The following is a 40,768-nucleotide window of genomic DNA, read 5'->3' as shown; positions in this document are numbered from 1 at the left end:
CCGCTTGCGCCAGAGCCTCACGATAGAGCCAGACCGTCTTGGCGTCCGGCACCCGGCCTTCCAGACCCAGCCCGAGGAAACGCATGAAGGACAGACGGTCGCGGACCTGATACTCGATCTGGTCGTCCGACAGGTTGTAGAGCGCGCTCAGCACCAGCGTTTTGAACATCAGCACCGCGTCCATCGGCTTGCGCCCCGCGCGCGACTTGCGCGCTTCATCCGGCTTGCGCCAGAACCGCTCAAGCGTCGGCCGGAAGTCCTCCCAGGGCACGACGGCGTCGATCTCGACCAAAGGGTCCTTCTTGGCGTCCAGGCTCGCGTAACGGTCGGAAAGATCGAAGAAACTCATCTGCGCCATCGCTGCATCCCTGTCACGGTTCACCGTATCATTGATATCGCAACGCCCAGACCGGGGCAATTTTTAGAGGTGCCCTGTAGAAAGTTTCGATGTAGTCTTTGGAGTAGGGTGCGTATTGCCAATTCCAAATACAATCGCTTGATTTTGAATAGAAGAAAATGATGTCCCTCACACTGCCGTAATTCTGTCGGCCCTGTCTTGCATCATTGTGACCAGCGGTTCGTCGCCAAGAAATTTCGTTGCGGAAACCATTGGCCCCGAACACCGCATCCAGCAATATCTTCAAGTAATGGCTCGCCGTCGGGTCGCAGTGCAAATACAGCGACCCGGTGGGCTTGAGCACCCGGTGCAGCTCCAGCAGCCGCACGGCCATCATGGTGAGATAGGCCATCATGTCGTTCTCACCCAGGAACGAGCGCATCGCGCGCAGCATTTCCGCCGCCGCGCCATTGCCCGAGCGCAGCACCTCGCCGAACGCCTCTTCCGCCGCATCGGTCCAGTGCCATGTGTCGTCGAACGCCTCGATCTGCGCGGCGGAGTCGTTGCCGGCGGGGCCGCGGAACAGCACGTTGTAGGACGCGTTGGAGTTGAACGGCGGGTCGAGGTAGATCAGATCGACGCTGTCATCGGCAATGCTTTCGCGCAGCACGGCCAGGTTGTCGCCGTAATAAAGGTGATTGCCCATGGTGCCTGTTCCCGTTGCCCGTGCGTTCGGTAGAGCCTTGTTCCGGCGCAGGGCAAGCTTAGGCGCGCCGGGGGGCGGGTGTCCATGGCGAAGGGGCGCGGGTGGTGAGAGAACCTCGGGTCAAGCCCGAGGATGACGGCTTTCCCCGTCATCGCCCGGCCTGACCGGGCGATCTGTCGTGACGGAGTTCCGCGGGCCGGGGCCGGGGATGGCTCGGTCAGATGATCTTCTGCCCCGTTTTTTCCCAGTCCTTCAAAAACGTCTCCAGCCCCTTGTCGGTCAGCGGGTGCTGGGCCAGCTTGTGAATGACCTCGGGCGGCGCGGTCATCACGTCGGCGCCCAGGCGGGCGCATTCGGTGACGTGGTTCACGCTGCGGATCGACGCGGCCAGGATTTCGGTGTCGAACCCGTAATTGTCATAGATCAGCCGGATATCGGCGATCAGGTCGGTGCCGTCGAGGTCGATATCGTCCAGCCGCCCGATGAACGGGCTGATGAAGGCCGCGCCGGCCTTGGCCGCCAGCAGCGCCTGGTTGGCCGAGAAACACAGCGTCACGTTGATCATGTGGCCTTCGCCCGACAGTGCCTTGCACGCCTTCAGCCCGTCCCATGTCAGCGGCAGCTTGATGGCGATATTGTCGGCGATGGCGGCCAGCTTGCGCCCTTCCTCGATCATCGCGGGGGCCTGCATCGCCACCACTTCGGCGCTGACCGGGCCATCGACCAGCGCGGCGATCTCGCGGGTGACCTCGACGATGTCGCGGCCCGATTTTAGGATCAGCGAGGGGTTGGTCGTCACCCCGTCGAGGATGCCCAACTCGTTGAGCTCGGCGATGGCGTCGATCTCGGCGGTATCGGCAAAGAATTTCATGGCGCGGGCTCCGGGGCGGGTTGGCGTTTGTCGGGCTTGGCTTTACCCCATAGGATACCAGTCTGAAACCCTTTTCACGGATGTGACGTGCCGCAGACCGATTTCTTTGCCCCCGGCGCGGTCGTGTCGGTGCTGACCGCGCAGCCGCTGGACCGGCCGCTCGACTACCGCGCGCCCGAGGGCGGCTGCATGACCGGCGCTTTCGTCGAGGTGCCGCTGGGCCCGCGCAAGGTGATCGGCGTGGTCTGGGGGCCGGGGCAGGGCGGCTTTGCGCCCGCCCGCCTGCGCGAGGTGATCCGCGTGCTGGACGTGGCGCCGATGCGCACAGAGATGCAGGAATTCCTGCAACGCGCCGCCGACTACACCCTGACGCCGCTGCCGGCGATGCTGCGGCTGGCGACGCGCGCGCCGGGGCTGGCCGACCCGCCCGCCATGCGCCGCGTGCTGCGCCCCGGTCCCACCCCGCCCGACCGCTGGACCGACGCGCGCCGCCGGGTAATGGCGGTGCTGGGTGACTATGGCGGGCTGGCTTTCACGCCCACGGAACTGGCCGAAGCGGCGGGCGTCTCGGCCGGCGTCATCAAGGGGCTGGTGAAGCAGGGCGCCATCGTGGAAGAGGCCGCGCCGCGCGACGCGCCGTTTGCGCGCCTTGAGCCCGATCTGCCGGGCAAGACGCTCAGCGCCGATCAGGCCGCCGCCGCCACCCATCTGTGCGCGGGGCTGCGCCAGGGCGGCTATGCCACGACGCTGCTGCGCGGGGTCACCGGGTCGGGCAAGACCGAGGTCTACCTTGAAGCGGTGGCCGAGTGCCTGCGGCAGGGGCGGCAGGCGCTGGTTCTGCTGCCGGAAATCGCGTTGACGGCCGAGTTCATCACCCGTGTCGAGCAGCGTTTCGGCGCCCGCCCGGCCGAGTGGCACTCGGGCGTCACCATGACCGAACGCCGCCGCATCTGGAAGATGGCAGGCCAGGGCGGGGTGCAACTGGTGGTGGGCGCGCGCTCGGCGCTGTTCCTGCCGTTTCGTGATCTCGGGCTGGTCATCGTCGACGAGGAACACGACAACTCCTACAAGCAGGAGGACGGCGTTCTTTACAACGCGCGCGACATGGCGGTGCTGCGCGCCTCGATCTGCGGCGCGCGGGTGGTGCTGGCCTCGGCCACGCCGAGCCTGGAAAGCTGGGCCAACGCCGAGGCGGGCAAGTACGAAAAGCTGGTGCTGTCCGACCGCTACGGCGCCGCGGTGATGCCGCGCATCGGGGTCATCGACATGCGCGGCGAGAAGCTGCCGGCGAACCGCTGGGTCTCGGCCGATCTGCGCGCCGCGGTGACCGAACGGTTGGCCCGCGGCGAACAGGCGATGCTGTTCATCAACCGGCGCGGCTATGCGCCGGTAACGCTGTGCCGGGCCTGCGGGCACCAGATCGGCTGCGACCACTGCGATGCGCGCATGGTCGAGCATCGGTTCCTCAAGCGCCTCGTGTGCCACCAGTGCGGCGAAAGCAAGCCCATCCCGACCGCCTGCCCGTCTTGCGAGGCCGAGGGGCGGCTGGCCCCGGTCGGCCCCGGCGTCGAGCGGCTGTCGGAAGAGGCGGCGGCGCTGTTCCCCGAGGCCCGCATCGCCACCCTGTCGTCGGACATGCACGGCACCGCGCGCGCGCTGAAGGCCGAGATCGAGTCGATCGCCGCCGGCGGCGCCGACATCGTGATCGGTACGCAACTGGTGGCCAAGGGGCACAACTTTCCGCTGCTGACGCTGGTCGGCGTGATCGACGCCGATCTGGGGCTGCAGGGCTCGGATCTGCGCGCGGCCGAACACACCTTTCAACTGATGCGCCAGGTAGCGGGCCGCGCCGGGCGGGTAGAGGCGCAGGGCGTCGCGCTGTTGCAGAGCTACCAGCCCGAGCACCCGGTGATCCGCGCCATCGTGGCCGGTGACGAGGAGGGCTTCTGGCGCGCCGAGGCGGCCGAACGCCGCGCCGCCGGGGTGCCGCCATACGGGCGGATGGCCGGGATCATCCTGTCGGGGCCGGACATGGAGCAGGTGTTCGATCTGGGTAACCGCCTGGCCCGCGACGACGTGGCGCTGCGCCGTGTCGGGGCGCGGGTCTATGGCCCGGCGCCGGCACCGATCGCGCGTATCCGCGGGCGTCACCGGGTCAGGTTGCTGGTCAAGGCCGACAGGGCCGCGCCCCTGCAGGCGGCGCTGGCCGAGTGGACCGGCGCGCTACGCCTGCCCGCGCAGGTGCGGCTGGCGGTGGATATCGACCCGCAGAGCTTTTACTGAGGCGCCATGCCGCGCGCCTCAGGCCGGGGCGGTGGCGGCGCGCTGGTCGACCAGGAAATCGGTGACCATGGCGCCGATCCACATGCAGAACAGCGCCAGCCACGCGGTGCCGGCAAAGACCGAGGTGCCGGTCACCCCGTTGCCGATCGCGCAGCCGCCCGCCAGCATGCCGCCAAAGCCCATCAGCGCGGCCCCGGTCAACGACCGGCGCATGTTGGATTCGTTGTCGAAGCCCTGGAACCGGAACTCGCGGGTCAGGATCGCGGCCAGGAAAGAGCCCAGGAACACCCCCGGGATCAGCCCGATATCGAATTCCAGCACCGCGTTGTAGTCGAGGAAGAACATCAGCGTGTTGGCCGACGGGCCGGTGAAGGTGGCGCTTTCGATCTGGATCGGGTCGAACACGACCTGGCTCAGCGCGAAGGTGCTGACCCAGCCGACGGCGATCGAAAACCCCACGCCCGAGGCGAACACCAGCCGCGCGAACCCGATGCGGTTGCGGCGCGACACCTCCAGCGCGACCATCGCGATGGCTATTCCCATCGCCAGTCCGCCCCATTCGGGCAGGCCGGACCAGGCCAGCAGGTCGAGGTTGCGACCGCCGCTGGTGACCCACTGCGCCGCAAGCCAGTCGCGCAGCGGCGTCAGCCAGCCAGACAGGCTCATCTGCGCGAAAACGGCAAACACCAGCCCCGACACCAGCGAGCGCAGGTTGCCCGTCGCCGCCAGCACCAGCAGCCGCCCCGAGCAGCCGCGCGCCAGTACCATGCCGACGCCGAACACCAGCCCGCCGATGATGGCGCCCGACCAGCTGCCGGTGACGGCGACGATGCGCGCATCCTCGGGGCGCATCCAGCCCAGAAGGCTCGCCCCCTGTACCCAGACCATGGCGGTCGAGAAGGTTAGCAGCCATACCGCGACGCTGCCGTGCATGCGTCCGCGCGCGAATTCGACGGTCGCGGCGCGCAGGCAGAACCGCGAGCGCTGCGCGGCGATGCCGAAGATCATGCCGGTCAGCAGCCCCAAAAGCGCGGCGGTCGGTGCCTCGCCGATACGTTCGACCAGGATCAGGATATCCATTGTGGGGTCCTTCATTGCGTTTCAGGCTCTTTACCACAAACACATTCATGTTTCATTGATTCAGATCAGACGATCACCGGGCCAGGGATATCGCCGCTGGATACCGGGGGGCGTCGCGCCTATATCGTCGGGCTGGGCAACGGGGCAGGCGCATGGGCAGGGCAGGCAAGTTCACCACCGGATCGACCATGCGCCACGTCGTGGTGATGACGCTGACCGGTTCGCTGGGGCTGAGCGTGCTGTTTCTGGTCGATTTCCTGGCGCTGTGGTGGATCAGCCAGCTGGGCGACGAGGCGCTGGTCGCCGCGGTGGGATTCGGTGCCACGTTGCAGTTCTTCCTGATCTCGATCTCGGTTGGCATGATGATTGCCGCGGTGGCGCTGGTCAGCCGCGCCCTGGGCCGCGGCGACAGCCGCGAAGCAGGCCGGATCGCGACCGCCACACTGCTATACGGCGTGGCGGTGCAGATGGTCATCGCGGTGCTCATCGTCCTGTTCGCGCGCCCGTTGCTGGTGGTGTCGGGCGCCGGCGGCGAGGTGCTGGACGAAGCGGTGCGATTCCTGCGCATCGGAGCGCCCTCGTTGCCGCTGCTGGCGCTGGGTATCGGAACATCGGCCGTCCTGCGGGCGGCGGGCGAGGCATGGCGTGCCATGTTCGTCACGATGTCCGCAGGGCTCGTGGCGGTCTTTCTCGACCCGCTTCTGATCGTCTGGATGGGGTGGGGCGTGCCCGGCGCCGCGCTGGCGATCGTCGTTAGCCGTGGCACCATGGCGCTGGTCGGGCTGTACTGGGTGGCAGTGTCGTTGAAGCTGTTGGCGCGGCCCGGCTGGATCGACCTGCGCTATTTCGCGCTGCCCTTCCTGGCCATCGCGGTGCCGGCGGTGATCACACAGCTTTCCACCCCGTTCGGCAACTGGCTGCTGATGCGCGCCATGGCGCCCTTCGGCGAAAGCGCCGTGGCGGGGCTTGGCGTGGTGCTGCGGCTGATGATCCTGTGTTTCGGCGGCATTTTCGCGTTGTCGGGGGCGATCGGCGGCATCATCGGTCAGAACTACGGCGCCGGCCTGCCCGACCGGGTACAGAGCGCCTATCTCGACGCGCTCAAATTCTGTGCCCTCTATACCGGCATCACCTGGGCGCTGCTGATCCTCGGGGCGGATTTCATTGCCGCCAGTTTCGGCCTGGGCCCCGAGGGCACGCAGGTGGTGCGCTGGTTTTGCTATTACGGCGGCGGGGCGTTCGTGTTCACCGGCGCACTGTTCGTATCCAACGCGGCGTTCAACAACCTCGGGCGCCCGGTCTGGGCCAGCATCGCCAACTGGTCGCGCGACGGGCTGCTGATGGGGCCGCTGGCCTTCGGCCTCGGCGCGGCTGTCGGCGCCGCGGGGGTGATCGCCGCGCAGGTGCTGGCCAACGTCGTTGCCGGCGCGGTGGCGGCCTGGGTCGGCTGGCGCCTGGTGCGCCGCATGGCCGGGGCGCGGGCGGCGTCGGCGCTTGACCCCGGGCGCGCCGCGCCATAGGCGCAAGCGCAACAGCAACCGGAGACGCCCCATGCCCACCTTCACCGCCCTGACCACGCTGAACGGAAAACACGCGGCCGAGGCGCTTGGCGACGCGGTCGAGGCGCTTGCCCCTGAACCCAGCGGTGTCGGCGTGTTCGAGATCGAGGACGACTCAGGGCTTTGGGAGGTCGCCTGTTACTTCGACGAGGCGCCCGACGAGGCAGGCCTTGCGCTGCTGGCCACGATCCACGATGCGCGGCCCTTTGCCGTCTCGGAACTGCCCGAGACCGATTGGGTCGCCAAGGTGCGGCGCGAACTGAGCCCGGTCGAGGCGGGGCGGTTTTTCGTCTACGGAAGCCACGATGCCGACCGCGTGCCGGCGGAGTGCGAGCCGCTGCTGATCGAGGCGGCGATGGCCTTCGGTACCGGGCACCATGGCACCACGCTGGGCTGCCTGCGCGCGCTCGACCGGCTGGACCGGGAAGGCATGACCGGGCGCAACGTGGCCGATATCGGCTGTGGCACTGCCGTGCTGGCGATGGCGGCGGCGCGGATCTGGCCCAACCCGGTACTGGCCGCCGATATCGACCCGGTCGCCGTTGAGGTGGCGCAGGCCAATGTCGCCGCCAACGGGCTTGAGGGCCGGGTGATATGTATCGAGGCGGCCGGGTTCGACGCACCGCAACTGCGCGCCGCAGCGCCGTTCGATCTGGTGTTTGCCAACATTCTCAAGGGGCCGCTGATCGAGTTGGCGCCGGACATGGCCGCGAATCTGGTCGAAGGCGGATACGCGATCCTGTCGGGGATCCTGACCGGGCAGGCCGACGAGGTGGCAGCGGTTTATGCACGCTGCGGGATCAATCTTGCGCATCGAGCGGACATTGGTGAATGGTCGACGCTGACCATGGTCAGATCGGGTTGAGATCGGTCTCAATTGCAGCAAAATCAAGGCAATTGCCCTAATGTTGCCACATTTCGCCTGCAATACGGCCACGGTTATTGGTGGGGGCCATTGAACGGAGACAGGTATGGACACCTCATCGCCGGCGCGGACCTTGCGCGAAGAGCGCAGTGCCGGACGCCAGAAGCCGGCGCTGGACCGTGAGACCATCATTCGCGAAGACGGCAGTATCCTGGTCCGCCGCCGTCACCGGCGGCGCACGCGCATGCCGCTGCAGGCCATCGGCATCGCGATCATGGCGCTGTTCCTGACCAAGGGGGCGGTTCTGGCCCATCTTGGCCCCGAAGGTCACCGGACGCGGATGATCACGATGGCCTCGGACAACTTTTTTCATCAGGCGCAGGCGTGGGTGATGCAGGAAGACCCGGTCTCGCGCCTCGTGGCGGCGCAATTGCGCCCCTTCCTGCGCCCCTGAGCGGGGCCGCGCCCACGTCGCATGAACCCAGGCACGAACACGGGCCGCACCCCGAGGGAGGCGCGGCCCGTTTCCGGCCGGTGATCCGGCGATGCGGCTTCAGCGGGTGCCGGCGACGATGTCGATGTCGCCACGGCACAGGCCGATATCCGCAAGTTCGCGGTCCGACAGCTTCGACAGCGCGTTGCGCGTCTGAACTGCTTCGTGCCAATGAACCACTGCGCCCTTGAGGCCGGCGACGCCCTGACCGATACGGGCGGTCAAGGCAAAGTGGTGTGCGCGGGGGTCGTCAAATGCAGCCATGTCCAGTCTCCGATATGCCAAGGGCCGTCTCGACCATGAGGCGTCCTCTGAACCGGCAACTAGTCAGCGCGCGGCGTGCGCGCAAGGCGCTATTTTCGCATAGGTCCCATGCCGTTTCTGCATGCCTGTGGTTGCGAAAAAATCTTGGCACGGCAGCAGCTTAGATTATCCGAATGGTGTCGCTGGCAGGACAGGTTTTGCCGCAATCGAACCGGGTTTGTCGCGCCCGAAACAGCGATGTCGCTTTCGCGCATGCCCGGATTGGGATTGGTTTTTGTTCGCCTTTCGTGCTACTGGGATGAAAAAGCAACAGGGGCAGGGAAACATCATGCGGATTTTGGGGATCGATCCGGGATTGCGCAACCTCGGCTGGGGCGTGATCGAGGCCGAGCGCGGGCGACTCACCCATGTCGCCAACGGTATCTGCCATTCCGAGGGCGGCGACCTGGCGATGCGCCTGATGTCGCTGCACGCGCAACTGACCGAAATCGTCGCACGCCATGCGCCCGCGGCGGCGGCGGTCGAGCAGACATTCGTCAACAAGGACGGTGCCGGCACGCTCAAGCTGGGGCAGGCGCGGGCCATCGCGCTGCTGGTTCCGGCGCAGGCGGGGCTGCCGATCGGCGAATATTACCCCAACACGGTCAAGAAAACCGTCGTCGGCGTCGGCCACGCGGCCAAGGCACAGGTGGATCACATGGTGCGGATGCAATTGCCGGGGGTCGAGATCGCCGGCCCCGACGCCGCCGATGCGCTGGCCATCGCGATCTGCCACGCCCATCATGGCGGCGCGGCCGGCGGGCTGGCCGCGGCGGTACAAAGGGCGCGCGCATGATCGGCAAACTGGCAGGCCGGGTCGATTACAAGGGCGAGGATCACGTCCTCATCGACGTGCGCGACGTCGGCTACCTGGTCTATTGCTCCGAGCGCACGCTGTCGGCGCTGCCCGCCCCCGGTGGTGCCGTGGCGCTATATACCGAGCTTCTGGTGCGTGAGGATCTGTTGCAACTGTTCGGCTTTCCCACCTTGCTGGAAAAGGAATGGCACCGCCTGCTGATGAGCGTGCAGGGCGTCGGCGCCAAGGCGTCGATGGCGATCCTGGGGGCGCTGGGGCCCGAGGGCGTGGGCCGCGCCATCACGCTGGGCGACTGGGCGTCGATCAAGGCGGCGAAGGGCGTCGGGCCCAAGACGGCGCAGCGCATCGTCAACGAACTCAAGGACAAGGCGCCGGGCGTCATGGCGCTGGGCGGCAGCACGCAGATGGCCATGGGCAACGCCCCGGCCGGGGGCACGGTGATCGACGACAGCCCGGAGGGCGCCCTCGCACCGGCGCCGCCCGCACCGGCCAACGCGCCTGCCAATACCTCGGCCGCCGCCCAGTCCGAGGCGCTGTCGGCGCTGGCCAACCTGGGCTACGGCCCCGGCGAGGCCGCGGGTGCCGTGGCGCAGGCCGCCGGCGACGACGCGCACGCCGACACGCCCGCGCTGATCCGCGCGGCGCTGAAACTGCTGGCGCCGAAGGGATAAACCATGACAGACCGCGACCCGGCCCTGACCCCCGAGCGCCAGCCCGACGACAACGACCGCGCCCTGCGGCCCGAGCTGCTGGGCGATTTCATCGGCCAGGCCGAGGCGCGCGCCAACCTCAAGGTGTTCATCCAGTCCGCCCGCAGCCGCGGCGAGGCGATGGATCACACCCTGTTCCACGGCCCCCCCGGCCTGGGCAAGACGACGCTGGCGCAGATCATCGCGCGCGAACTGGGGGTGGGGTTTCGCATGACCTCCGGCCCGGTGCTGGCCAAGGCCGGTGACCTGGCCGCGATCCTGACCAACCTGGAACGCAACGACGTGCTGTTCATCGACGAGATCCACCGCCTCAACCCGGCGGTGGAGGAGGTGCTCTACCCCGCGCTTGAGGATTTCGAGCTGGACCTGGTGATCGGCGAAGGCCCCGCCGCGCGCACCGTGCGGATCGAATTGCAGCCCTTCACGCTGGTCGGCGCGACCACCCGCATGGGGCTGCTGACGACGCCGCTGCGCGACCGGTTCGGCATTCCCACGCGGCTGAATTTCTACACCACCGACGAGCTGCACGAGATCGTGACGCGCAACGCCCGGATGCTGGGCGCCCCGGCTGACGAGGGCGGCGCGCGCGAAATCGCCCGGCGCTCGCGCGGCACCCCGCGCATCGCCGGGCGGCTGCTGCGCCGGGTGGTGGATTTCGCCGTGGTCGAGGGCGACGGCACCGTCACCCGCGCCATCGCCGACCACGCGCTGACGCGGCTGGGGGTCGATGGGCTGGGCCTCGACGGGGCCGACCGGCGCTACCTGTCAGTGATCGCCGAGAACTACCAGGGCGGTCCTGTGGGGATCGAGACGATGAGCGCCGCACTGTCGGAATCGCGCGACAGCCTTGAGGAAGTGATCGAGCCGTTCCTGCTGCAACAGGGCCTGATCCAGCGCACGCCGCGGGGGCGGATGCTGGCGGCCAAGGCCTGGGCGCACCTCGGCCTGCCCGCACCGGCACCGGCACCGAAGGGGAGTGGCGACCTGTTCGAGGGCGGCAAATGAAGCTGGCGGAGTTCGGCAAGCTGACCGAGGCCGAACAGGCCGTGGTCGATGGGCTGGGCACCGGGCATGTGACGGTGCTGGGCGACGGTGAATTGCCGGCGCCGGAGGCGGGCGACGACCGCCAGGTGCACGCCAGCCTGATCCGCTGGCTCGCCCTCGGCGCGCCGGGCGACGGCGCCGTGCGCCTGCACGAGAAGGGCCTGCGCATCGCGGGCGCGCTGGTGGTCAGCGACGGGCAGGCCGATCCATTGCTGGAGAAGGAGTCCACGCCGGGCCTCGACCTCGAAGGGGGCCGGCTCGACCGTGGCCTTGTGCTGGCGCACTGTCGGTTTAAAGACACGCCCGTGCTGCGCGGCGTCAGGGTCGACACGCTGAACCTTCACGGGTCGCACCTCCCCGGCCTGCGCGCCGACCGGCTGGAGGCGCGCGGCGACGTGTTCCTGCGCGGGGTGCAGGCCGCGGGCGAAATTCGGCTGCTCGGCGCGCGGATCGACGGCGATCTTTCCTGCACGGACGGGCGGTTCGAGAACGCGGACGGAAAGGCACTCAGTGCCGACCGGCTGGAGGCGCGCGGCGACGTGTTCCTGCGCGGGGTGCAGGCCACGGGCGAGGTGCGGCTGCCCGGCGCGCGGATCGGTGGTGATCTGGACTGCCAAGGCGGGCGGTTCGAGACCAAGGGCGGCAGGGCGCTCAACGCCGATGGCGCGCGGGTCACGGGGGTGCTTTTCTGGCGGAATGGCTGCCAGGCCGAGGGCTCGCTCGACCTGACAGCGGCGGAGATCGGGCATATCAACGACGATCCCGCCTGCTGGCCGGGGCCGGGCGATCTGGTGCTCGACCGCTGCCGCTACGGCGCCTTCACCGGCCACGGCATCAACGCCGGTGACCGTATCCGCTGGCTGGACCTTCAGGCCCCGGCACGATTCGGCAAGGACTTCTGGCCGCAGCCGTGGGAGCACTGCGCGCATGTCCTGCGCGAGATGGGCCATGCCGAGGACGCCCGTGCAGTGCTTATCGCCAAGGAAGAACGGCAGCGCCGGGGGCCGCGCGCGCAAGCTGCCGGTAATCTGTCGAAAATCCGGAGGCGCATCGCCAAAGTCGAACGCGACGCTGACCCGAACGATATCGAAGCGCGCCTCGCGGCGCGGTCCGGCCTTGTCGGGGCATGGTTGGAGCTTGCCTTTCTGCGCCTGCGTGACTGGCTGCTTGCCGCGCTCATCGCCTATGGCCACCGGCCCCTTCAGGCGCTGGGGTGGCTGGCGGGGATGTGGCTGCTTGGCGCGGTGCTGTTCGGCGTGGCGTATGGCGACGGCGGCTTCAAGCCCAACAACGCCTTCATCCTGCGCAGCGCGGAATGGGCGCAATGCGCGGACGGGGGCGACAGGTGGGCGGGGCATTCCTCGACCCTCGATTGTTACCTCGACCAGCCCGAGGCAGCGGGCTACCCGGCGTTCAACGCGCCGCTCTATTCGCTGGATACGCTGGTGCCGGTGGTCGACCTGGAGGTGCAGGATTACTGGGTGCCCGACGGGGCCGTGGCGGCGTGGGCGCGCGCCTACCTGTGGGTGCATATCGCCATGGGCTGGTTCCTGGCCCTGCTGGCGGTCGCCGGGTTCTCGGGGCTGATCGACACTCGCGCGACGAAGGACTGAGCGCGCCCGCCTCGCCGCCGGGGGCGTCTGCTCGCGGGGGAAAATCGCCCGTGCCGGGCGATGCGCTGCGCGCGCGGATATTTTTGGCCAGAAGAAGCCGGGGGCTTGCACCGTTCGGGCGGTGTGCGTATCGCAGGCGCCATGTCCGAGACGATGACGCCTGACGAGATCGACGCGATGTTCACCGGCCCCGACGGGGCGTTCGGCTTTGCCCGCTGGGGGCGGCCGATCGTGCCGGTGGTGTTCGGGGTCGAGGACGACACCCTGCGCGTGGTCAAGGGCGCGATCGAGGCGATGGTGGCCATGGCCGGCCACAAGATGGCCGAGACCGACCCGGAACTGGGCGCCAACCTGATGATCTTTTTCCTGCGCGACTGGGACGAGCTGGGGCAGGTGCCGGGCCTCGACCGCTTGCTGCCCGATCTGGACGGGCTGCTTGAGCGGTTGCGCGGCGCCGATGCCAACCAGTACCGCGCCTTTCGGTTCGACGACGCCGGCGCGATACAGGCGGCGTTCGTGTTTCTGCGGATGGATGCGCACCTGGGCGCAGTGCCGGCGCAGGACCTGGCGCTGGGGCAGGCGGCGCAGGTGATGCTGTCATGGGCCGACGGGGCATTTGCGGCGCGCGCGCCGCTGGCGCGGGCGGGCGGGCACACGGTGCTCAACCCCGACCTGGCGGCGCTGATCCGCGCGGCCTATGACCCGGCGCTGCCGGTGGCGACGCGCGAGCGGGCGCATGCCCTGCGGCTTTATGCACGCATGCAGGCGGGCGCGGGCTGAGGCGCCTTGGGTCCGCTCAGGGCTGTTGCTGGGCCAGAACCTCGGCGGCCAGCCGGCGGGTGACGGGGCGGCCCTGCGCCAGCGCCGCGTCGTCGAGCGCCGCCACCAGCCGGCGCGCGGCGTCGAAAGAGCGCGCCATGCGCGGCACCAGGTAGGGGATCGTCTCGGGCGTCGGGTTGAGCTGCCGGTCGGCGAACAGCTTGCCCAGCACCGCCGCCAGCAGCCGGTCATCGGGCGGCGCCAGCGTGGCCGCCTGCGCCTGCTGCATGCGGCTGTCCAGGTCGGGCAGGACCAGCCCCCAGCGGTGCGCCGGGCGATCGGCACTCAGCAGCAGCGAATGCCCTTCGGCCAGAACCAGGTTGTGCAGGTGAAAAAGCGCATCCTCGGCCGCGGCATCGCCGGCGATGGCCGGCACGTCCTCGACCGCGACGGGGGCGGCGGCGAGCGCCGGGATATCGGCGCCGGCCAGGTCGGTGGCGGACACGATTTGCGCGCCGCTGGCCGCCGCCCAGACATGCGCTAGGTGCGTCTTGCCCGCCCCGGCCGGCCCGATCAGCGCCAGCTTGCGCCCCGGCCAGTTATGCCAGCCCTCGATCAGCGCCACCGCCATGGCGTTGGCGGGCGAGACGAAGAAATCCTCGCGCCCCAGTGCCGGGCGCACCGGCAGCTCAAAGCTCAGCTGTCTGGCCATCGCTCAGGCTTCGTCCCGGTCATCGTCGGAATCCGACAGGCCGCGGTAGAGGCGGCTGCTCTTGTATTCGGCGATGACGAAGCGCACCACCACTCCGAGCGCCGCTGCCACTGGCACCGCGACCAGCATGCCCACGAAGCCGAACAGCGTGCCGAACACCGACAATGCGAAGATCAGCCAGACCGGATGCAATCCCACCGAAGAGCCGACCAGCTTGGGCGTGAGGAAATTGCCTTCGGCCACTTGCCCGGCCACGAAGATGCCCGCGATCAGGCCGATTGTCACCCAGTCGCCCCAGAACTGGAACAGGCCCAGCCCGATGGCCAGCGCCCCGCCGACCAGCGCGCCGACGTAAGGGATGAAGGTGACCAGCCCCGCCACCGCGCCGATCACCAGCCCGAATTGCAGCCCCACCAGCATCAGCGACACGGCATAGAACGTCCCCAGGATCAGGCTGACGGTGCCCATGCCGCGGATGAAGCTGGCCAGCGTCGCGTCGATCTCGCCGGCAAGCCGGCGGATCACCGGCGCATGATCGCGCGGCAGCATCTCGTCTATGCGGGCGACCATGTGATCCCAGTCGTAAAGCAGGTAGAATGCGACCACCGGCACGATCACCAGCAGCAGCAGGATGTTGATCACCGACGCGGCCGAGCTGACGACGGAATTCAGCACCTTGCCGCCCTGGTCGCGGATCGTCTCGCCCAGCGAGACGAGCGACTGATGCAGCGTCGAATCGGTATCGAACAGCGACGGGAAATGCGAGGTCATGAACCCCTGCAGATCCTTGAACAGTTGCGGCGCGATATTGATCAGCGAGGCGGTTTGCGCCACCAGCGTCGGCACGATCAGCAGCGCCGCGATGATGAATAGGAGTAGCGCCAGAGTGGTGATGATCGCCGTGGCGGCCCCGCGCGAGGCGCCTAAGCCTTCAAGCCGGTCGGCGACAGGGTCCAGGAAATATGCGATTGCCGCGCCCAGGACGAAGGGCAGGATCACGTCGCCGAGGTACCACAGGACGACCATGAACACCGCCGCGGCGACGCCCCAGTATTTCGCCTGATCCCGGACCGGAAGTGCCATGTGCGCCCCTCGATTGCCGTGTCTACATCGCGCGTTGCGCGCCCTGTTTCAAGTGCGCGGCGCAGGTGCGGGTCAGATGAAGTGGAAATGATGGCGCCGCGTGGTCACCCCGGCCGCGTCAAGCGCCGCTTCCAGCGCCCGGTGCGGCGGCAGGCAGGGATGCGGCAGGCGGATGCGCCGGCCGTCGCGCAGCACCAGCGTGACCCGCACCGACAAATCCAGCCGGGTGTCGAAGCGCACATGGTCGAGCGCGTCCAGCGACACACGGTCGCCGCGCGGCCCGTTCTGCCAGTGCAGCATGCCGTCCTCGAGCCGCAGCGCGGCGCGGCGGTCTGTGAGCACCTCCCACAGCGCCGGCAGGGTGAACAGCGCCAGCGCGGCCACGATCCACCACGCCGCGTTCAGCCCCCACCACAGCGCCGCCAGCGCCGCCCAGACCGCCAGCAACACCAGCACGGTGCGCGGCCGGCGGGCGCGGGCGGCGTGGTCAAGCCGCATCGCCGGCGCCCGCAAGGATGCGGGTGACCATTTCGGTGGTGTCGCGGCTCAGCCCCGGCGCGGCGGCGATGCGGGTCAGCGCCGTCTTGATTTGCGCCTGCCGCCGTGCGTCGTAGCGCGGCCAGGTCTGGAAGGCGGCAACCATGCGCGCCGCGGTTTGCGGGTTGATCGGGTCGAGCCGGATCAGCCAGTCGGCCAGCAGATCATAGCCCGCGCCGCTGGCGGCGTGGAAGCCACCCGCGTTGCCCGCCAGCGCCCCGAACACGGCGCGAAAACGGTTGGGGTTGCGGATGTTGAAATCGTCGCGCGCGGTCAATTCCGCTGCCCGCGCCGGCGCCGCGTCGAGCCTGGCATGGGCGACTTGCAGCGCGAACCAGCGGTCCATGACCAGCCGTTCGTTGCGCCATTGCGCCTCGAAGGCGGCGTTTTCCCCGGCTCCCAAGCCCTGCGCCATCAGCGCCGACAGCGCGCCCAACTGCTGGGTCATGTTGTCGGCGCCGTCGAACTGCGCCCGCGCCGCCGCGCCGCCGTCGAGGCGCGTCAGCAGCGCCAGCGCCGCATTGCCCAGGTCGCGCCGCCCGGCATCGGCGGCGTCGGGGCGATAGGGGCCCGGCACCTGCATCGCCGCGTGCAGATCGCCCAGCCTGTCGCCCAGGTGATCGGCCAGAGCGGCGCCGAAACGGTCGGCGGCGTGAAAGATCGCTTGCGGGTCGGGCGTGTGGCCGGCCTCGTAAAGGGCGCGGGCGATGTCGTCCTGCCCCGGCCGCGCCAGCAGCAGCGCGCGGAAGGCGGGGTCGAGCGTGTCGTCGTCCAGTACCGCGGCCAGCGCGTCAAGGTATCCCGTGTCCGGCCCGCCGCCTTCACGCGCCATGCGCATGAGGCCCGCGCGCGCCAGGTCGCGACCCGCTTCCCAGCGGTTGAACGGGTCGGTGTCATGGGTCAGCAGGAAGGCGCGCTCGTCCGCGTCGGTGTCGCGTTGCACGATCACCGGCGCCGAGAAGCCGCGCAGGATCGAGGGCACCGGCCGCGCCCCCAGCCCCTCGAAGGTAAAGCTCTGGCGCGCTTGCGTCATTTCCAGCACGCGGGTCGGTTGCACCTCGTCGCCGTTGGGGCCCAGAAGCCCAACGGCGATCGGGATCACTTGTGGCGCCTTCTCGGGCTGGCCCGGCGTGGGCGGGGTGTGTTGTTCGAAGGTCAGGGTGTAGATGCCGTCGGCGAAATGCTCCTCTACCGACAAGTGCGGCGTGCCCGCCTGCGAATACCAGCGCCGGAATTGCGACAGGTCGCGCCCGGTGGCATCCTCGAACACCTTCAGCCAGTCCTCTATGGTGCAGGCCTGCCCGTCATGGCGGTCGAAATAGAGGTCGAGCGCCCCGGAATATGCCGCGTCGCCGACCAGCGTCTTGAGCATGCCGATCACCTCGGCGCCTTTTTCATAGACGGTGGCGGTGTAGAAATTGTTGATCTCGACATAGCTTTCGGGCCGCACCGGGTGCGCCAGCGGGCCGGCATCCTCGGCGAACTGGCGCGCGCGCAGGTCGATCACGTCGCCGATCCGCTTGACCGGGGCCGAGCGATGATCGGCGGTGAACTGCGCGTCGCGGAACACCGTCAACCCCTCCTTGAGGCAGAGCTGAAACCAGTCGCGGCAGGTGATGCGGTTGCCGGTCCAGTTGTGGAAATACTCGTGCGCGATGATCGCCTCGATACGTTCGAACCGGGCATCGGTGGCGGTTTCCTGGCTGGCCAGCACGGCGGAGGCGTTGAAGATATTGAGCCCCTTGTTCTCCATCGCGCCCATGTTGAAATCGTCCACGGCGACGATGTTGAACAGGTCGAGGTCGTATTCGCGGCCGTATTTTTCCTCGTCCCACGCCATCGCCTTTTTCAGGCTTTCCATGGCGAAGGCGCACTTGTCGGCATCATCGGGGCGCACCCAGACATTGAGCGCCACCTCGCGCCCCGAACGGGTGGTGAAGCTGTCGGAATGCGCGACCAGGTCGCCGGCCACCAACGCGAACAGGTAGGCCGGTTTCGGCCACGGGTCGTGCCATTCCGCCCAGCCGGGGCCGCTGTCCAGCGGGTTGCCGTTCGACAGCAGCACCGGGGCCGCGTCCGCGTCGCCCTCGATGCGCACGGTGAACGGCGCCATCACGTCGGGGCGGTCGGGGTAGTAGGTGATGCGGCGAAAGCCTTGGGCCTCGCACTGGGTGCAATACATGCCGCCCGACAGGTAAAGCCCATCCAGCGCGGTGTTGGCGGCGGGGTTGATCTCGACCTCCGCCTCCCATGTGAAGGGCGCGTCGGGCACCGGGCAGCTCAGGCCCGTTTCGGTGACCTCGGGCGTCACCTCGTGCCCGTCGATGCGCGCCCATTGCAGCGTTGGTCCCTCGCCGTGCAGGAAAAATTCCCGCGAGTCAGAGGCCGGGTTGGGCCGGAAATCGATCTTGCTGATCACGCGGGTCTTTTCCGGATCGAGCCGAAAGGTCAGCCGGACGCTGTCGACCAGCCAGGCCGGCACGCTGTAATCGGACAAATGGGTGGGGCGGGGCGAATCGTCTTTCATCGCTCGTATCTCCTTGGTCGAGGCGCGCGTGCTGCGCGCCGGGCGGAGCCTAGGGCGATGTGGCCCGGCCTGCAACGCGGGCCGGGCGGAAAACGACGACGGCGGCGCTTGCGGGGCAATACGCGGGCATGGGGGCCGTCGGGCGGCGCCCGCGCCGGGGTTGAGCCGTGCGATTGCCATCGCGGGTGCAATGCATATATCGTGACTCTCGAAAGCGAAGTTATCCCGAGGTAGAACATGGCCCGACCCGTCGTCGGCATCATCGGCAATCATTTCCTGATCAACGACAGCTACCCCACCCATGGCGGCGGCACGATGAATTCCGAGGCGGTTGCTTGCGTGGCGAACTGCGTGCCGCTGGTGATTCCGGCCGACCCGCGCTTCGTCTCGGTCGAGGAACTCATGGAGGTCTGCGACGGTTTCGTGCTGACCGGGGGGCGGCCCAACGTCCACCCCGAGGAATACGGCGAGGCCCCGACCGAGGCGCACGGCGCGTTCGACCGGGCGCGCGATGCCATTACCCTGCCGCTGGTGCGCGCCTGCGTGGACCGCGGCCAGCCCTTTTTCGGCATCTGCCGCGGCTTTCAGGAGGTCAACGTCGCCATGGGCGGCACCCTGCATCCCGAGATCCGCGATCTGCCGGGGCGGATGAACCATCGCATGCCACCCGATGGCACGCTGGAACAAAAGTTTGCCCTGCGCCACTGTGTGCGCTTCGTCGAAGGGGGCGTGTTCCACCGCTTGCTGGGCGCGCCCGAGGTAATGACCAACACGCTGCATGGGCAGGGGATTTGCAAGCCGGGCTCGCGGATCGTGGTGGAGGGATACGCCGATGATGGCACCCCCGAGGCGATCCATGTCCAGGGCGCGCGGGGGTTCACGCTGGCGGTGCAGTGGCATCCGGAATGGGATGCGGCGAACGATCCTGTCTCGCGCCCGCTGTTCACCGCGTTCGGCGAAGCGGTGCGCAACTGGGCGCTGCACCGCCGCGCCACCGACCTGCGGGAAATCGCCTGAGGGGCGCGCATCGCAGCGCGTGATTGTTTTTCTCCGGGTAGCCCCCGCCTCAAGCCGCCAGCAGGCGGCTTTCATGGGCGCGCAGGCACATGCGCGCGGTATCTCCGTAATGGCCCGGGTCGCAGCGCAGGTCGGGGAACAGCGCGAACAGTTCCTCGCGCGCGGGCTCCGACACCGCGCCCAGCCCGACATGGCCGGGGTGGAAGCTTTCCGATGGGCATCCCTCGGCCAGCACGATCTCGTGGCGGTCGAACATCAGGTGGATATACTCCACCTGTGCCAGGTCGTGCTGCACGATGGTGGCGCCGTTGACCAGATGCTTGGCCGGGATCAGCACCTCGGGGCTGTCGAAATAGAGGTTGGCCGCGGTCGAGCGGTGCAGCATCCGGTGCTGTGGCGAAACCAGCAGGTCGCGGTCGTTCTCAAGCGCGCCGGCGCGGATGCGTACTGGCGCGAACCGCCCCCGCCCGGCGACGCGGCGCCGGCCCGTCCAGCGCAGCGTCTGCACGCCGTTGTCCGCGGTCACCACCGCGTCGCCGGGGCGCAGATCCTCGATCGGGCGCTGGCCGTGCGGGGTCAGGATGCGGGTTCCGGCGGCAAAGCAGATGATGACATGCTCGATATGGGTGAAATCCACCTCGGTGCCGTCATCGAGCGTGGCGGTGCCGGTCATCCCGCCCTGTCCGGGGTCAGTGTCGGTATAGACGATGTTGCCGGGCGTGATGAACCCGCTCAGGTCCAGCGTATCGCCGGCGGTTTCGTCCTCTTCGCCGCCGTCGATGGTGATGGTGCCGCCGCCGGTCAGCGCATCGCCGTCGATCACGAAGGTGTCGTCGCCGCCGCCGCCGTCCGCCGTATCACCGCTGCCGACCGACAGCAGGTCATCGCCGCCGCCGCCGAAAAGCACGTCGTCGCCGGCGCCGCCGATCAGCGTGTCGTCGCCGCCCGGCTCTGCCGGCGGGCCGCTGACCAGCGGGCTGTCAAGCAGGTCGCTGGTAGTGCCATCGGGGGTGGTGACGGTTGACGACAGAACCTGCCCGCCCTCGTTTTCCCAGTAGCGGATTTCGATCGTGTAGGTCTCATCTGGGTCCAGGTCGACCTCGCCCCAGCGCGTGGTCGGCGCCTGGTGCTGGTCATTGTCCATGAACGGGCTGGTCGATCCGTCCTGGTTGGTGAACGTGACCGGGTTGCCGTCAGAGTCGAAGATCTGGATCGTCGAGCCATCGTCCGAGGTGGTGTCGAACCGGTAGGTGCCGCCGTCGGTGGTGGTCAGCGTCGAGCTGTAGACGACGCCGAAATCCGACGGGTTCGAGGTGTCGCCGCGCACGTCCTGGGCCAGCGCCTCGACATCGAAATCGTCGGTATAGCCCTGGCCGGCGAGCGTGCCGCTCTCGATGTCGAATGCCTGGCCGTCGGCGCTGGAAAAATCGCGATCGTAGAGCGCGTAATGCCAGTCGCCGTCGGGCGGCGGCCCGTCGCCATAGAGCACATCGTCGCCCGCTCCGCCCTCGATGCTGTCATTGCCGCCCTGGCCCAGGACGGCATCGTCGCCCAGGCCCGCCATCACGGTGTCGTCGCCGTCGCCGGCCTCGATCAGATCGTCGTCGGCGCCCGGCAGTATGGCGTCGAAATGCACGTCGGTGATGTTGAGCCCCTGGCCCGCGGTGTCGCCGTTGTCGTACTCGATCTCGATGCGGGAAACCGGGCCGTCGATGGTGATCAGGGCCGATCCCTCGGAGTCGCCAGATGAATCGTTGCCGCCGCCGCCGGTGATGGTATTGCCGGTGACGGTGTCGCTGGTGTCGCCGGTCAGGTCGATATCGACCGGCACCTCGTTGCCCTCGGCGTCGTAGGCGCGAACGGTGACGATGTCCTGCCAGCCGCCTTCGTCGATGTCGTTGACGCGGAACTGGACGTTCTCGACCTCGTCGAGGTAGTCCGACCCGGCCGCGGCCGCGAAATCCAGCGTCGTCGTGGTGCTGTCGGCGCCGTCATGCGTGCCGTAGAGGTAGAGCGACGAGTCGGTGTCGAAAGACTCGCCGGTGTCGCTGTACTGCGTCTGGGCAGTGTCCAGCTCGATCCGGTCGGTGGTGGGGCTGTCGTCGAAGGTCACGGTGACGTCGATGCCGCCGGTGTCCTGCGTGAACCCGCCTGAAACATCGGTGCCGTCGCCGCCCTCGGCCGACCAGTTGAGGCTTTGCGCCGTGTCGCCCGTGCTCGGCGCGTCGCCGGCATCGACCATGTCGCCTTCGGGGTCGCCGGTATAGCCGGTGTCGATCAGGTCGTCGCCGTCGGTGCCCTCGACGACGCCATCTGGCATTTCGTCGGCCGAGATGAAATCGGCATAGGTGAATTCGGCGCCGTCGCCTGCTTCGGGCAACCTGTCGTAGCGCACGGTCTCGTAGACGCGGCCGGCGACGAGGGGCTGTTCCGACAGGGTGTAGCTGCCGCGTGCGTCGCCGTCCTCGATATCCAGTTCGACGACGTTGAAGGTCTCGCCGGTGACGGTATCGCGCAGTGTCCATCCGCGTTCGGCATCAGCGTCCGATCCAATCGACGTGTTGCCGCCCACGCTGGCATCGGCGGTCGTGCCGTCTTCGCCGCGGTTGTCGTCGGTCAGCACCTCGCCATCGGCGCCGCTGCCCGCGTCGTAGATGGTCAGCGTGCCGGTCGCCTCCGCGGGGCCGGTGTAGGTGGCGGTGCCGCCCGTCGAGGTGCTGAACACCCACCGCGGGTCGATATCGTAGAATTGCAATCCACTGTAAGTGGGCATGTGAAGGTGCCTGTATTCTGCCGCCCTGAAGGGCGATGTTGTTGACTGCTCGTGCTGCGCGAGGCGTCTGATGGCCCCTTATGCGCAGGATTTCGTTCGAGAATGATTGGTGAATGTGACCATTTCAAGGCAACTTTTCGCCGTTCGGCGCCCGTCCGTGCCGGGGGCGGGCGCCGGAGGGTCACAGGTCGGTGCGCAGGTGCCACAGTTCGGGGAACAGTTCGACCTCCAGCATGCGGCGCAGGTAGCTGACGCCGCCGGTGCCCCCGGTGCCGCGCTTGAAGCCGATGATACGCTCAACGGTGGTGACGTGGTTGAAGCGCCAGCGGCGAAAGTAGTCCTCGAGATCGACCAGCTTCTCGGCCAGTTCATAGAGTTCCCAATGCGCCTGCGGGTCGCGGTAGACCTGCGCCCAGGCCTCCTGCACCGCCGAAGAGGCGCGGTAGGGGGCCGAGACATCACGCGCCAGCACCGGTTCGGGCAGCCGCACGGACGCATCGAGCAGGCGCAGCGCCGCGTCGTAGAGCGAGGGCTGCGCCAGCTCGGCCTCCAGCCGCGCGGTCAGGTCGTCGCGATGCGCGTGTGGGCGCAGCATGGCGGTATTGCGGTTGCCCAGCATGAATTCGATCAGCCGGTATTGCCAGGACTGGAACCCCGACGACTGCCCCAGCGCCGGGCGGAAGCGGGTGTAATCGCTGGGGGTCATGGTGCGCAGCACGTCCCAGGCGCTGTTGAGTTGTTCGAATATCCGCGCCACCCGCGCCAGCAGCTTGAAGGCCGGGCGGGTACGACCCGCGGCAAGCTCTGCGCGGGCGGCGCCGAGCTCGTGAATGGCCAGCCGCATCCACAGCTCGGAGGTCTGGTGCTGGATGATGAACAGCATCTCGTCATGCGCATCCGAGCGCGGGTGCTGGGCATCGAGGATCGCATCGAGTGCGAGGTAATCGGTATAGGACATGCGTTCGCCAAAGGACATCTGCGCGCCCTCGCGGGCGGGGTCATAGGGGGTGTTTTCGGTCATTTTATGCTCCGGTGAACGGCGTGCCGGATCCGGGCGCGGCGCCCGGTCGGGGCCTTGGGACTCATGAGTATTTCTGGAAAGATGAAGCCGGCTTGACGAAGACGTGGGGTGCCGGCTCAGCCCGCCGTGCGCGCAATGGGCGAAAGCCGGCGCCAAGCCGCGACCCAGCCGGCCGGCCGGCACAGCGGCAGGTGCAGCGCCGGGGCGTTGCGCGGTGCCGCCATCAGGTGACCCGTGCGCGCGTCTGGTATTCCGGTGCGTCCCACAGCCGGTTCTGCATGACCTCGGCGATGATGCCGGCGGCGGCCTGTACATCGCTTTCGTCCATGTAAAGCGGGGTGAATCCGAAACGCATGATGTCGGGGGCGCGGAAGTCGCCGATCACGCCGCGGGCGACCAGCGCCTGGATCGCGGCATAACCATCGGCGAAGCGAAACGACACCTGGCTGCCGCGTGCGGCCGGATCGCGGGGGCTGGCAAGCTCCAGCATCGGGCAGGCGGCCTCGATTTTTTCGATGAACAACTCGGTCAGGTCGATCGAGCGCGCGCGCACCGCTGCCATCGTGGTCATGTCCCAGATATCGAGCGCGCATTCCAGCGCCGCCATGGCCAGCACCGGCGGCGTGCCGACGCGCATCCGCTCGATTCCCGGCCCGGCGCGGTAGCTTTGCTCGAATGCGAACGGCGCGTCATGGCCCAGCCAGCCCGACAGCGCCGGGCGCGCGGTATCGGCATGGCGCGGCGCGACATAGATGAAGGCCGGCGCCCCGGGGCCGCCGTTGAGGTACTTGTAGGTGCAGCCGACGGCGAAATCCGCGCCTGCGCCGGCCACGTCCACCACTGTCGCGCCGGCGGTATGGGCCAGGTCCCACACGGTGATGGCGCCGACCTCGTGCGCCTTGCGGGTCAGGCGGGCCATGTCGTGCAACCGCCCGGTGCGGTAGTCGACCTCGGTGATCATCAATACCGCCACGTCTTCGGTGATGTTCGCCTCGACCTCTTCGGGCGCCACCACGCGCAGCTCAAGGCCCTTGTCCAGCGTGCCGATCAGCCCCTCGGCCATGTAGAGATCGGACGGGAAATTGCCCGAATCCGACAGGATCACCCGCCGGTCGGGGACCATTTCCAGCGCCGAGGCGAGCGCCTGGTGAACCTTGATCGACAATGTGTCGCCAAGCACGACGTGCCCCGCCTCGGCGCCGATCAGCCGCGCGATCCGGTCGCCCAGTTCGACCGGCTGCGCCATCCAGCCGGCCTTGTTCCAGCCGGTGATCAGCATCTCGCCCCATTCGGCGCGCATCACCGCGTCCATGCGGGCGGGGGCGGCCCTGGGCAACGGGCCCAGCGAATTGCCGTCGAGGTAGATCACGCCCTCGGGCAGGTGAAACATCGCCTTGGTCGCCGCGAAATCGGTCATGCAATGCCTCCGCACTTTCTGTCGCACCGCTCTAGCGCACGGTGGCCTGCCCTGTCCAGTGACACGATTGGGCCGATCAGCTCAGGGGGTCGTCGATCAGCGGGTTGGGCTTGGCGAAACCGGCAAGATCGGCGGGATCGCTCAATTCGATCCGGTTGCCGTCGACCCGGACGCCATAGGGGCGCAGCCCCTTGAACGCGCGGCTGAGGTTTTCCGGTGTCATACCCAGCCGCGAGGCGAGGCGGCGCTTCTCGATCGGCAGTTCGAACCGGTCAGACCCGGCGCGCGCCCGCTGGCGCAGCAGGTAGTTGGCGAGCCGTTCCAGCGATGTGCGCAGCTTGAGATCCTTGGCGTTCTTCACCACGCTTCGGTAGCAAAGCGCCAGCTCGGCCACGATGGCGCGTGCGAATTCGCCGTCCTGGTCGAACACGGCGCGCACATCCTGCGATGGCACCAGCGCGACCCGGCACTTATCAAGCGTGCGCGCCGACATCAGGTAGGGCGCATCGCGAATGGTGGCGGCCAGGATGAAGGTCGCCACGGGCGTGAGCGTTGCCATGCTGGTTTCGCGCCCGTTCCAGGACGAGAACAGCTCGACCGATCCTTCGAGGACGATATGCATGAAATCACTCGGGTCGCCTTCGGTGATCAGCTCGATCCGTGGCGGGAAATTCTGCACGTAGGAGCCGCGCATCAATTCGCGGAACCGCGCGTCTTCCATCGACGCGAACAGGTCGAGCCTGCGGATTTCGGGATAATAGGAATCGGGCATGGGTGACCAGTCGCGCGATGAATCTTTTGATATTTATCAAGGCATACCTGCGTGCGTGTCAATCATAGGTTCGCAAACACCTGGCCGATTGTTTGATCAGGATCGACCCGGAACCTGAAATATTTCTCTAACACATTTATTTTGAACGATTTTTCCGAGTTTCTGATTTATGTCAAATCGCGCCGCGCCCTGCACCCGCCATACCGACGCTCGAGCATGTTTGTCGGCATGCTCGAAAGTTTTGCGGGAGGGAAACCCATGCACACACTCGACGGCGTCTCGCGCTCGGACCAATACCGGGCCCTGGGGCTGAGCACATTCGCGTTCACGGTCTGCTTTGCCGTGTGGACGATTTTCTCGATCATCGGGGTCCAGATCAAGGAAGACCTTGGCCTGAATGACACGCAGTTCGGCTTGCTGGTGGCGACCCCGGTGCTGACCGGATCGATCAGCCGGATTTTCCTTGGCGTCTGGACCGAACAGTTCGGCGGCCGGATCATGTTTCCGCTGCAAATGCTGGTCACCGCGGTGGCGGTGTGGCTGCTGACCAGCGTCACCAGCTACCCGGTGTTCCTGGTTGCTGCGCTGGGCCTTGGCCTTGCCGGCGGGTCGTTCATCGTCGGCATCGCCTATACCTCGCGCTGGTTCGACAAAGAGCATCAGGGCACCGCCCTGGGCATTTTCGGCGCCGGCAATGTCGGCGCGGCAGTGACCAACTTCGCGGCCCCGTTCCTGGTGGTGGCGATGGGCTGGGAAGGCACCGCGCGCGTCTATGCCGTGGTGCTGGCGATCACGGCGGTGCTGTTCTACGTCTTCGCCAAGACCGACCCGGTCCACGAAGACCGCAAGCGCACCGGCAAGGGCCCGGTTTCGACCGCCGAGCAGCTGGCGCCGCTGAAAAACATCCAGGTCTGGCGCTTCGCCACCTACTACTTCTTCGTCTTCGGCGGCTTCGTCGCGCTGGCCAGCTTCCTGCCGCGTTATTACGTCGGCGCCTACGGGCTGGAGTTGACCACCGCGGGCGTGTTCGCCGGGCTCTACAGCCTGCCCGGGTCGGTCTTCCGAGCATTGGGCGGCTGGATGTCCGACAAGTGGGGCGCGCGGGCGGTGATGTACCTGACGTTCATCGTCTCGCTGATCATCCTGTTCATCATGAGCTACCCCGAGACGCACTACACCGTCACCGGCATCGACGGGCCGATCACTTTCAACTTCGGCATCTCCGTGAGCGTCTTCGTCGCGCTGACGGTGGTACTCGGCTTCGTGATGAGCCTGGGCAAGGCCGCGGTCTACAAGCACATCCCCGTCTATTACCCGCACCACGTCGGGTCGGTCGGTGGCCTGGTGGGCATGATCGGGGGCCTGGGCGGTTTCTTCATGCCGATCGTCTTCGGCGTGCTGCTGGACCTCACCGGCGTGTGGACGACGCCGTTCATGTTCACCTTCCTGATGGTCGCCGTGATGACGGTATGGATGCATGTCGCCATCCGCCGGATGGAACGCCGCCGCCACCCCGGCCTGGAGGACGAGCGGTTCCTGTCGGACCTGCCGGAGAGCCCCGTTGCAGCGCCCGCACAAGGACAGGCGTCGAAATGAAATGACCGTGGCGCGCCACGCTCCCGCGCGGGCGCGCCACGATCCTCCACGAAGCAATCCACGGAGATCAAAAGTGGGACAAGATATCAAGAACTGGAACGTCGAGGACGAGGCCTTCTGGAACTCGACCGGCAAGCGGATCGCCACCCGCAACCTGTGGATCTCGATCCCCAGCCTGTTGTGCGGGTTTGCTGTCTGGCTCTACTGGGGCATCATCACGGTGCAGATGCTCAACCTGGGCTTTCCCTTTGAGAAGGCCGAGCTGTTCACGCTGTCCGCGGTGGCCGGTCTGACCGGCGCGACGCTGCGTATCCCGTCCACCTTTTTCATCCGCATCGCGGGCGGGCGCAACACGATCTTCTTTACCACCGCGCTGTTGATTATTCCGGCCGCCGGGACGGGCTATTTCCTGCAAAATCCCGACACGCCGCTCTGGGTGTTCCAGATTCTGGCGTTCCTGTCGGGGATCGGCGGCGGCAATTTCGCCAGCTCGATGTCCAATATCAGCTTCTTCTTTCCCAAGAAGGTGCAGGGCTATGCGCTTGGCATGAACGCGGGGCTGGGCAATTTCGGCGTCACCACGATGCAGGTCGTGATCCCGCTGGTGATGACCTTCGGCCTGTTCGGCGGTGAGTCGGCGACGCTTCAGCAGACCTCGGGCACGCTGATCGGCAAGATCCCGGCAGGCACCGAGACCTACATCCAGAACGCCGGCTATGTCTGGCTGCTGGCACTGATCCCGCTGGCCTTCGCCGGATGGCTGGGCATGAACAACATCCGTGACGAGCACGTCTCGCCGGACATTCCCGGCCCGTTTGGCTCTTTCGGGGTCATTTCCTTCATGCTGCTGATCGGGTTCCTGACCGCCGGCATCGGGCTGTGGCTGATGCTGCCCACCGATGTCGGCGGTTCGGGCTGGGACATCTCCAAATGGCTGGTGCTGCCGTTCGTGATCGCGCTGACGGTGGGGCTGCTCAAGCTGATTCCCGGCGAGGTGGGCAACAACCTGACCCGACAGTATCGCATCTTCGGCAACAAGCACACCTGGGCGATGACGGTCATCTACACGATGACCTTCGGCAGCTTCATCGGCTATTCCGCCGCGCTGGCGCTGACGATCAAGGTGGTGTTCGGCTACCAGCACCTGATGGTGGACGGGGTGATGACCCACTCCACCGCCAACCCGGCCGGGCCCTCGGCGCTGATGTTCGCGTGGATGGGGCCCTTTATCGGGGCGCTGATCCGGCCGATTGGCGGCATGATGGCCGACAAGCTGGGCGGCGCGCGCGTGACGCAGTGGATCTCCATCGTCATGGTGATCTCGGCGCTGGGCGTCGCCTACTTCATCCAGCAGGCCTATGCCTCGGCGGCGCCCGAGCAGTATTTCTGGCCCTTCCTGGGCTTGTTCCTGATCCTGTTCGCGGCCACCGGCATCGGCAACGGCTCGACCTTCCGGACCATCGCCGTGGCCTTCGACAAGGAACAGGCCGGCCCGGTTCTGGGCTGGACCAGCGCGGTCGCCGCCTATGGCGCCTTCATCATTCCCAAGGTGTTCGGCGAACAGATGGATGCGGGCACGCCTGAGTACGCGCTCTACGGGTTCGCGATATTCTACGCGGTCTGCATCGCCATCAACTGGTGGTTCTACCTGCGGCCCAACGCCTACATCCGCAACCCCTGATCCGAGCAACGCCGCCCCGGCCCCCGCATGTGCGGGCCGGGGCGGGCAGCCAACGCATAGGAGACGACAATGAGCCACCTGCTCGACAGACTGAACTTCCTGCAATCCAAGGAACTGGAGAAGTTCGCGGACGGCCACGGGCAAGTGACCCGCGAGAACCGCGACTGGGAAGACACCTATCGCAACCGCTGGCGGCACGACAAGATCGTGCGCTCCACCCACGGCGTGAACTGCACCGGCTCGTGTTCGTGGAAGATCTACGTCAAGTCCGGCATCGTCACCTGGGAAACGCAGCAGACGGATTACCCGCGCACGCGCCCCGACCTGCCCAACCACGAACCGCGCGGCTGCGCCCGCGGGGCAAGCTACAGCTGGTATCTCTATTCCGCCAACCGGGTGAAGAACCCGCTGGTGCGCGGCGCGCTGATGAAGGTCTGGCGCCGGATGCGCAAGACCATGACCCCGATCGAGGCCTGGACGGCCCTGCAGGACGACCCGGTGCTGCGCGCCTCCTATGTCGAAACCCGCGGCAAGGGTGGGTTCGTGCGGGCAAGCTGGGACGAGGCGACCGAAATCACCGCCGCCGCCAACGCCTACACCGCAAGAACCTACGGCCCCGATCGGGTGTTCGGCTTCTCGCCCATCCCGGCGATGTCGATGGTCAGTTATGCCGCCGGCTCGCGTTACCTGAGCCTTCTGGGTGGCACCTGCATGTCGTTCTACGACTGGTATTGCGACCTGCCCCCGGCCAGCCCCCAGACATGGGGCGAACAGACCGACGTGCCGGAATCGGCTGACTGGTACAACGCCGGCTTCCTGCTGCTGTGGGGGTCGAACGTGCCGCAGACACGCACCCCCGACGCGCATTTCTACACCGAGGCGCGCTACCGCGGCACCAGGTCCGCGGTCATCTGTCCCGACTACTCCGAGGCGGCCAAGTTCGGCGACATCTGGCTGGCCCCGCAGCAGGGCACCGATGCCGCGCTGGCCATGGCCATGGGGCATGTGATCCTGCGCGAGTTCCACCTCGACCGCCAGGCCGAGTATTTCGAGAACTATTGCCGCAAGTACACCGACATGCCGATGCTGGTGAAGCTGGAGGAAAAGGACGGCAAGCTGGTGCCGGGCCGGTTCCTGCGTGCGGCCGATTTCGACGGCAAGCTGAACGAGGAAAACAACCCCGAGTGGAAAACCATCGCCTATGACGCGGCCTCGGGTGCCTACGTGGCGCCCAACGGCTCGGTCGGTTATCGCTGGGGCGAGGATGGCGATTGGAACCTTGAGGAACGCAGCCGCGACAAGGCGACCGAACTGAAGATGTCGCTGATCCTGGAAGAGGATCACGACGCCGTCGCCGCCGTTGATTTCCCCTATTTCGGCGGCGTGGCGACCGAGAATTTCGTGCGTTGCGACCACCCCGACGTCCTGACCCGCAACATCCCCGTCAAGACCGTGAAACTGGCGGACGGCGAGGCGCGCGTGGCCACGGTGTTCGATCTGTTCTGCGGCAACTACGGGCTCGATCGCGGGCTTGGCGGCGAATGGGCGGCGAAATCCTTTGACGAGGATCTGCCCTACACCCCGAAATGGGCCGAGAAGATCACCGGCGTACCGGCCGACAATATCGTCGCGGTGGCGCGCGCCTTCGCCCGCAACGCCGAGCAGACCGACGGCAAGTCGATGGTCATCCTCGGGGCGGGGCTGAACCACTGGTACCACATGGACATGAACTATCGCGGCATCATCAACATGCTGGTGATGTGCGGGTGCGTGGGGCAGTCCGGCGGTGGCTGGAGCCACTACGTCGGCCAGGAAAAGCTGCGCCCGCAAACCGGCTGGCAACCGCTGGCCTTCGCGCTGGACTGGGCGCGCCCCCCGCGGCACATGAACTCGACCAGTGCATGGTATGCCCATACCGACCAGTGGCGCTACGAGACGTTGACGACCGACGAGATCCTGTCGCCCACGGCGCCCGAGGGCGACTGGGACGCCAGCATGATCGACTACAACATCCGCGCCGAGCGAATGGGGTGGCTGCCGTCTGCGCCGCAGTTGCGCACCAACCCGCTGGAAGTCGGGCGGCTTGCGAAGAAGTCGAAGAAGGAGGTCGCGCAATATGTTGCCGATCAACTCAACTCCGGCAAGCTCGAGATGTCGTGCGAAGACCCGGATGCGCCCGAGAACTGGCCGCGCAACCTGTTCGTGTGGCGCTCCAACCTGCTGGGATCGAGCGGCAAGGGCCACGAGTATTTCCTCAAGCACCTGCTGGGCACCGATCACGGGGTGATGGGCCGCGACCTGGGCGAGGAGGGGCGTCAGAAGCCGAAAGAGGCGAAATGGCATGACGAGGCGCCGCGTGGCAAGCTTGACCTGCTGGTGACGATTGATTTCCGCATGTCCACCACCGCCGTCTATTCCGACATCGTTCTGCCCACGGCAAGCTGGTACGAGAAGAACGACCTCAACACATCTGACATGCACCCGTTCATCCACCCGCTTCAGGCGGCTGTGGACCCGGCCTACGAGTCGAAATCGGACTGGGAGATATTCAAGGCGATCGCCAGGAAGTTCTCCGAGGTGGCGCCGGAAATCCTCGGCAAGGAAACCGATGTGGTCGCGCTTCCGATCCTGCACGACACGCCCGCCGAGATCGCGCAGGACAACGTGCGCGATTGGAAGAAGGGCGAGTGCGACCTGATCCCCGGCAAGACGGCGCCCAATTACATTGCCGTCGAGCGCGATTATCCCGCGCTTTACGAGCGTTTCACCGCGCTTGGGCCGCTGATGGACAATGTCGGCAACGGTGGCAAGGGCATCGCCTGGGACACCAAACACGAGGTGCAGGCGCTGCGCGACCTGAACGGCGTCAAGCTCGATGGGCCGGCCGAGGGCTGCGCGAAGATCGAGTCGGATATCGACGCCACCGAGGTCATCCTGATGCTGGCGCCGGAAACCAACGGCGAAGTCGCCGTCAGGGCATGGGACCAGTTGAGCCGTGCGACGGGGCGCGAACACGCGCACTTGGCCAGGGGTCAGGAGCATGTGAAAATCCGTTTCCGCGATATCGCCGCGCAGCCGCGCAAGATCATCAGCTCGCCCACCTGGTCGGGGATCGAAAGCGAGGAGGTGTGCTATAACGCCGGCTATACCAACGTGCACGAACTGATCCCGTGGCGCACCCTGACGGGGCGCCAGCAGCTCTACCAGGATCACCTGTGGATGCGCGCGTTCGGCGAGGGGTTCGTGTCCTACCGCCCGCCGGTGGACCTCAAGACCATCACCAAGGGCGTGCAGGACGATGGCGACAGCCTGGTGCTGAACTTCATCACCCCGCACCAGAAATGGGGCATCCACTCGACCTATTCCGACAACCTGCTGATGCTCACGCTCAACCGCGGCGGGCCGGTGGTGTGGCTGTCGGAGGTGGACGCGCGCAAGGCCGGGATCGAGGACAACGACTGGATCGAGGCCTACAACGTCAACGGCGCCCTGACGGCGCGCGCGGTGGTGTCGCAGCGCATACGCGAAGGCACGGTGTTCATGTATCACGCGCAGGAAAAGATCGTGAACACCCCCGGTTCGGAAAAGACCGGCCTGCGCGGCGGCATCCACAATTCGGTGACGCGCACGGTGCTCAAGCCCACCCACATGATCGGCGGATATGCCCAGCAATCCTACGGCTTCAACTACTACGGCACCGTGGGCAGCAACCGTGACGAGTTCGTCGTGGTCCGGAAAATGAAAAAGGTCGACTGGCTCGACCGCGAAGCGACCGAAAAGGAGGCCGCGGAATGAAAGTACGTGCGCAAATCGGCATGGTGCTGAACCTCGACAAGTGCATCGGGTGTCACACCTGCTCCGTCACCTGCAAGAACGTCTGGACCTCGCGCGACGGCGTCGAATACGCGTGGTTCAACAACGTCGAGACCAAGCCCGGCACCGGCTACCCGACCGACTGGGAAAACCAGGCGCGCTGGAACGGCGGCTGGGTGCGGACCGGCTCGGGCAAGTTGCAGCCCAAGCAGGGCGGCAAGTGGCGGATCCTAGCGAACCTCTTTGCCAACCCCGACCTGCCCGAGATCGACGATTACTACGAGCCGTTCGATTTCGACTACGACCACCTGAAAAGCGCCCCCGCGATGGAGGCGTTCCCCACCGCGCGGCCCCGCTCGCGCATCACCGGCGAGCGGATGGAGAAGATCGAGAAGGGCCCCAACTGGGAGGAAATCCTTGGCGGCGAGTTCTCGAAGCGCAGCCAGGATTACAACTTCGAGGGCATCCAGAAGGAGATGTACGGCGAGTACGAGAACACCTTCATGATGTACCTGCCGCGCCTGTGCGAGCATTGCCTCAACCCCGCCTGCGCGGCCTCGTGCCCGTCGGGCGCGATCTACAAGCGCGAGGAGGACGGCATCGTCCTGATCGACCAGGAAAAATGCCGCGGCTGGCGGATGTGCGTGTCGGGCTGCCCCTACAAGAAGGTCTACTACAACTGGTCCACCGGCAAATCCGAGAAATGCACGATGTGCTATCCCCGCATCGAAAGCGGCAACCCCACGGTGTGTTCGGAAACCTGCGTGGGGCGCATCCGCTACCTGGGCGTGATGCTTTATGACGCCGACAAGATCGAAGAGGCCGCCAATACCGAGGCCGAGGGCGATCTGTACGATGCGCAGCTCGGGGTGTTTCTCGACCCCAACGACCCGCAGGTGATCGCGGCGGCCCGCCGCGACGGCGTCCCCGAGGACTGGATCAAGGGGGCGCAGGAAAGCCCGATCTGGAAGATGGCTATGGAATGGAAGGTGGCGTTCCCGCTGCATCCCGAATACCGGACCCTGCCGATGGTGTGGTATGTGCCGCCGCTGTCGCCCATTCAGAACGCGGCCGAGGCGGGCGCAATCGGCACCGACGGCGCCATCCCCGACGTGCGCTCGTTGCGCATTCCGCTGCGCTACCTGGCCAACATGCTGACCGCCGGCGACGAGGCCCCGGTCGCGCTGGCGCTGGAGCGGATGCTGGCGATGCGGGCCTACATGCGCGCCAAGTCCATCGAGGGCGTGCAGGACGACGCCATCGCCGAGCGCGTGGGCCTGACCGGCCGCATGATCGAGGACATGTACAAGATCATGGCGCTGGCCGATTACGAGGATCGCTTCGTCATCCCCACCACCCACCGCGAACAGGTCGAGGATGCCTACGACCTCAAGGGCGGCTGCGGCTTCACCGATGGCAATGGCTGTTCCAGCGGCATCTCCAAAGGGTCGCTCTTCGGCGGCTCCAAGAAACCGCTCAAGATGCCCCAGGAGGTGCAATGATGGCCCCCGATCTTCAGGACCGCACGCTCAAGTGCCTGTCGCTGCTGCTGAGCTACCCGACGGAAGAGTTGCAGCAGGCCATGCCCGAGATCGGCGGCGTTCTTGCCGCCGAATCGCGACTGACGGCGGCGGCGCGGCGCGATCTGCGTACGCTGGTGGCGTCGCTCCAGTGTGACGACATCTACGACCTGCAGGAACGGTTCGTGATGCTGTTCGATCGCTCGCGCAGCCTGTCGCTGAACCTGTTCGAACACGTCCACGGCGAAAGCCGCGATCGCGGCGGCGCGATGGTCAACCTGGTGGAAACCTACCGCGACGCCGGCTTCGACCCGGCGACCACTGAACTGCCCGATCACCTGCCGGTTCTTCTGGAGTTCCTCGCCCTGCGTCCCTTGGGTGAGGGGCGGGAGGTGCTCGCGGACGCGGCGCATATCTTCGAAGCGCTGAAAACCCGGCTTGTCCGGCGTGACAGCGCCTATGCGTCCGTGTTCGCGGCCCTTCTGCAACTGGCCGACGCGCATGCCGACAGCAACGCGGTGGCCGAACTGCTGGACCAGCCCGAGGACGACCCGGACGACCTCGAGGCGCTCGACGCGGTCTGGGAGGAAAGCGAGGTGCTCTTCGGCCCCGACCCGAACGCGGGCTGCCCGCAGGTGCGCGACATGCTCTCGCGCATGGATACCACCGATAACCCGCCCAAGCAGGCGGCCGGATAGGAGATTGACCCAATGTTCGGAAATTTCGACATCAACTTCATCATCTTCGGGATCATGCCCTATGTCGCGCTGACCGTGCTTCTGGTGGGCTCGATCGCGCGCTATGAACGCGACCCCTTCACCTGGAAATCCTCGTCGAGCCAACTGCTGCGGCGCAAGCAACTGGTCTGGGGCTCGATCCTGTTTCATGTTGGGATCATCATAGTCTTCTTCGGGCACCTGATCGGGCTTTTCACGCCGGTCTGGGTGCTCGACGCGCTGGGCGTTCCCTATTGGCTCAAGCAATGGATGGCGGTGATTGTCGGTGGGCCGGCGGGCGTCATCGCCCTGATCGGCTCGACCATGCTGCTGCACCGCCGCCTGACCGATCCGCGGATCCGCGTCACTTCAAGCTATGCCGACATCGGCATCATGGGCCTGATCTGGCTGCAATTGGTCATCGGCCTGCTGACCATCACGCAGACACTGCAACACATGGACGGCGCCGAAATGGTCCGCTTCATGAGCTGGTCGCAGAGCGTGGTTTCATGGAACATCAACGCCTGGGTGACAGTGGTCGACGTGCACTGGCTCTACAAGCTGCACATCTTCCTGGGGCTGTTGATCACCATCCTGTTCCCGTTCACCCGGTTGGTGCACATGATCTCGGGCTTCGCGGCACCGGTGCGATATCTGCTGCGGTCGGGCTATCAGATCGTGCGCACCCGGCGCCAAAAGCCTCTGGCGTCGGCCAAGCCGGGGCAATCCGCGCCCGCGCAAACCACAACAGCCAAGCCAGCGGAGTGAGCCCGATGAATGCAGCCCTCTTTCCCGATCTGGTCGTCAACGGCGAGGTGGTGCCCCACGCCGCCATCGCCGCCGAGGCGCAGAACCACGACGCGCCCGCCGGCAAGCCCGGCATCGCCTGGCGCAAGGCGGCGCATGCCATGGCCGTGCGCACGCTGCTGTTGCAGCAAGCGCGCCATCGCGGCATCCCGGCCAGCCCGCAGGCGCTGTCGCCCGGGCGCCATGAAACCGAGGAGGAGGCCCTGATCCGGGGCCTTCTCGACGAAGCCATCGACATCGCGCCGCCTGCCGACGCCGAGTTGCGCGCCGAGTACGACCGCGACCCGACGCGATTCCGCTCGCCGCCGTTGTGGGAGGTGTCGCATATCCTGGTGGCCTGCGATCCGCGCGACGCCGAGGCCAGCAGCGCCGCGCAGGTGCGCGCCGAGGGTATCGCCGCACAGGCGCACGCGACCCCCGGAACATTCGCGCAGCTTGCCAAGGACCACAGCGATTGCGCCAGTGCCGCGCAAGGCGGGCGGCTGGGCCAGATGCGCCCCGGCGACGCGGTGCCCGAGTTCGAGCACATCCTGCGCAGCATGCGCGAAGGCGAGGTCACGCCGCGCCCGGTTTCCACCCGCCACGGCTGGCATGTCATCCGGCTCGATGCGCTGGCCGAGGGGGCGGTGCTGCCGTTCTCGGCGGCGCGTGCGGGAATTGCCGAAGCCATGGAAAAGCTCCGCTGGTCGGTGGCGGCACGCGCCTATGTGGCCGAGCTGATGGAGCGCGCCGACATTGCCGGGCTGCCGCCGGTGGCCACCTGAGGCGAAGGGTGACATGATGCCGCCTATCCCTGACATCGGCGCGCGGGCCGCCCTCGCCGCCGCGCTGCCGGACAACCCGCTGGAGGGGTTGACGAACGAGCACATGCACCTGCGCGAGGTGTGTGCCCATCTCGACGCATTGGCCGCCTCGTCCCGGGCGCAACCGGTCCTGGCCCTGGCGGCGCGCGCGTTCATTCGCGGTGTCCTGCCCGCCCATGCGCGCGACGAGGACGAGGATCTGTTTCCTCTGCTCAGGCGCTGCGCGCCCGACGACAGGGATTTGCACGGCACGCTTGACCGGCTGTCGCGGGATCATCGCGAAATCGCCACGACGCGCCCCGGCGTGATTGCCATCCTTGAGCGGATTATAACCGACAACGCCGCGCCAACTCCGGCCGAGGCCGCGCGGCTGACCGCCTTTGCCGATCTCGAACGGCGTCACCTGCTGGTCGAGAACGCGGTGATTCTGCCGCTGGCCAGGGGCTATCTGAAGGCCCGCGATCTCAAGCGCCTGCGGCAGCGGATGCAGGCGCGCCGCAGCGCGGATCCTGGCGAATGACCGGGCCAACGGGGGCGACCAAGCGCCGCCACCGCGCCGCTGGCATCGCGGCGGGAATCGGGCCACCATCCGCAAACGGGCCATCATCGCCGCGCCATGGCCCGTCGGAACGAGAAAGGGAACAAATGCACTTCGCTTATGTCATGACATCCGATCGGGGAGAGACGGATCGCCTTCTTGCCGGGCAGGCCGATCGCGCGCTCGGGCAGGGGTTGCACCTGGCCGGCGTGGTTCAGACCAACACGCCGCGGCCGAAATCCCACCACTGTGACATGGATGTGCAGGTGCTGCCCGATGGTCCGGTGATCCGTATCTCGCAAGACCTGGGGCCGAACGCGCGCGGTTGCGCGCTCGACCCCGCCGCGCTCGAACGCGCGGTGCAGGCGGTGGCGCCGACGGTGACGGAACGAACCGACCTGCTGATCGTCAACAAGTTCGGCAAGCACGAGTCCGAGGGGCGTGGCTTTCGCGAAATCATCGCGCAGGCGCTGGAGCTTGGCGTGCCGGTCATCGTCGGGCTCAACGCCGCCAATGCCGCCGCCTTCGAGGACTTCACCGGCGGTATGGCCACGGCGGTGCCGTGCCGGCGCGAGGCCGTCCAGGAATGGCTGGACACCAGCCTCGCCGCGCGCCGCTCGGCGGCCTGAGCCGCGCTTGCCGCTTCATCTTTCCCCAAGTACTCCGGGGGTGTGGGGGCAGCGCCCCCACGCGGACACGCGGCAACCGCGCCCCCGCCGCGGGCGCGGGTTCCGTTTCCCTGCCCAACGGGAACATGGCCGAAACGCGCACTACCGGGTTGTACCCGGCCGCGCCGCGGCCTCAGCCGGCAACCTGGCCGCCGGCGATCTTGATCTCCTGCCCATTCACGCTTTGCGATCCCGGCGCGCACAGCCACAGCGCGGCGGCGGCCACTTCCCCGGGCGCGATCAGGCGCTTGTGGCGGTTGGCGTTCACCATCACGTCGCGCGCCTCGCCTGCGCTCATGCCGGCGCGCGTGGCAATGGAATCCACGTTGCGGGCGATGATCTCGGTGTCCACGTAGCCCGGACAGATCGAGTTGAAGGTATAGGGCCCGCCGATGAAATCCTCCGACAACGACCGGATCATTCCGATCACGCCGTGTTTCGAGGCCGCGTAGGCGCCCGCGCCCGGCAGCCCGCGCACCCCGGCGACGGACGAGATCGCCAGCACCCGGCCCCAATCGGTCTGCAGCATCGACCCCATGCTTTCGCGGATGGTAAAGAAGGCGCCATCCAGGTTGGTGGCCATGATCCTGCGCCACAGTTCGGTGTCGGTCTTGTGCAGCTTGCGGCCCTCGGCAATGCCGGCATTGGCGACGCATATCTGCACTGGCCCGCGTGCCGCGACGGCCGCGGCGATGGTGTCGCGCACGTTGTCCTCGTCGGTGACGTCCATGCGCGCGGCGTGCAGCCCGTCGCCGGCGGCCTCTTGCAGCACCTCCAGCCGCCGCCCGGTGATCGTCACCTGCGCGCCCTGCGCGGCCAGCCCGCGCGCGATCGCCAGCCCGATGCCGGTGCCGCCGCCGGTCACCAGCGCGTGTTTTCCGTCCAGTGTCTCGCTCATGGGTGTCTCCCTTGCTGTCGCGCGTGAACCTTTGTCGCGCACTCTAACGGGCCCGCCGGCGCCGGCAAGGCGGGCCCGTCCGTGCGGCGGGCTTTACAAATACATTCACATCGGTGAATTTAATTCCAACGAAGAACCGAGGAGGACAAGGATGAAACGCATTTTCGCGGCTTTCGCACTGGTAGCCTGGGCCGGGGCGGCACTGGCCACCCAGGGGATCGACGACAAGTACCCCCAGTCGGAGTTGTACGACAAGCCGGTCGAGGTGATTCCGCATGTCTTCTCGGCCATCGGCGCCACGGCGCCACCGACATATGAAAACAGCGGTCACAACAACAACCTCAGCTTCGTCGTCACCGGCGACGGCGTGGTGGTGATCAACGGTGGCGCCAGCGCCCGGCTGGCGGCGGCGTTGCACGACGAGATTCGCGCCGTTACCGACCAGCCCGTCAAGCTGGTGATCAACGAGAACGGTCAGGGCCATGCCATCCTGGGCAATTCCTACTGGGCCGATCAGGACGTCGATATCCTCATGCACGAGGACGCCGCGCACGAGGTGGCCGAGAACGGCGATTTCATCCTCCAGCGCATGCAGGTCTACAACAAGGACAAGGCCGAGGGCACGCGCGTCGTCGCACCCACGATGACGTTCGAGGATCGTCGCGTCATCGAGATGGGCGAGGTGACGCTCGAGGTGCTGCACCTTGGCCCCGCGCACGGGCCGGGCGACACCCAGGTCTGGATCCCGCAATGGGACATCGTCATCGCCGGCGACATCGCCTTTCACGAACGCATGCCGCCGATCTTTCCCGAAACCGACACCGACGCCTGGATCGAAACCTTCGAGGGCCCGTTTACCGACCTCGGCGCGACCTACGTGATCCCCGGCCACGGGCATCCCACCAACATGGCCCAGGTCAGGCGCTACACCGCCGACTACCTGCGCGACATCCGCGCAAAGATCGCCGACCACCTCGACGCCGGCGGCGATCTGGCCGATGCCTACTACGTGGATCAATCGCGCTGGTCGCATCTTGACACCTTCGACGAACTGGCGACCAAGAATGCCGGTCGCGTCTACGAGGAAATGGAATGGGAGTGAGGTGTGCGCCGACATCGCGCCGCCGGCTCGTTTCCGGGCGAGCGAAGGTGCCTCAACCCTTGTCAGGGAAACCGGCATGAAGTCTGATGAGCCGCAGGCGCGCGGAGCGAACGCAGAGGTGTCATGCTGAAATGGATCGATCTGCCACCGGTGTGGCTGCTGGGGTTCATCGGTGTTGCCTGGGCGCAGCCGCGTCTGCTCGACGCGGGGCTGTCATTCGGCGGCGCGTGGGCGGATTTCGCCGGTGGTGTTCTGCTCGGCGGCGGGGTGCTGCTGATGCTGCTGGCGCTCTACGAGATGCGCCGCCACCGTACCACGATCGTGCCGCACCGCGATGCCGATCACATGGTGACGACGGGGATATTCTCGCGCACGCGCAATCCCATCTACCTGGGCGACGCGCTGGTGCTGGCCGGGGTGATCCTGGCGCTTGACGCGCCGCTGGCGCTGCCGCTGGTGCCGGTTTTCGTGTGGATCATCGAACGCCGCTTCGTCATCCCCGAAGAAAACCGCCTGCGGCGCAAGTTCCGCGCCGATTTCGCCCGCTACTGCCAGAAGGCCCGGCGATGGTTGTAGAATGGCCGCGCCAGGGCGCCGGGCATGGCTGCGACAAAGGATGCATGGCCAAGGCGGCGGGTCTGTGGCATATCTTCCCGTCAGCCTCGGGCACATGTTATGCCGCGACGGAACCACGAACGGAGCAACCAGGGGGACGCGAAACGTGAAGATCGGAACGCCAAAGGAAGTGATGGAGGGCGAGGCCCGCGTGGCCATGACGCCCGAGTCCGCCAGGGCCCTGCAGAAGCTCGGCCACGACTGCGCGATCGAGACCGGCGCCGGCGAAAAGGCCGGCTTTTCGGATGCCGATTACGAGGCCGCCGGGGTCGAGATCATCAAGACCGGTGCGCAACTCTACAAGGCCGCCGACGTGGTCGCCAAGGTGCGCCCGCCCACCGAGACCGAGGCCAAGCGCCTGCGCAAGGGCCAGACGCTGATCAGTTTCTTCTGGCCGGCGGCCAACGAGGAGTTGATGAACCTCGTCGCCTCCAAGGGCGCCACCGCCATCGCCATGGACATGGTGCCGCGGATTTCGCGTGCCCAGAAGATGGACGCGCTGAGTTCGATGGCCAATATCGCCGGCTACCGCGCGGTGATCGAGGCGGGGGGCAATTTCGGCCGCTTCTTTACCGGGCAGATCACCGCCGCCGGCAAGGTGCCGCCGGCGAAAGTGCTGGTGGTGGGCGCCGGCGTGGCGGGCCTTGCCGCGATTGGCACATCGACCAGCCTGGGCGCGATCACCTATGCCTTCGACGTGCGCCCCGAGGTG

General features: G+C 67.1%; 35 protein-coding genes and 1 pseudogene. 22 read left to right on the top strand and 14 right to left on the bottom strand.

The window, feature by feature from the left end:
- The 3 genes from Q0L89_RS01515 to fsa all read right to left on the bottom strand — a co-directional run.
- Positions 1 to 358, bottom strand: a 358-nt coding sequence (locus Q0L89_RS01515; protein ID WP_296761967.1) for a transposase, incomplete at its 3' end; no start/stop codon positions are given.
- Positions 359 to 386: 28 nt separating this feature from the next.
- A complete protein-coding gene (locus Q0L89_RS01510; protein ID WP_296761963.1) occupies positions 387 to 1,043 on the bottom strand; it encodes a DNA methyltransferase in 657 nt (218 codons plus the stop codon).
- Between the two features lie 217 nt (positions 1,044 to 1,260).
- On the bottom strand, positions 1,261 to 1,914 hold the full coding sequence (gene fsa / locus Q0L89_RS01505) for a fructose-6-phosphate aldolase (protein WP_296761961.1): 654 nt from the start codon (positions 1,912 to 1,914) through the stop codon (positions 1,261 to 1,263).
- A gap of 87 nt (positions 1,915 to 2,001) precedes the next feature.
- Between fsa and Q0L89_RS01500 the strand changes: the two genes are divergently transcribed.
- A complete protein-coding gene (locus Q0L89_RS01500; RefSeq protein WP_296761959.1) occupies positions 2,002 to 4,197 on the top strand; it encodes a primosomal protein N' in 2,196 nt (731 codons plus the stop codon).
- Positions 4,198 to 4,215: 18 nt separating this feature from the next.
- Here Q0L89_RS01500 and Q0L89_RS01495 read toward each other — a convergent pair whose 3' ends face one another.
- The gene (locus Q0L89_RS01495) at positions 4,216 to 5,277 is read right to left on the bottom strand and encodes a YeeE/YedE family protein (RefSeq protein ID WP_296761965.1); all 1,062 of its coding nucleotides are present in this window, start codon (positions 5,275 to 5,277) and stop codon (positions 4,216 to 4,218) included.
- Positions 5,278 to 5,429: 152 nt separating this feature from the next.
- On the opposite strand from Q0L89_RS01495, the gene Q0L89_RS01490 reads away from it, so the two are divergent.
- The 3 genes from Q0L89_RS01490 to Q0L89_RS01480 all read left to right on the top strand — a co-directional run bounded on the left by Q0L89_RS01490 (position 5,430) and on the right by Q0L89_RS01480 (position 8,155).
- Entirely contained in the window at positions 5,430 to 6,797 is a 1,368-nt protein-coding gene (locus Q0L89_RS01490) for an MATE family efflux transporter (protein WP_296761957.1), read from the top strand.
- 31 nt (positions 6,798 to 6,828) lie between these two features.
- Positions 6,829 to 7,701 (top strand): 50S ribosomal protein L11 methyltransferase, encoded by an 873-nt coding sequence (locus tag Q0L89_RS01485; protein ID WP_296761956.1) that lies wholly within the window; start codon positions 6,829 to 6,831, stop codon positions 7,699 to 7,701.
- Between the two features lie 106 nt (positions 7,702 to 7,807).
- Positions 7,808 to 8,155 carry a hypothetical protein gene (locus Q0L89_RS01480; RefSeq protein WP_296761954.1) on the top strand — a complete coding sequence of 116 codons (348 nt, stop codon included), beginning with the start codon at positions 7,808 to 7,810 and terminating at the stop codon, positions 8,153 to 8,155.
- 99 nt (positions 8,156 to 8,254) lie between these two features.
- On the opposite strand, the gene Q0L89_RS01475 is transcribed toward Q0L89_RS01480, so the two are convergent.
- A complete protein-coding gene (locus Q0L89_RS01475; RefSeq protein ID WP_296761952.1) occupies positions 8,255 to 8,458 on the bottom strand; it encodes a DUF1127 domain-containing protein in 204 nt (67 codons plus the stop codon).
- Positions 8,459 to 8,786: 328 nt separating this feature from the next.
- Between Q0L89_RS01475 and ruvC the strand changes: the two genes are divergently transcribed.
- The 5 genes from ruvC (at position 8,787) to Q0L89_RS01450 (ending at position 13,461) form a co-directional block, all read left to right on the top strand.
- On the top strand, positions 8,787 to 9,293 hold the full coding sequence (gene ruvC, locus Q0L89_RS01470) for a crossover junction endodeoxyribonuclease RuvC (protein ID WP_296761951.1): 507 nt from the start codon (positions 8,787 to 8,789) through the stop codon (positions 9,291 to 9,293).
- Positions 9,290 to 9,985 carry a Holliday junction branch migration protein RuvA gene (gene ruvA / locus Q0L89_RS01465; RefSeq protein WP_296761950.1) on the top strand — a complete coding sequence of 232 codons (696 nt, stop codon included), beginning with the start codon at positions 9,290 to 9,292 and terminating at the stop codon, positions 9,983 to 9,985. The genes ruvC and ruvA overlap by 4 nt, the downstream gene beginning before the upstream one ends.
- Positions 9,986 to 9,988: 3 nt before the next feature.
- The gene (ruvB, locus tag Q0L89_RS01460; RefSeq protein WP_296761949.1) at positions 9,989 to 11,029 is read left to right on the top strand and encodes a Holliday junction branch migration DNA helicase RuvB; all 1,041 of its coding nucleotides are present in this window, start codon (positions 9,989 to 9,991) and stop codon (positions 11,027 to 11,029) included.
- A complete protein-coding gene (locus Q0L89_RS01455) occupies positions 11,026 to 12,681 on the top strand; it encodes a hypothetical protein (protein WP_296761947.1) in 1,656 nt (551 codons plus the stop codon). The genes ruvB and Q0L89_RS01455 overlap by 4 nt, the downstream gene beginning before the upstream one ends.
- Positions 12,682 to 12,822: 141 nt before the next feature.
- Positions 12,823 to 13,461, top strand: a complete 639-nt coding sequence (locus Q0L89_RS01450; protein ID WP_296761945.1) for a hypothetical protein — start codon at positions 12,823 to 12,825, stop codon at positions 13,459 to 13,461.
- 16 nt (positions 13,462 to 13,477) lie between these two features.
- Here Q0L89_RS01450 and Q0L89_RS01445 read toward each other — a convergent pair whose 3' ends face one another.
- The 4 genes from Q0L89_RS01445 to pepN all read right to left on the bottom strand — a co-directional run bounded on the left by Q0L89_RS01445 (position 13,478) and on the right by pepN (position 18,299).
- Positions 13,478 to 14,152 (bottom strand): DnaA/Hda family protein, encoded by a 675-nt coding sequence (locus Q0L89_RS01445; RefSeq protein ID WP_296761944.1) that lies wholly within the window; start codon positions 14,150 to 14,152, stop codon positions 13,478 to 13,480.
- 3 nt (positions 14,153 to 14,155) lie between these two features.
- On the bottom strand, positions 14,156 to 15,235 hold the full coding sequence (locus Q0L89_RS01440) for an AI-2E family transporter (protein WP_296761942.1): 1,080 nt from the start codon (positions 15,233 to 15,235) through the stop codon (positions 14,156 to 14,158).
- A gap of 72 nt (positions 15,236 to 15,307) precedes the next feature.
- Positions 15,308 to 15,733 (bottom strand): hypothetical protein, encoded by a 426-nt coding sequence (locus tag Q0L89_RS01435; RefSeq protein WP_296761940.1) that lies wholly within the window; start codon positions 15,731 to 15,733, stop codon positions 15,308 to 15,310.
- Complete coding sequence (gene pepN / locus Q0L89_RS01430; protein ID WP_296761939.1) at positions 15,723 to 18,299, bottom strand: aminopeptidase N; 2,577 nt, start codon at positions 18,297 to 18,299, stop codon at positions 15,723 to 15,725. Before pepN ends, Q0L89_RS01435 begins: the two co-directional genes overlap by 11 nt.
- A 237-nt stretch (positions 18,300 to 18,536) precedes the next feature.
- Here pepN and Q0L89_RS01425 point away from each other — a divergent pair, with 237 nt between their 5' ends.
- Positions 18,537 to 19,316 (top strand): gamma-glutamyl-gamma-aminobutyrate hydrolase family protein, encoded by a 780-nt coding sequence (locus Q0L89_RS01425; protein WP_296761938.1) that lies wholly within the window; start codon positions 18,537 to 18,539, stop codon positions 19,314 to 19,316.
- A 49-nt stretch (positions 19,317 to 19,365) separates the two neighbouring features.
- Here Q0L89_RS01425 and Q0L89_RS01420 read toward each other — a convergent pair whose 3' ends face one another.
- From Q0L89_RS01420 to Q0L89_RS01405, 4 genes are all read right to left on the bottom strand, one after another.
- Positions 19,366 to 22,089 carry a Hint domain-containing protein gene (locus Q0L89_RS01420; protein WP_296761937.1) on the bottom strand — a complete coding sequence of 908 codons (2,724 nt, stop codon included), beginning with the start codon at positions 22,087 to 22,089 and terminating at the stop codon, positions 19,366 to 19,368.
- Between the two features lie 181 nt (positions 22,090 to 22,270).
- A complete protein-coding gene (kynA, locus tag Q0L89_RS01415; protein ID WP_296761936.1) occupies positions 22,271 to 23,110 on the bottom strand; it encodes a tryptophan 2,3-dioxygenase in 840 nt (279 codons plus the stop codon).
- Positions 23,111 to 23,333: 223 nt separating this feature from the next.
- Positions 23,334 to 24,527: a kynureninase gene (gene kynU / locus Q0L89_RS01410; protein WP_296761935.1), complete on the bottom strand. Its 1,194-nt coding sequence runs from the start codon at positions 24,525 to 24,527 to the stop codon at positions 23,334 to 23,336.
- Between the two features lie 76 nt (positions 24,528 to 24,603).
- Positions 24,604 to 25,299: a cyclic nucleotide-binding domain-containing protein gene (locus Q0L89_RS01405; protein ID WP_296761933.1), complete on the bottom strand. Its 696-nt coding sequence runs from the start codon at positions 25,297 to 25,299 to the stop codon at positions 24,604 to 24,606.
- 258 nt (positions 25,300 to 25,557) lie between these two features.
- On the opposite strand from Q0L89_RS01405, the gene Q0L89_RS01400 reads away from it, so the two are divergent.
- The 9 genes from Q0L89_RS01400 to Q0L89_RS01360 all read left to right on the top strand — a co-directional run bounded on the left by Q0L89_RS01400 (position 25,558) and on the right by Q0L89_RS01360 (position 37,402).
- The gene (locus tag Q0L89_RS01400) at positions 25,558 to 26,895 is read left to right on the top strand and encodes a nitrate/nitrite transporter (protein ID WP_296761932.1); all 1,338 of its coding nucleotides are present in this window, start codon (positions 25,558 to 25,560) and stop codon (positions 26,893 to 26,895) included.
- Positions 26,896 to 26,968: 73 nt separating this feature from the next.
- Positions 26,969 to 28,576: an antiporter gene (locus tag Q0L89_RS01395; protein ID WP_296761931.1), complete on the top strand. Its 1,608-nt coding sequence runs from the start codon at positions 26,969 to 26,971 to the stop codon at positions 28,574 to 28,576.
- A gap of 69 nt (positions 28,577 to 28,645) precedes the next feature.
- Positions 28,646 to 32,371, top strand: a complete 3,726-nt coding sequence (locus Q0L89_RS01390; protein ID WP_296761929.1) for a nitrate reductase subunit alpha — start codon at positions 28,646 to 28,648, stop codon at positions 32,369 to 32,371.
- Positions 32,368 to 33,891, top strand: a complete 1,524-nt coding sequence (narH, locus tag Q0L89_RS01385; protein WP_296761927.1) for a nitrate reductase subunit beta — start codon at positions 32,368 to 32,370, stop codon at positions 33,889 to 33,891. The genes Q0L89_RS01390 and narH overlap by 4 nt, the downstream gene beginning before the upstream one ends.
- Positions 33,891 to 34,607, top strand: coding sequence for a nitrate reductase molybdenum cofactor assembly chaperone (gene narJ, locus Q0L89_RS01380; RefSeq protein WP_296761925.1), 717 nt, complete (start codon positions 33,891 to 33,893; stop codon positions 34,605 to 34,607). Before narH ends, narJ begins: the two co-directional genes overlap by 1 nt.
- 12 nt (positions 34,608 to 34,619) lie before the next feature.
- Positions 34,620 to 35,393: a respiratory nitrate reductase subunit gamma gene (gene narI, locus Q0L89_RS01375; RefSeq protein WP_296761923.1), complete on the top strand. Its 774-nt coding sequence runs from the start codon at positions 34,620 to 34,622 to the stop codon at positions 35,391 to 35,393.
- A gap of 5 nt (positions 35,394 to 35,398) precedes the next feature.
- Complete coding sequence (locus tag Q0L89_RS01370) at positions 35,399 to 36,196, top strand: peptidylprolyl isomerase (protein ID WP_296761921.1); 798 nt, start codon at positions 35,399 to 35,401, stop codon at positions 36,194 to 36,196.
- Between the two features lie 16 nt (positions 36,197 to 36,212).
- Entirely contained in the window at positions 36,213 to 36,755 is a 543-nt protein-coding gene (locus tag Q0L89_RS01365; RefSeq protein WP_296761919.1) for a hemerythrin domain-containing protein, read from the top strand.
- Positions 36,756 to 36,898: 143 nt separating this feature from the next.
- On the top strand, positions 36,899 to 37,402 hold the full coding sequence (locus tag Q0L89_RS01360; RefSeq protein ID WP_296761916.1) for a DUF2478 domain-containing protein: 504 nt from the start codon (positions 36,899 to 36,901) through the stop codon (positions 37,400 to 37,402).
- Between the two features lie 172 nt (positions 37,403 to 37,574).
- Here Q0L89_RS01360 and Q0L89_RS01355 read toward each other — a convergent pair whose 3' ends face one another.
- A complete protein-coding gene (locus Q0L89_RS01355; protein WP_296761914.1) occupies positions 37,575 to 38,339 on the bottom strand; it encodes an SDR family NAD(P)-dependent oxidoreductase in 765 nt (254 codons plus the stop codon).
- 151 nt (positions 38,340 to 38,490) lie between these two features.
- Between Q0L89_RS01355 and Q0L89_RS01350 the strand changes: the two genes are divergently transcribed.
- The 3 genes and pseudogenes from Q0L89_RS01350 to Q0L89_RS01340 all read left to right on the top strand — a co-directional run.
- On the top strand, positions 38,491 to 39,441 hold the full coding sequence (locus Q0L89_RS01350) for an MBL fold metallo-hydrolase (protein WP_296761913.1): 951 nt from the start codon (positions 38,491 to 38,493) through the stop codon (positions 39,439 to 39,441).
- Positions 39,442 to 39,564: 123 nt separating this feature from the next.
- On the top strand, positions 39,565 to 40,017 hold the full coding sequence (locus Q0L89_RS01345; RefSeq protein WP_296761912.1) for an isoprenylcysteine carboxylmethyltransferase family protein: 453 nt from the start codon (positions 39,565 to 39,567) through the stop codon (positions 40,015 to 40,017).
- Between the two features lie 145 nt (positions 40,018 to 40,162).
- Positions 40,163 to 40,768, top strand: a pseudogene (locus tag Q0L89_RS01340) (NAD(P)(+) transhydrogenase (Re/Si-specific) subunit alpha); the annotation flags it as partial.

The organism is Sediminimonas sp., assembly GCF_024637375.1.
Classification (GTDB): domain Bacteria; phylum Pseudomonadota; class Alphaproteobacteria; order Rhodobacterales; family Rhodobacteraceae; genus Sediminimonas.
The sequence above is the reverse complement of the archived record's forward strand: the minus strand, read 5'-3'. Positions and strand labels throughout refer to the sequence as shown.

Excerpts from the sequence above, each read along its gene's own strand:
- Q0L89_RS01495 (WP_296761965.1), bottom strand. The coding sequence starts at position 5,277 with ATGGATATCCTGATCCTGGTCGAACGTATCGGCGAGGCACCGACCGCC.
- fsa (WP_296761961.1), bottom strand. The coding sequence starts at position 1,914 with ATGAAATTCTTTGCCGATACCGCCGAGATCGACGCCATCGCCGAGCTC.
- narH (WP_296761927.1), top strand. The coding sequence starts at position 32,368 with ATGAAAGTACGTGCGCAAATCGGCATGGTGCTGAACCTCGACAAGTGC.
- Q0L89_RS01445 (WP_296761944.1), bottom strand. The coding sequence starts at position 14,152 with ATGGCCAGACAGCTGAGCTTTGAGCTGCCGGTGCGCCCGGCACTGGGG.
- Q0L89_RS01475 (WP_296761952.1), bottom strand. The coding sequence starts at position 8,458 with ATGGCTGCATTTGACGACCCCCGCGCACACCACTTTGCCTTGACCGCC.
- Q0L89_RS01350 (WP_296761913.1), top strand. The coding sequence starts at position 38,491 with ATGAAACGCATTTTCGCGGCTTTCGCACTGGTAGCCTGGGCCGGGGCG.
- Q0L89_RS01405 (WP_296761933.1), bottom strand. The coding sequence starts at position 25,299 with ATGCCCGATTCCTATTATCCCGAAATCCGCAGGCTCGACCTGTTCGCG.
- Q0L89_RS01450 (WP_296761945.1), top strand. The coding sequence starts at position 12,823 with ATGTCCGAGACGATGACGCCTGACGAGATCGACGCGATGTTCACCGGC.
- narI (WP_296761923.1), top strand. The coding sequence starts at position 34,620 with ATGTTCGGAAATTTCGACATCAACTTCATCATCTTCGGGATCATGCCC.
- Q0L89_RS01365 (WP_296761919.1), top strand. The coding sequence starts at position 36,213 with ATGCCGCCTATCCCTGACATCGGCGCGCGGGCCGCCCTCGCCGCCGCG.
- Q0L89_RS01485 (WP_296761956.1), top strand. The coding sequence starts at position 6,829 with ATGCCCACCTTCACCGCCCTGACCACGCTGAACGGAAAACACGCGGCC.
- Q0L89_RS01355 (WP_296761914.1), bottom strand. The coding sequence starts at position 38,339 with ATGAGCGAGACACTGGACGGAAAACACGCGCTGGTGACCGGCGGCGGC.
- pepN (WP_296761939.1), bottom strand. The coding sequence starts at position 18,299 with ATGAAAGACGATTCGCCCCGCCCCACCCATTTGTCCGATTACAGCGTG.
- Q0L89_RS01425 (WP_296761938.1), top strand. The coding sequence starts at position 18,537 with ATGGCCCGACCCGTCGTCGGCATCATCGGCAATCATTTCCTGATCAAC.
- Q0L89_RS01510 (WP_296761963.1), bottom strand. The coding sequence starts at position 1,043 with ATGGGCAATCACCTTTATTACGGCGACAACCTGGCCGTGCTGCGCGAA.
- ruvB (WP_296761949.1), top strand. The coding sequence starts at position 9,989 with ATGACAGACCGCGACCCGGCCCTGACCCCCGAGCGCCAGCCCGACGAC.
- Q0L89_RS01420 (WP_296761937.1), bottom strand. The coding sequence starts at position 22,089 with ATGCCCACTTACAGTGGATTGCAATTCTACGATATCGACCCGCGGTGG.
- Q0L89_RS01360 (WP_296761916.1), top strand. The coding sequence starts at position 36,899 with ATGACATCCGATCGGGGAGAGACGGATCGCCTTCTTGCCGGGCAGGCC.
- Q0L89_RS01345 (WP_296761912.1), top strand. The coding sequence starts at position 39,565 with ATGCTGAAATGGATCGATCTGCCACCGGTGTGGCTGCTGGGGTTCATC.
- Q0L89_RS01435 (WP_296761940.1), bottom strand. The coding sequence starts at position 15,733 with ATGCGGCTTGACCACGCCGCCCGCGCCCGCCGGCCGCGCACCGTGCTG.
- kynU (WP_296761935.1), bottom strand. The coding sequence starts at position 24,527 with ATGACCGATTTCGCGGCGACCAAGGCGATGTTTCACCTGCCCGAGGGC.
- ruvA (WP_296761950.1), top strand. The coding sequence starts at position 9,290 with ATGATCGGCAAACTGGCAGGCCGGGTCGATTACAAGGGCGAGGATCAC.
- kynA (WP_296761936.1), bottom strand. The coding sequence starts at position 23,110 with ATGACCGAAAACACCCCCTATGACCCCGCCCGCGAGGGCGCGCAGATG.
- Q0L89_RS01370 (WP_296761921.1), top strand. The coding sequence starts at position 35,399 with ATGAATGCAGCCCTCTTTCCCGATCTGGTCGTCAACGGCGAGGTGGTG.
- Q0L89_RS01440 (WP_296761942.1), bottom strand. The coding sequence starts at position 15,235 with ATGGCACTTCCGGTCCGGGATCAGGCGAAATACTGGGGCGTCGCCGCG.
- ruvC (WP_296761951.1), top strand. The coding sequence starts at position 8,787 with ATGCGGATTTTGGGGATCGATCCGGGATTGCGCAACCTCGGCTGGGGC.
- Q0L89_RS01455 (WP_296761947.1), top strand. The coding sequence starts at position 11,026 with ATGAAGCTGGCGGAGTTCGGCAAGCTGACCGAGGCCGAACAGGCCGTG.
- Q0L89_RS01490 (WP_296761957.1), top strand. The coding sequence starts at position 5,430 with ATGGGCAGGGCAGGCAAGTTCACCACCGGATCGACCATGCGCCACGTC.
- Q0L89_RS01480 (WP_296761954.1), top strand. The coding sequence starts at position 7,808 with ATGGACACCTCATCGCCGGCGCGGACCTTGCGCGAAGAGCGCAGTGCC.
- narJ (WP_296761925.1), top strand. The coding sequence starts at position 33,891 with ATGGCCCCCGATCTTCAGGACCGCACGCTCAAGTGCCTGTCGCTGCTG.
- Q0L89_RS01400 (WP_296761932.1), top strand. The coding sequence starts at position 25,558 with ATGCACACACTCGACGGCGTCTCGCGCTCGGACCAATACCGGGCCCTG.
- Q0L89_RS01390 (WP_296761929.1), top strand. The coding sequence starts at position 28,646 with ATGAGCCACCTGCTCGACAGACTGAACTTCCTGCAATCCAAGGAACTG.